Here is a 57,671-nt window from a genome sequence, read left to right as displayed (position 1 = left end):
CATTGTAAATCAAAATTATTTTTACGCTTACAATATGAATATTGTCGATTATTTAGTTGTGAATGAGAATGGCTATGGAGAAGGCTTTTTAGGAGCTGGAGGGGTTATAAAAATTTATACTTCTTTGGATTTTGTCAACAAGAATAAAAGAGGGCCTTTCAGACAATTTGAGTTTCCATTAACTTTTGCTAAGAATAAAAATTTCTACGTTCCAAAATACAACGTGTATAAGGGCGATTTTTTTAAGGACTATGGAGTTATAGACTGGATCCCAAATTGCAAAATAGATGATGATGGGAGTTTGAATTTCACAGTTTATAATCCGGCCAACTCTCCTCTTAAGTTTTTTATTGAGGGAATTACCAACACTGGTGATTTAGTATCTGAAGTTGTAGTTGTAAATAATGATGTCTATAACTAATTATAAAGAGTTTAGATTCTTCTCTATAAAGTCTTCAATAGGTAATGCTAATTTTTTAAATGGATAATTAAAAGAGGGTTTGAGGTAAAATAAACCCTGAGTCAATCTAAGCTTTCTCGAGCACCTTGTTCTTCTTTTCTTTTTTCTTCCGATTGGACACATACACCCCCAATAAAATTACGCCACCAGCGGCGAGTTGATACCAGTTAAACTCTTCTCCATCCATAAAGCCCCAAAACAAAGCCACAATTGGAATTAAATAAGTGACCGAGGTAGAAAAGACTGGATTGGACAATTGGATGAGTCGGTTGAAGATAATCTTGGCAAGAGCCGTACCCATCAGAGCTAAAACGGTAACATAAATCAGAGAGGTTTGGACCGCTTCCTGGGCTAAAAATTCAGTATTAAAAAAACCGGTAAATACTAAAATACCAAATGCAAAAGGAATTAAAATCAAAAACGAACCCGTGGCAATGCCTAAAGCTGAAATCCTTTCCAGATAAGACTTTAAAATATTTGCATTAAAAGCATACATCAGAGAGGCAATGACCGGTAAGACCGCAAACCAGTAATTTTGATTAGGGTTGAGCGAAGCTCCGGCAAGAATTAAAAGCACAGAACCTACCAACCCGATGACGACCCCCATAAATTGCTTTTTAATAAATTGGTTACTAAAGAACAAGACCCCCGTAATTAGAGCCAACAAGGGTACAGTTGAATTCAGGATGGAAGCAATAGCACTATCGATCTCCGTTTCGGCAATAGAAAATAGTAAAGTAGGCAGCATGGTTCCTATAAACCCCGAAATGGCAATCCATTTCCACTGACTTTTTTGAATTTCCTTAATTTTCTTAAAACCTATCAACGTAAGAAAAATACCAGTAATCAATACTCTAAGTGCGGTGAGTTGAAGCGGCGTGAATCCTACCAGCCCTTTTTTAATGAGGATAAACGAACTCCCCCATAAAAAGGCTAGAGCCACAAGAAATACCCACTTTAATTGATTTGGTTTCAAACTCTATTTTTTTTGCAAAAGTGAATTTAATTCTTCGACACGACTGATAAATTCGGGTTAAAACTTTCCAGGCTTTGATGGATATCAAAGCCTGGAAATAAAAGATGTTGATAAAAGGTTTATTTGGTAGAAGGATACCAGTCGAGTAGTTTAACTTGTATCTCCTTATTACCCTGGTTGACCAAAGATTTGAATTTCTCCACGTCGGCTAGTCCGCCCTGGCCCCTGTAATGATAAGGGTAGATTTCCTTTGGCTTAAACGCTAGTACGCCGTCTGCAGCTGCATCTACACTCATGGTATAAGGAAGATTCATACATACAAATGCTTTGTCGATATCGGTTAAGGCTCTCATTTCAGGAACATCTTCAGTGTCTCCAGAGAAGTAGACCCTCAAGTCTCCTTTTTCGATGACATAGCCGTTTCCTCTTCCTTTAACATGTCTTACCTTGTCCTGGTCACCTTGATTATACATGGCTACACCTTCTATGTTGAAGCCGTCAATCGTTTTGATTTCTTCATTTTTTAAGACAACAAGCTGGCTGGTAAGTGCACCTTCTATTTTGTCAGCTACAGCTTGTGGCACAACAATTTTGGTTTCTGGTTTGGAAACCGCTTCCAAAGTTTCCATATTGAAATGATCTCCGTGAATGTCTGTCACCAAAATCATGTCTGGTGAAGGCTGACCTTCAAAAGCTTCTGCTCCTCCTACAGGATCGATATAAAAAACAGTTTCGTCAATTTCAAAAACTGCCGTGGCATGGGAAATAGGGGTAATATTAAATTTGCTACTCACCTTTTCTGAATTTTCTGCGACTTCTTCGCTTTGAGCTTCTTCTTGGCTAGAGTTTGAATTTTTACAGCCTATCAGTGTAATTACACTAATGGCTAAATAAACTAATGGTGTCTTCATGTTATATAAATTTTGAGTAAATCTAAAATAAGCTCACTTATTAAGCACTGGAATTAGATTTATTTTAAGTAAGGTGAGGCTTTACTCCCACTCCAAGGTTTCCATTAAATGTCTCATGTCATTCTTGAGATAATTTGCGGCGGGAAGTATAGAATCGTAATTGGGTTTTACTTCAAAATATAAAGATCCTGTCAAGAAATGAGAAGTACTATCAGTGATATAGAATTGAGCTGGTGAAGCAGCATCGCCTTCCACATTATAAAAATTTCCAAAGGTCTGATTTGCTTTGTTTTCATAAATGCTGGCTTCTATAAGGTCTGCTTTTATGGTGTGCTTTTCGGGAAGTTTTTGAGCATCAATAAGCAACTCCCTTAAATTATTTTCTACAGATGAATAGCTTAGGTATATCTTGGCGTTCATCCCAGAATAGTTTAAGTTGAGCCAACAAGGCTGATTTGGATTATCTTTTTCTAAATCTGAAAAATCATTTTTTTCAAAAGAAAAGGGACAATCCGGATCCACTCTGCTATATTGAGCCAAGTCGTACTCTAAAGCTAAAAAACCAGAGGGTTTGGGTTGTGTAGAGTCGCTGCACGAGCATATAACTAACAATATGAAAGTCAAAAAAATCCTATGCATCATCTAAAGTTTTGTCCTTATTGATCTTCACTTTTAGCTGAACTATTCTTTTACTATCAAGTACTTCTACGGTAAAGTCGAAGTTACTAAAGGCAATAACTTGGCTTTTCTTAGGAAAACCTTTTGAAGACTCCAATACAAAACCTGCAAGAGTTTCTGCTTCTCCTTTATTGGATTCAAATTCTTCAATCTTCGGTTCCTCTAGCTTTAGTATTTTGTAAAAATTCTTCAATGGTGTTTTTCCTTCAAACACATATGTGGATTCATTAATTTTTGAATAGATCACATCCTCATCATCAAACTCATCACTTATATCTCCTACTATTTCTTCAATTATATCTTCCAGGGATATCAAACCGCTGGTTCCTCCATATTCATCTACAACTATGGCTAGGTGGTTTTTTTGTTCCTGGAAATCTGCAAGGAGATCGTCTAGTTTTTTATTCTCTGGCACAAAATAAGGTTCTCTTACCAGAGGTTGCCATTCAAAATTCTCCTTCTGAAGATGTGGTAATAAGTCTTTGATGTATAATATACCTGTGATGTTGTCTACATTGTCTTCATAAACGGGAATTCTGGAATAACCATTTTCCATGATTTCTTCTATAACTTCATGAAAAGGCTGCTCTACATTGAGCGTAAAAATATCGAGTCTAGGTCTCATCACTTGTTTAGTATCTGTATTACCAAAGGAAACAATACCTTGAAGTATTTTCTTTTCATCTTTTGAGGTATCCTCTTCGCTTGTGAGCTCCAGAGCTTGGGATAACTGATCCACACTTAAGTTGGTTTTCTGTTTTCCAAATCGATTTTGTATCAGGTTGGTAACAGATCGCATTGGCAGGCTGAGCGGTGTAAGAAGACGGTCCAAAATACTAAGAGGCACTGCCATAAAATGTGCAAATACAACATTATTTCTATTGGCGTATACTTTTGGTAAAATTTCACCAAACATCAGGATGAGGAAAGTAACCAACCCAACGTCAATCAAAAACTTCAGACTTATGCCAAAAAATAAGGTAGTGCTATCCCCGTAAAAAGTCTCACTTATGGAGGCATACAAAAGAACAATAGCGATGTTTATAAAATTATTGGCTATCAAGATTGTAGCTAATAGTTTCTTTGGCTTATCCAGTAGGTTAATAATGATCTGCTCTTGCTTGGATACATTTCCTTCTTTCACATCAAAATCTGATGGTTTAAGAGAAAACAGAGCTACTTCAGAGCCTGAAATAAGTGCAGAAGATATAAGCAGAATAAAGAAAAGGATAATTTTAAATACATCTGAAAATTCCAATACAGAAAAAAAGATGTAACTCGAGGGACCGGGTTCCAAAATTTAAAGAATTTTTGTTTTAAAAGGGTAAATCATCTTCCTCCTCTTCCTCCATTTTCGGAGCTGGAGAAGGTTTAGAGTTAGGCTTAGATTGAGAGGCTTGGGAGTTTCCCGCACTTTCAGAAGTTGTTCCATCTTTGGGAGTCAAGAAGGTAAATTCCAGGCATTGTATTTCTGTAGAATATCTATCCATGCCTTTATCGTCCTGCCACTTACGAGTTTTGATACGGCCTTCAATATATACTTTATCACCTTTTTTAAGGTATTTTTCGCAAACTTCAGCGGCTTTGTTTCTCACAACAATGTTGTGCCACTCAGTATTGCTTACTTTTTCGTTGGTTGCTTTATTGATGTACTCTTCATTTGTGGCCAAAGGAAAGCGCCCAATGCAATTTCCGCCTTCAAAATAATGCATCTTTACTTCATCGCCTGTGTGACCAATAAGCATGACTTTGTTGAGTGTTCCTGCCATAGTTTTAAATTTATGTAAATGTAAGAAAAAGAATTATGCCATAGAAAATTCAGATTCTATAAAATTTTGAATGAGCACAGGCACTGCAAGTTGACTCAAATCTTTTATTTTATGAATTTCATAGGTTTTTGAAAATTTTATGCCAGACAATGGCCCATTTATCTTCACTTCAATAAACGTTGCCATGATTTTTCTATGGGATAAAAGATGGATGACAGGTTCGTCATTATAAATCTTTACCACTTCTATACTTTTAGCGGGTAATCCAGTCAGTTCGTTTATATCACTGGAAATAGGTTCGTCTTGTTCTTTTTCAGACTCGATAAGAGGAAATTCGTAGAGACCTTGCCAGATTCCTGGACCACTTCTTTTTTGTACGATTGTGTTTTCTTCTGAATCTGTAAGTACCAAATAATTGAAGTATCGTTTTTTGACTTTGGTTTTCTTCAGTTTGACTGGTAGTTCCTCTTGAAGCCCTTGTTGAAAAGCAACACAATCTTGCTGAAAAACACAAAACATGCACTTCGGAGATTTCGGCCTACAATGCAATGCACCAAACTCCATGATCGCCTGATTGTAAACTGAAGGATTTGATATATCGATCAACTTCTGTGCTTTGGTTTTAAATTCTTTTATGCCTTCAGTAGAATTGATGGGCGTATTTATGCCCAAATATCTGGAAAGCACACGTTGTACATTGCCATCAACCACTGCTACAGGTTCATCGAAAGCAAAAGAAGCTATGGCAGCAGCAGTATAATCTCCAACTCCTTTTAAAGTCTTAAGCTCATTGAAATTATTTGGAAATTCTCCATTTAAGGTTTTACTAACAAATCGGGCCGTATGATGAAGATTTCTTGCTCTTGAATAATACCCCAGTCCTTGCCACAATTTCAAAACCTCATCTTCGCTGGCATTTGCAAGATCATGGACGGTTGGAAATTTTGATACAAACTTTTTGAAGTACGGTAAGCCCTGCTTGACCTGAGTTTGCTGTAATATGATTTCACTTAGCCAAATGACATAAGGATCATTGGTATGTCTCCAGGGTAAATCTCTATGTTCTATCTTGTACCAGTCTAGAAGACGTTTAGAGAAATTCATTTCAAGTTTTTTGCAAGTATAATTCATATCCGCCTACTATTTAGAGCATTGTATTTATTTATTGCGGATTAATTACTTATATTTGCAAACTCAAAAAAAATCTAAGATTAATCCTGAACAAATATTTTTGAATTATGACGAAAGCAGATATTGTAGCTAACATTTCAGAGAAACTCGGTTTAGAGAAAAATGAAGTTCAAGCTACTGTAGAAACCTTTATGGATGAGGTAAAGAATTCTTTAGAAGGTGGAGATAATGTATATCTAAGAGGTTTTGGTAGCTTTATCGTAAAAACTAGAGCAGAAAAAACGGGTAGAAATATCTCAAAGAATACTACGATTAAGATTCCTGCTCACAATATTCCAGCATTTAAACCTGCAAAAATATTTGTGGAAGGAGTAAAACACAACGTTGAAGTAAAATAAATTTAATAATCTATAAAAAACAAGCCTATGCCAAGCGGTAAGAAGAGAAAAAGACATAAGGTAGCTACTCACAAAAGAAAAAAGAGAAGTAGAGCTAACCGTCACAAGAAAAAGTAGTTTCATAACTACTTTTTCCTATTCAATACGTTCTTTGACATTGAGGTTCAGAACATTGAATTTCTATATTATTTTTAATTGTAATCCTTTTCTGAAAAGAATTGTAAGGATTACTTATGTATAATTCTAGTTTGTAAATTATTGCAGACTAACTAAATCTAAAAAGCGTGACTAAGGAATTAATAGTACGTTCTAGTTCCGACGCTGTAGATTTTGCCTTATTAAAAGATGGAAGACTCATAGAGCTCCATAAAGAAACAGAAGGATTCGATTTCTCTGTTGGTGATATTTTCTTAGCTAAAATAAGAAAAGCTTTACCAGGTCTCAACGCCGCATTTGTCAATGTAGGCTATGAAAAAGATGGTTTTTTACATTACCATGACCTAGGTCCAAACGTCAAAACAATGTTGAAGTTTGTGAAAAAAGCAACCTCCAATCAATTGAAAAATTTCTCTTTGAGAGATTTTCCTTTTGAAGAAGAAATCGATAAAAATGGATCGATAGCAGATACGCTACACTCCAACCAATCTGTTCTTGTACAAGTAGTAAAAGAACCTATCTCCACAAAAGGCCCTAGATTAAGTAGTGAGCTTTCTCTTGCAGGGCGCTATATTGTTTTGGTTCCTTTTTCGGATAGAGTTTCAGTTTCACAAAAAATTGAAAGCAAAGAAGAAAAAAATCGACTCAAACGATTAGTAAAAAGTATTAAACCCAAAGGTTTTAGTGTCATTATCAGAACTGTTGCAGAAGACAAAAAAGTAGCTGATATAGATAGAGACCTTCAAAATTTGATGAAACGATGGGAGAATATGTGCAAAAAGCTAAGCAAAGCACATCAACCCTCGAAAGTTTTGGGTGAGCTTAATAAAGCTTCATCAATATTAAGAGACATGTTCAACGATTCATTTACATCGATAAGCGTAGATGATGATGTTACATTTACACAAATAAAAGATTATGTCGGGAAAATATCTCCAGACAGTGAATCTATTGTTTCTCACTATAACTCAAAAGTTCCCATATTCGAAAAGTATGGAATTGAAAGACAAATCAAAACGTCTTTTGGTAAAACCGTAACCATGAAAAAAGGAGCTTACCTAGTCATAGAGCATACAGAAGCTATGCACGTGATCGATGTAAATAGTGGAAATAGAAGTAATAAGGCCAAAAATCAAGAAGATACAGCACTCGAAGTCAACATGATAAGTGCAACAGAAATTGCACGTCAGTTGAGATTAAGAGACATGGGAGGAATCATAGTCGTAGATTTTATCGACATGAACAACCCAGACAACCGAAGAAAACTTTATGAACATCTTAAAGATGAGATGAGTGATGATAGAGCAAAACATAAAATTTTACCTCCTAGTAAATTTGGATTAATCCAGATCACAAGACAGCGTGTTCGTCCAGAGATGAACATTAAGACTAGCGAAAAGGATCCAAATTCTGATGGTGAAATAGAAGCTCCAATCGTAATTGTAAACAAAATCAATGCGGATCTGCAAAAGATCTTGAAAAAAGGAAATAAAAAGATAACGTTGACAGCGCATCCTTTTATAGCTGCCTATCTTATGAAAGGCTTTCCTTCCCCAAGAAGCAAATGGTTTTTTGATTTCAAAAAGTGGGTTAAAATCCAACCTAGAGATGCTTACAATTACTTAGAATATCATTTCTACGATCAAGATGGAACAGTCATCAAAGTATAAGTTGTTGAAATAATATTTAAAACCCCATATTCCATTGAGAATATGGGGTTTTTTGTTTTTGTATTTTTGTAACTCTATTTTACTGAAAATGCCGAAAGAAAACTTTAAACCCAAGAAATCATTAACCGTTGACGAAGCTCTACTGAAGGTGATGAACTATTGTGTTTATCAGGATCGGTGCCATCAGGAGGTAGAAAAAAAACTATATGACCTCGAGATGTATGAAGATGCAAAAGCCTACATCATCACTAGGCTTATTGAAGAAGATTTTCTCAATGAAGAACGCTTTGCCAGAAGTTATGCACGTGGCAAATTCAGAATAAAAAAATACGGGCGTTTAAGAATTACACGAGAATTGAAAGCCAAAGACATTTCTGCCTACAACCTCAAAGCTGGTCTATCTGAAATTGATGAAGATGATTATCTCAAGACACTCAGAGACTTATCTGAACAAAAACTCAAGACCATAAAAGAGCCAAACGACTATAAAAAGAGGCAAAAGCTTTATCAGCATCTGGCTTACAAAGGCTACGAAACTGAGTTGATTTATGACGTGATCAATGAATTACTCCCCATGTAATTCTTTCTCTAATCGTTTATTTTGCCGGCGATAGGCCCTCTTGTTTTTGTAGTCAATCCAATCGTCTCCTTTAAATTTCCGCATAACATTTTCAAAACCTCTCATAATGGTTACGTTGTAGAGCGCTTTCCATAAATTTTTGGCACTTTTTGGAAAAGTTCTCAAACTCATGGAAAATCCAGGGGTTAGATAAGTCATGTTATGCCAAAAACCTTCTGGCATATACAGGGCTTCACCATGTTCCAGGTAAGCCTCGTAACCTTCAGCTAGTTTTAAGGCGGGGAACTTTTCTAAATCTGGATTATTGAAATCTATTTCGTTTAAACTAATCAGCGCATTGTGGACTTTATAAAGAAATTTAGTTTCTGAAGGTGGATAAATAATACAACGCTTTTTACCTTCAAAATGGATGTGAAGAATATTAGCAAAATCAATGTCATAATGCATAAACACTGAAGAATTTTCAGCTCCAAAAAACAGAAATGGGAGTTTTTCTAAAAACTTAATTCCAAGGTTAGGCATCTTAAAATGGTCCTGAAGCTCAGGAACTTCCTTCATTAAATTAAAAAGAAAGATTCTATATTGGGTAGGCCCTTTTTTCAAAAGATCTATATAATCCTTGAGTTTCATTTTTGCGTGAGGCTCATTGAATTTGTCTTTTGCAGAAACCGGCCTGTTATCGTACAAAGGCACTTCGACCTCACCAGCAATATCTTTTAAATAGGCAAGAGACCACTTTTTATAAGCTGGCCAGTCATGTGAGAGTTGTTCAATCACTACAGGTTTCTGGGGCTTCACGTAGTTCTCAACAAAATCTTGCGGAGAAATAGTTTTTACCCTTTCCACGGTTTGTAGGTTGAGTTTTTGATTGGAGTCCATAACATACAAAAATAAGCTTCATTTCGGGATCTGCCAAAATGAAGCTTATTGTATCTTTTAAGTAAATTTATATTGGACTAGGCTTTTGTCTTAGCTTTTTGTTTTGCCTCAACATTACGTTCTATGGTATGTCCAGGTCTGGTCCATTTTGGTTTTTCACCTAGAGGCTTGTATTGAGATTCTTCGGCTGAAACCGATTGAGGCTGAGATTTTTTCTCGAAAGGTTTTTGTGGCTCAAGTCCTAAGAGCTTAAACATTTCCATGTCTTCGTTCACATCAGGGTTTGGTGTGGTCAACAATTTATCTCCAGCAAAAATAGAATTCGCACCAGCAAAGAAACACATCGCCTGGCCTTCTCTACTCATATCGGTTCTACCTGCAGAAAGTCTTACCTGAGTTTCTGGCATTACAATTCTAGTGGTGGCTACCATTCGCAGCATTTCCCAGATAGATACTTTTTGCTGCTCTTCCAGCGGTGTTCCTTCTACAGGAACCAAGGCGTTAATCGGTGTAGATTCTGGTTGAGGGTTTAAGGTAGCTAGCGCCACCAACATCCCTGCTCTATCTTCCAAAGATTCGCCCATACCAATAATTCCACCGCTACAAACGGTCACATTACTTTTTCTTACATTTCCAATCGTATCCAATCTATCCTGGTAACCTCTGGTAGAAATGACTTCTTTATAGTATTCTTCTGAAGAATCTAAATTGTGATTATAGGCGTAAAGTCCAGCTTCCGCCAAACGTTGTGCTTGATTTTCTGTTACCATACCCAACGTACAGCAAACTTCCATATCCAATTTGTTGATGGTTCTTACCATTTCCAAAACGTTGTCGAACTCCTCTCCATCTTTTACATTTCTCCAGGCAGCACCCATGCACACTCTGGAACTTCCAGAGGATTTTGCTCTCAAAGCTTGCGCTTTTACCTGCGAAACGCTCATCAGGTCGTTTCCTTCAATATCGGTGTGGTAACGGGCCGCTTGTGGACAATAGCCACAGTCTTCCGGGCAACCTCCTGTTTTTATAGACAACAAAGTAGACACTTGTACTTTGTTGGGATCATGATGTATTCTATGCACAGTAGCTGCTTCGTAAAGCAACTCCATTAAAGGCTTATTGTAAATTTCTAAAATCTCTTCCTTGGTCCAGTCGTTTCTTGTCATGGTATTTTATTTAATGATTCAAAAATAGAAAAAACAAGTTGTATTATCTATTCTGAAAAATATTTGAGTCAAATTAATTTCTATAGTTTAGGTTTTTCCAGCAAAATGCTCACTGCATTTCCTCCAAAACCTACGGCATTCACCAAAACAGATTCAACGGGTTTATTGGATTTTGTTTGCTTGTAAAATGGATTTTCAAAAAACTCCCCAGTTTTCAGCATCAGTAGAGCCATCTCGATATTCAACATTCCTGAAGCTCCAAACGTGTGGCCCAACTTCCATTTATTGGTGGTTAATAAAGGTGAAGTTTCAAATGTTTTTTGAATGGCATTGACTTCAGCTTGATCTCCTTTTTTGGTGCCAGGCGCATGCAGAACTATGGCATCTACTGAACTTCTTCCTGCTTCTTCCAAAGCCATTTTCATGGATTTTTGAAAGCATTTGGCATCCGGAGAAATGGAAATGTTGTGGGTGATTTGTTCCGTAGCATAACCAAAACCTATGATTTTCGCTAACGCATTTTCTGGTGATTTTGACATCACTGCTGTTGCAGAGCCCTCTCCAAGAATCAAAGAGTTTTGGAGTTTGTCGAGTTTTAAACTTTCACAAGGAAATTCAGTGTCTAGTTTTGAATAAAGCTTCAAAGCTTGCATTTGAGCAATGGTAAATTCTGTTAATGGGGCTTCTGAGCCTCCAACCAAAAACAGATCACACATATCGGCCTGAAGCCAGGCTTTAGCATTCAGCATCGCATGCAAAGCTGTAGAACAGGTGATGGAATGACTTATGTTGGGACCATCAACTCCTAGGTCTTGAGCCACCCAGGACGAAATATTTCCCAAAGTGGTGGTAGGAGAAGTTAAGGGTGATAATTTTCTGCCTTCCAAAAAATCTTTATGGTAGTGTTCAAACAAAGCTGTCGCTCCTCGAGAAGAACCGATATTAACCCCGGTGGATTCTGGCTTAAAGTTCAATTTTGAAATTGCTTTTCTGGCCGTTAAAATAGCCATAAGTACAGACTTGTCCAGATCTTTATATCTGGTATTTTCTTTAGAAAGATTTTCAATTTCTTCTAAAGAGGGTATTGGAAGACTAGCGCCGAGAACGGAAGTGTTTTCCAATTCCAACTTTGAGAAATGAGCGAAGTCATTTTGATAATTATTCAAGATGGTTTCCTGGTCATGACCTAAAGCAGAAATGGATCCGAAACCATTGATGTAGATGGGGTGTTTCAAGCGAACTTAATTTTTAAAGCAAAGATCGAAAAAACTTAATCTACACGCTATCAAATTCAGAATAAGTCCAAAAAAGCAGTATAAGGTCTCTAGTAATTATTTGGTATCTTTGAAATTCAAAATAAGAATAATTAATCTTCAGCGTTTTAAAGTAAGAAACGCTTCAATATATAATTTATGGGATGTAGCACTTGCTCGACCGGAAAGGATGGTCAACCTAAAGGCTGTAAAAATAACGGGACATGCGGAACAGATGGATGTAATAAGCTAACGGTTTTTGACTGGTTGTCTGATGTTGAACTACCAGGAAATCAAAAGGCTTTTGACTGTGTCGAGGTTAGATTTAAAAATAGTAGAAAGGAATTTTTTAGAAATACGGAAGACTTAACGCTTTCTATTGGTGACATTGTAGCCACTGAAGCTTCTCCAGGTCATGATATTGGCATAGTTACGCTTACCGGGGAATTGGTAAGGGTGCAGATGAAAAAGAAAAATACAGACCCAACTTCAAAGGAAGTGGGCAAAGTTTATAGAAAAGCCTCTCAAAAGGATATTGACGTATGGCAGGCTGCCAGAGAACGCGAGGATAAGATGAAGGTCAAAGCAAGGCAAATTGCTATACGCCTGGACTTGAGGATGAAAATAAGTGATATCGAATTTCAAGGGGATGGTTCCAAAGCTATCTTTTATTATACCGCAGAAGAGCGCGTTGACTTTAGACAATTGATCAAAGAATTTGCATACGAGTTTAAGACCCGGATTGAAATGCGTCAAATAGGCTTTAGACAAGAAGCAGCTAGGCTTGGCGGGATTGGTTCCTGTGGTCGTGAGTTGTGTTGTTCTACGTGGTTAACCGATTTTAGAACGGTAAAAACTTCGGCTGCGAGGTATCAACAATTATCATTGAACCCACTCAAACTTGCTGGGCAATGTGGAAAATTGAAATGTTGTCTCAATTACGAATTGGACACTTATCTTGAAGCTTTAAAGGATTTTCCAAGACAAGATCAAAAACTAACGACTCAAAAGGGTGATGCTGTTTGTCAAAAGATCGACATTTTCAAAGGAAAGCTATGGTATGCTTATGAAAAGGAGTACAACAACTGGATTGAGCTGGATACCGACGCTGTAAAAGTGATCTTGAAAGCTCAACGGGAGAAAAAACCTGTAGCCAGTCTTGAAGAATTTACTACTGAAGTTGCTATTGAAAAGACAGAATTTTCCAACTCATTTGGTCAAGATAGTCTAACTCGCTTTGACAAACCAAAACGAAATAAGCCTAAAAATAAAAGAAAGTCAAATAAAAATAAGAAGTCGAAAAGAAACAATGCAAACTCTTAAACTCTGCGTTCTGGTTGGCTTTTGTGTGTTTTTAGTCAGCTGTAATGATAATGTCATGTATTCTGATTATAAAAATTTTGATGATGGCTGGTTCAAAAATGATACTCTGATGTTTGATATTCAAGCACCAGACACCATCAAACCATACGATTTATTTTTTGTTACAAGAGTGAACCAGGATTATGAATTCAACAATCTATACCTCATCGCCAATATCTCATTTCCCAATGGGAAACAAATTGGAGATACTCTAGAATATGAAATGGCTCAATCTGATGGAAAGTTGATGGGCAAGGGTTTTGGAAGTGTAAAAGAGAGTAAATTGTGGTATAAATCAAATGTAGTTTTTACTGAAAAAGGAAACTACACTATAGAAGTGAAGCACGCCATGCGTAAGTTTGGAAAAGTGGAAGCGCTGGATACGTTGCAGGGAATAATGGACTTTGGTATACATTTGGAAACCATCGAACCGACTGAAAATTAATGTTTTTTTAAATTATTATGAGTAAAACATCAACACCAAAAAAGGGATTCAAAAAATATATACTTGGCTTTTGGATAGTATTCTTTGTAGGAATCCTTAGTGTTATCTTTATATTCCTTCTGGCTAGTTGGGGAGCTTTGGGACCTATGCCTACTTTTGAAGAACTTGAGAATCCAGAAACAAATCTTGCTACAGAAGTGATTTCTGCCGACGGGCAAACTCTCGGTAAATACTTTAAAGAGAACAGAACTCCCATCAATTACGAAGACCTTCCAGATCATCTCATCAGCGCTCTTGTTGCAACCGAAGACGAAAGGTTTTACAGCCATTCCGGTATAGACGCCAGAGGCACCTTGAGAGCTGCTATTTATCTTGGTAAAAGAGGTGGTGCAAGTACAATTACACAACAACTTTCTAAACTTTTATTTACAGACCCTAACAAAAGTGGAACTTTCAATCGTATCATACAGAAAGTAAAAGAATGGGTCATCGCCGTGAGGTTGGAAGAACAGTACGCCAAAAATGAAATCATTACGATGTATCTCAACAAGTTTGATTTTTTATATCAGGCTGTTGGAATACGTTCTGCTTCAAGAATTTATTTTTCAAAAGAACCTAAAGATCTTACTTTGGAAGAGTCTGCTACATTGGTAGCTATGTTGAAAAATCCAATTCTTTACAATCCTGTTAAAGACCAGTTTAAAGATAATTCTGAACAAAGAAGAAATCAGGTTTTAAAACAAATGGAGAAAAATGGATTTATCACTCAGAAAGTAAAAGATTCTGTTCAGAGTTTACCGCTTACAACATTCTTCTCTCCAGAAGAACATGACGATGGTATTGCTACCTACTTCAGAGCTTATGTCCAGGAATTTATGAAAGACTGGATTGAGGATAACCCTAAACCAGATGGGAGTTCTTATAGCATGTACAGGGATGGATTAAAAATCTACACCTCTGTAGATTATAAAATGCAAACCTATGCTGAAACAGCGGTTGAGAAACATCTTAAGAATCTTCAAAAGGAATTTGATCGTCAAAATCAAAATAACAAAACAGCACCCTTCAGAAGTATTGATGCTTCAGAAATAGAAAGCATTCTTAAAAAAGGAATGAGAAATTCTGACCGCTACAAAAGAATGAAGCGAAGAGGAATTGATGAAGATTCTATCATGGCAACCTTTAACAGAAAACGCGAAATGCGCTTGTTTTCATGGGATGGCCCAATTGATACCTTAATGACTCCTAAAGATTCTATCAGGTATTACAAATCATTTCTAAATACTGGAATGATGTCCATGACCCCACAAACAGGAGAGATAAAAGCCTGGGTAGGTGGTGTAAATTATAAGTTTTTTAAATACGAGCATGTTAAACAAGCAAAACGTCAAGTAGGGTCTACCTTCAAACCATTTGTATATGCTACTGCTATAGATCAATTGCATTATTCGCCATGTAAAGAATTTCCTAATACACCTTATACCATACCTAAAGGAAAACACGGGGTGACCGAAGACTGGACACCCTCCAACGCTGGCGGCGATGATGATTACGGAGGTAATAAAACCTTGAAGAAAGCTTTAGCTGAATCTATCAACACTATAACAGCTAGAGTAATTGATAGGACTGGTCCTGAAAGTGTCATCAGTTTGATTGACAAATTAGGAATTGATACCTCACGTATTCAACCTGTGGCTGCTATAGCTTTGGGTACTGCAGATATCAGCGTTTACGAAATGGTTTCGGCTTACAGTGCGTTTGCAAACAAAGGCGTCTACGTAAAGCCATATGCAATACAACGTATAGAGGATAAAAATGGAACTATTCTTTACCAGCATCAACCACAAAGTCGTGATGTACTAAGTGAAGAAGCTGCTTATGTTACCATTCAATTATTAGAAGGGGTTACTCAATCTGGTTCTGGTAGACGACTAAAATCAAATTCTGATTATGCTAAAAACAGCGAACCTTATAAGAGAGCTGTGACTGGATATCCTTATGTCTTTGAAAATGACATCGCAGGTAAAACAGGAACCACACAAAATCAAAGTGATGGATGGTTTATAGGAATGGTACCCAATCTTGCTACAGGCGTTTGGGTAGGCGGCGAAGACAGAAGTGTAAGATTTGAAACGATCGCTTACGGTCAGGGAGCAACCTTAGCCTTACCAATCTGGGGGATGTATATGAAGGATGTTTATGCAGATGAAAGCTTGGATATTTCAAAAGAAAAGTTTGAAAGACCCGATAACTTAAGCATTCAAATCGATTGTGACGTAGCTTCTGAAGATGAAACTAGTGAAGAAAAAGAAGAGGCTACAGAATTTGAAATAGATTTTTAGCTATTATCACTGGCATACCATTCTGCAAAAGCAGTTCCGGTTTCTCTAAGTTTTAGGGAATGTAGCGTAATGTCTTTAGCCAACTTTTTTGAAATTTTTTCAGCAAAATCAGCTATCATATTTTCACTTGTGGGTTGGTAATCTACAAGAACAACATTATGTCCGGAAGATTTTAAATACTCTGCGAGTTCAATATGCGGCGTATTTCTATTGAGTAGAATAGCGTGATCCATAACATCTACAACCTCGTTCTTCACAATTCGTTTGAGATCGCCAAAGTCAATCACCATCCCACACTTGACGTTGCTCATGTCAGTTATAGGATTCCCTATAACGGTGACGTCCAGACTGTAACTATGCCCGTGGACATTTTTGCATTTCCCGTCGTAACCGTAGAGAGCGTGAGCGGTTTCGAACGTAAATTGCTTGGTAATTCTAATTTTTGCCATAATCTCAAATATTACTGCAAAGATACTGGAATTATAAAATTATAAGGTTGAGAGGTTACATTCATTTTTGATACTAAAACTTCAAATATGTTTGACTCAATGATTCTGTCAAAATGATCCAACACACCCTCTAACCATTTTGTCTTAACTAAAAGGTGAACAAAAACAAAAGATTGATGACCAAGAGTTATAAAAGATATTTTTACGAGTGAAGTGAACTCCCTCGAAACGAGCTTAATTGATTTCCCTTGGAAACAGATTTTGAATTTTAACCACGAAAATTTAGTAATAGAATCCTCAGTGAAGAATTAAAAAATTAAAACAGCTTATAGTATTAAAAGCTAAATTTGAAAAATTATATTTTGATGATTTTAGATGACTAAAACACTTTTGACAGAGGCCATTTCTTCAGAAGAAAATCCTTTTTATGAACTCATTATTTCTGATATTTTAGAGCAAGGGTTTTCTATTTGTGACACTTTTTTTGAAGAGTCTCTAGTAGATCTTTTAAGAATTGACCTTAAAGCTTTATACAATCAAAGCGATCTTAAAAAGGCTGCTATTGGTAATAAGTTGAATGAATCGATTGAAAAAAATATCCGAGGAGATTATATCCAATGGATAGATGAACTCAAGGCAAATTCAGTAGAAAAGTGTTTTTTCAAACAGATACATCATTTTAAAGACTATTTGAACAGAACTTGTTTTATGGGTCTTCTTCACCAAGAGTTTCATTATGCGATGTATCCCAAGGGCACCTTTTATCAAAAGCATATAGATACTTTTCAAAATGATGATAGACGCAAACTTTCTATGGTTTGCTATCTCAACGATAATTCCTGGAAAACGACAAATGGAGGAGAATTAGTCTTATATCCAAAAGGAAAAGAAAGAATCACAATATATCCTCTACCAGGAAGAGTTGTCATTTTTGAAAGTCAAGTTCTTGAACATGAAGTAAAAGAAGTCCTTAAGGAGGAACGACTAAGTATTACAGGCTGGTTAAAAACCAGATGAGTATTCAGTAAAACATTTTTACTAATAGAGTATCCTTACTTTTATGGTATTTTCTATTTGCTTAAGTTCCTTTGAGGTGTCCAGAGAGTCGTTTTTAGCAATATCCAACACTACATAACCTACATCCATATTGGTGCTCAGATACTGTCCCAGGATGTTTACATCTAGCTTTGAAATCTTGGAGTTAATTTCAGAAAGAACCCCAGAAACATTTTTATGAATGTGAAGAATTCTATGTGTGTCTTCCATTTTTGGTAAGGACAGTTCCGGAATGGAATGGCTACCAATGCTTGAACCACTTTCTATGTATTTAATGAGCTTACCAGATACATCAATGCCAATATTCCATTGAGCTTCTTCTGTAGAGCCACCAATATGTGGAGTCAGAATGACATTAGAAATATTCTGAAGTGGTGAAGTGAACTTTTCGGCTTTGTTCTTTGGTTCTTCGGGAAAAACATCTAATGCTGCTCCGCCAATTCGTCCATCTTCCAAAGCTGTTTTCAAAGCTTCAATATCCACAACATCTCCCCGGCTCATATTGATCAACATCTGTCCCTTGGTAAACCAACTCAGCACTTGTTTATCAAAAAGGTTTTTGGTTCCGTTTGTTCCCGGGACATGAAGTGTAATCAAATCACAATCTTCGATTAGATTTTTGAGATCATCAACTTCTTCTGCATTGCCCAGTGGCAATTTATTTTCAACATCATAATAAAACACCTTCAATCCCATAGCTTCGGCCAATATAGAAACCTGAGAACCAATATGGCCATAGCCCACAACGCCAAGTTTCTTACCCCGAATTTCGTGGGCATTGGTAGAATCTTTGTCCCATTCTCCAGCGTGAGCCGCTTTGTCTTTGTCTGGAATACGTCTTATTAACATGATAGCTGAAGCAATGACAAGTTCTGCCACAGAACGCGTGTTGCTAAACGGCGCATTGAAGACACAAACGCCAGCTTTATTAGCCGCGTCCAGATCTACTTGATTGGTTCCAATACAAAAACAACCAATAGCGACTAACTTTTTAGCTTTTTGAATAACCTCTTCCGTCAATTGAGTTTTAGATCTCACACAAACCACTTTTGCGTCCTTCAAAACTTCGTCCAATTCTTCACCAGATAAAGCACCAGGATACTGTTCGATTTGGGTATAACCAGCTTTTTTGAAAGATTCTACAGCCGATTGACTTATACTTTCCAAAAGAACAATTTTCATTTTACCTTTCGGAAAAGACGTTTTAAGTGGTGACATAGTGATTGTGTATTGATAATTAAAAGATTCTAAATTATTAAATTACATTAAGGCAATACTTTGTTGCAGTGATTTTTTTCTGAATTTAATCCAGTTAGAATTTTGATTTGAATTCCTATTAATGACTGAGTACATTTAAAATTAGTTGAGCTCCATTTGCAACTGAATCAATTTATGGTACAATCCATTTTCTTTTTCTAAAAGATCAGCGTGAGTTCCTTTTTCAATAATCTCTCCGTCTTCTAAAACTAAAATCTGCTCTGCATTTTTAATGGTGGATAAACGATGAGCAATTACAAAAGAAGTTCTGCCTTTCATCAACTTATCTAAAGCCTCCTGGACTAATTTTTCAGATTCTGAATCCAGTGAGCTCGTCGCTTCGTCGAGAATCAAAATCACAGGGTTTTTCAACACTGCCCTGGCAATCGCCACACGCTGACGCTGTCCTCCAGAAAGTTGAACGCCACGTTCACCAACAATGGTTTCGTACTGCTCTGGAAAAGACATGATAAAGTCGTGAGCATTGGCTTTTTTGGCTGCTTCCAATATTTCTTCATGAGTTGCTTCAGGTTTTCCATAAGCAATATTTTCTTTTATCGTGCCGCCAAAGAGTAAAATATCTTGAGGAACAATCGCCATCTGGCTTCTTAAATCGTGCAATGTAAATTCTGAAGCTGGTACATCATCAAGTAACATCTGTCCATCCTGAGGCTCGTAAAATCTTAAAATCAATGACGCAATAGTAGATTTTCCCGCACCACTAGGGCCAACTATAGCAACAGTTTCGCCTTCTTTGGCCTCAAAGCTTATGTTTTTTAATACCGTGAGTTCTGGTCGGGTAGGATAGGCAAATTTTAAATTCTTGAAACTCAGTTTACCGTGAATAGGTTGAGGTGTTGAGTTTTCTATAATCACTTCAGGCTCTTCGTCTATCAAATCAAAAACACGTTCTGTAGCGCCTATCGCTTTTTGAATTTGCGCGTATTGGATTGGTAATCCCCCAATAGATGCACCAACGAATATCGTATAAAGAATAAAAGTGATCAATTCAGACTGGGTCAATTCACCAATATTCTGAAGTTTGACAGCATACCACACTAAAAGTACGATAGCCCCGAAAATACAGAAAATGATAAATGATGAAAAAGCGCCACGCGCTAATCCTCCTTTGATGGCAATTTTCTTGATATCGTTGACAGCAAATTTGTACCTCAGCATTTCAAAAGCTTCGTTGGTAAAGGCTTTTACATTGGCAATGCCTTGTAAACTTTCCCCTACGATGGTATTGGAATCGGCTACTTTATCCTGAGCTTCCTTAGATAATTTTTTGATGAATTTCCCAAAAAACACAGCGACTATAGCGAAGATGGGAATGGTAGCCAACATCAAGAGAGACAATTTTACTGACGTAAAAAACAAAGCCGTGATTCCACCAATGACAATAATCATTTGCCTTAAAAATTCAGCAATGCCTGTGGTAAACGTATCTTGAATTTGGGAGATATCGGCGGCCACGCGACTATTCAATTCGCTGACTCTTCTAGAAGAAAAGAATTGCATTGGCATTTTTACCAAGGTGTTGTAAGTATCTTGTCTGATGGCAGAAAGCATATTCTCCGTCACATTCACAAATAGAACTACTCGGAAGAAGGAAAACACAGCTTGAGCTGTAAAGAGTCCTAGCAAAATAAGTCCCATTCTATTGATCTCATCGGCATTGAAATCTGCAGTCTCGATGAGATCGCCCATCAGTTTTGGGAAGAGCAAAGCTGTAAGACCTGTGAATCCCAGGAAAATCATACCGATGATTAACTTCCATTTGTGGGGTCCGATGTAGGAAAAAAGGCGTAAAGATTTTTTAAGGTTTTCTTTATTCAACTTTACTTTGGGAAGGTCAGATTCCTTTTTTCTCTTAGCCATTCTAAAAATTTTCTTCTTTTATAAAGCTGCAAAGTTAACTTCAAGCTCATTACTAATCTATTAACTTAACTTAAATGTCTTAAAAATTATCGCAAAACCTTTAAGTCAGCAGTATTAAGTTCAAAAGAAATAGGACGAATAGTTAGTTCAATTTGTGATTTAATAAGGATTCAACATCAAAGATGATCACTAAGTGAGAAGACAGTAATCGTGCTCGTAAACTTTCTTACCTTTATTTTTTTAAAAAAATGAATTATGAAGAAGCTATTATTATCTCTGTGTGTGTTGTTAATTCAAGTTACGGCTTGGTCACAAATCGAAAGTGCTCCAGAAAGAACTGAAGGAGAAGGCCCATGGTCACAACTGATTATACGCGGAGTTACGCTAATCAATGGAAATGGTGCACCACCCACGGGACCAGTAGATATTGTGGTGGAGCAAAATAAAATTACTGAAATTAAAACCGTGGGATATCCTGGGGTAGAGATAAAAGAAAGCAATAGACCTCAGCTCAAATCTGGCGGCAAAGAACTCGATGCTTCCGGGATGTATCTGATGCCAGGTTTTGTAGATATGCACGGTCATATTGGTGGAGAAGCTCAGGGGACTCCAGCCGAGTATGTTTTCAAGCTTTGGATGGGACACGGAATTACCACTATACGAGATCCATCGGCTGGTAATGGACTGGACTGGGTGCTGGAACACAAAAATAAATCTGCTAAAAACGAAATCACGGCTCCCAGAATTTTGGCTTACACGGCTTTTGGACAAGGAAGTAAAACTGAAATTAGTTCTCCAGAAATGGCAAAAAAATGGGTGAAAGCAAATGCTGAAAAAGGAGCGGATGGCATCAAATTTTTTGGCGCAAGACCAGAAATTATGCAGACTGCACTTGAGGAAAATAAAAGGTTGGGATTGCGTTCGGCCATGCACCATGCTCAAATGAACGTTGCACGATGGAATGTACTAAATTCTGCGAGAGCTGGACTTACTAGCATGGAACATTGGTATGGCTTACCAGAGGCTTTGTTTACAGACAGAACTGTTCAGCATTATAAATTGGATTACAATTATAACAATGAGCAAGACCGATTTGCAGGTGCGGGTAAATTGTGGGAGCAAGCGGCTCCACCATATTCCGACAAATGGAACGAGGTCATGAATGAGTTGCTGGAACTTGATTTTACCATAGATCCTACATTTAATATTTATGAAGCTAACCGGGATTTGATGAGAACCAGCCGAGCAGAATGGCATGAGGAATACACTTTGCCTTCGCTTTGGGAATTCTACCAGCCAAGTAAAATTTCGCACGGCTCGCATTGGCATTATTGGGGAACTGAAGAAGAAACGACTTGGAGAAAAAACTACGATCTATGGATGACCTTTGTCAACGAATACAAAAACAGAGGTGGCCGAGTCACTACAGGATCTGATTCTGGATTTATATTTCAACTTTACGGTTTTGCTTATGTCCGCGAACTGGAATTGTTGAGAGAAGCTGGATTTCATCCTTTAGAAATTATGATGTCTGCGACGCTCAACGGTGCAGAAGCACTTGGTATGGAAGATAAAATCGGGACGGTTGAAGTGGGAAAACTAGCCGATTTTGTGATCGTTGAAGAAAATCCTTTGGAAAACCTGAAAGTCCTTTACGGAACGGGCGCCATCAAATTGACTGAAGAAAATGAAGTCACCCGAGTGGGCGGTGTGAAGTACACCATCAAAGATGGAATTATCTACGATGCTCAACAATTATTGGAAGATGTAAAGCAAATGGTAAAAGAAGACAAGGCAAAGTCTGGTTATGAAATCAAGCAACCGGGGAGAAAATAGAGTGTTTTTGACATCTATGTACTAAGATTTCTGTTAAATCTATCAAGATTAAAATCAGCATTTATCTATAATACTTATCACAAAATCATTTTTTAACCTTCAAAATTAAAATATCATTATTTTAATGCTTAATTTGATGTCAAATTAAAAGTCATGGGCATTAAAAGTTTTCAAGGTAAGCAAGTGGGTGAAGCCAATGTGCAAGCAGAAAAAATTACCGTTAGGGATTGTATGTCTCAAAGCATGATTCTTTTCAAAAAGAATCAAAGTATCATTGAAGTTGTGGATATGCTAATCAAATTCAGAATATCTGGCGGCCCAGTGGTCGATGACCAAAAACGAGTCATTGGGATTATTTCTGAAGGCGATTGCGTTAAGCAAATTTCTGAAAGCCGGTATTACAATATGCCCATGGAAGACACGAGTGTGGAAAAGTACATGTCCAAAGAAGTCGATGTGATGTCACCTGATATAAATCTTTTTGACGCTGCGCAATTGTTTTTAAAATCTAAAAGGCGACGTTTTCCTGTCGTAGAAGATGGAAAAATTATAGGCATTGTGAGTCAGAAAGATATTTTGAGAACGGCACTTATGCTGAAAGGATTCAGCTGGAAGCATAAATAGATGATCTTTAATTTTGAATTAAAAATTATTAATTGGTAATTGTTTACTTGCCTTCCGACTCTTGTCTACAAACTAAAAGTACATCAGTTGAGCCGTCCTGTAGGTATTGGCATGAGCATCGATGATTGTTTTGATGTCTTTGGAATAACCGCCTCCCATACTTACTTCAACAGGAATCTCATAGTTGAGGCATTGTTCAAACACAAATTCATCTCTTTTTTTGCAGCCTTCCACAGTACAACCTAATTTTCCCAATTTATCGGTACTCAAAATGTCAACACCAGAAAGAAAGAATATAAAATCTGGTTTTACTCGATCGATCAGATTTGGCAAAGTATTTTTTAAAGTTTTGAGATAAACCTCATCACCACAGTCATTTTCCAAAGGGATATCCAAATCGGACACTTCTTTTTTGAACGGGTAATTGCTTTTGCCGTGCATGGAGAAGGTAAATACCCGATCGTCATTTTGAAAAATCTCTGCCGTCCCGTTGCCCTGGTGTACATCGAGGTCGACTACAAGGATCTGTTTCGCTAATTTATTCTGAAGTAAATACTGCGCGCCAATCGCCTGATCGTTCAGCATACAAAAGGCTTCACCGTGATCGGAATAGGCGTGATGCGTACCGCCAGCAATATTCATTGCCACACCATGTTCTAATGCAAAATTGCAGGCTTTGATGGTGCCATCGGTAATGATGCGTTCGCGTTCCACCAAGACTTCCGAAAGTGGAAATCCTATTTTTCTAGCTTTTCTAGGCTCAATGGTAATGCTGTACAATTCTTTGAGGTATTCAGATGTATGTACCGACCGTATGTATTTCTCATTGTCTTCCTTAACCTCGGGCTGAAAAAAATTTTCTTGCTCACAGGTTCCTTCGTGAAGCAATTGCTTAGGTAACAAATCGTATTTCTCCATCGGAAAGCGATGACCCTCGGGCAAGGGATGTTTGTAAATAGGATGAAACGCAATTTTAAGCATAGCCAGTTTTAAGGTATTTCAAAATAAATGCTTTTGAGTTTCTTCTTAGCTCTAATGGCTTTTAAATCTTTGGTAAAATTCTGCTGGAATGAATAACTTTTCAATAGTTTCTAGAGTTTAAAAACCTATAATTTGAAGTAATATACTATCGAAATCCTATAATTCTTTATCATAAGATTTCCTGATCAATTCGGCTTTAGAATTTATTTCTAAGGTGTTATAAATATTCTTAATGTGACTCCTTACAGTATCCAGGGAAATAAACAAATCTGAAGCAATCATTTTATAACTTCTACCGTTGACAATGCCGTTCACAATATCCAATTGTCTTTTAGTAAGCTGATGAAGTTTTTTGGGAGCATAAAAATCAGCAATTTTTCTGGCGATGGCTGGTGACATATACGAGCCACCATCAGCAACTACCTCAACCGCCTCTATTATTTTATCTAGTGAACTGCGTTTGGAAACATAAGAGCAAGCGCCGGCACTTAGAGCTTTAAAAATCATGTCGGTTTCTTCAAAAGTGGTAAGGATGATCACGTCTAGATCGGGCTTCAGTATTTTAATTTCTGGCAATGCTTCCACACCGCTTTTACCAGGAAGTTGAATGTCAAGAAGTAAAATAAATTCGGTTTTAATTTCATCTTTAAGCCAGCCTGAAAAATCTTCAGTGCTTCCAAATGTTTTCAAAACCTGAACAGATTGATGTAACCCAAAAAAAGTCACTAAACTATCTAAAACCGCAGGATCATCTTCAACAATGATTATGTTAATTTCGTTTTGCAACTTTTCCTTTTTTATAGGGATTAAGTTATAGATTTAAAGTAAATCTGCCACCACATGAACATGTTATTTTGTTTATGTCACATTAGGTATTAAAATGCGAATTCCAAAACCATTTTCTAAATCAAACTTCAAATTGGCATTGATGTTTTCTGCTCTCATTTTCATATTGGCTAAACCTAATCCTGAAACGTGATGTAATGGTTTTGTACTGCCATTATCTTTGATGCTGAATTCACAAACCCCTTTATTGTTGATAAGCCTTACATTAACAAAATTAGCGTCAGAATGTTTAATAAGATTGTTGATGGCTTCTTTATAGATAAGATATAAATTCCTACGGCAGTTAAAATTTATCTTTTTTTGCAGATTAAGATCATCCACATCTATTTGATAAGAAATCTCTGCTGGTAGCAGAAGCTCTTCTGCCAACTCGTGCATGCGCTCAACCAAATTGCCAATAGTGTCTCTTCGACTATCAATACTCCATACCAAATCCCTCATGTGGGAAATGGTACTTCTGCTCAGGTTGGTAATTTTATGAAGTTTGCTTTTTTCATTAGGATTGGTGGCTTGCATTTCCAGCATTTCAGTTTGCATGGCCAAACCGGTCAACATCGAGCCAACGTCATCGTGTAAGTCACTTGATATTCTGGTGCGCAAGCGCTCCATTGCCAAAGCCTGGTTGAGTCGATATTTAAAAATGGAATAAATAATTCCGCTTATAAAAAGGCCCATTAATAGTATGAACCACCAGGTTTTGTAAAAAATAGGATTAACGATGATGGGAATGCTCAGCCCCGCTTTGCTTTCATTACCATTTATATCTACCCCTTTAACTTTTAGGTTGTATTCGCCGGCCGGTAATTGGTTATAACGGATGCTGTTCGCTTTGCCTTGAAAAAACCATTTATTTTCAAAACCTTCCATCATAGTATAATAAGTGTAATTATCATTATTGAAATAATCGGGAACCGACCAATCTATTTTGAGGTTGATATCATAGGGTGACAACTCAACAGGCGTTTCACTTAATCTTGTTATTTGCAAAAGCGTATCTTTACGTTGATTAAAAATTTCAAATTGAGTGAAATTTAAAGCTGGTAAAACTCTTTTTTTAGTCAAATTTTCAATGGAGAATTTGGTAATACCATTCATGCCTCCAAAATAAAATACTCCATTTGTTGACTTGTAAGCCGAAGGGTAATTGAATTCATTATGTGAAATACCATCTTTATCAAAGTAATTTTGAATATCGTTGGTTGCCATATTGATTCGGCTTAAGCCGTTGTAGGTGGCTGCTATAATTTCTTTATCATTTGCTGACAATATGGAAACCACATTGTTGTCACAGAGCCCATTTTGAGTATTTATAGTGCGAATGCTGTTTCGATTTAAATCCAATACATCAAGGCCGCCGCCAAAAGTTCCTACCAATAAAAATTCCTTGAATTCTAAAAGCGATAACACCGAGTTTTTACTGATGGAAGGAGTGGATTGAATATCATATCTCTCTACCACTTTGCCTTTAAGATTGAGCTTTAATACGCCAAGGCTTTTAGTGCCAACCCAGATGATGTTGGGGTCAGCTTTACTCTGAAAAAGCGTTTTGATGATATCATCAACTTCAGGTTTAGTCTTAAAAACAGGAGCAAAAAGTTTGGTTTCAGAATCAACACGAATTAATTTTGACAACATATACCCCATCAATAATGTACCATCATTTAATTGAATAATTGGATTCGGTTTCGTCTCATTTATAAATGGACTAAATTCGTCGTGAAGAATTAATCTATTGGTATTAAAATCGATTTCAATTAGGTAATTAGTAACTGTATACGCTTTATTAGATATCGTATCTGAAACAAAAAAACGTGCATCTTTTAATCTTTCGTAAGCATTTGGTATTGGCAATATAGTTGCACTGCCTGAAGGATTAATTCTGTATAATTGATTTTCAGTTTCGCACATAGCAGCTACATCTCCACTCCTTAGAGGGAAAATACTTCTAAAACTTAGCCCCCAATCCTCTGCGTTATTGTGGGCTAGCTTTTCGAAATTTTGAGGTTCCAACATTACCTTTACAAGTCCATTATTGGTGCCCAACCATAAAAGATTAGATAGGTCTACATAAATATGATTAATGTGAGAAAAGTCTATAATTTTTGCAATTTCAGAAGTGTAATCAAAGATATTTCCTGAAGTATTCAAATAAAATAATTCTTTTTCTCCTGTGAACCAGATGCCACCATCTTTATCTTCAACTGCGTTATAGAAAACGCCTTCGTGTGTTATGAGTTGGTGACTAAATTCTAAATTTTGATAAACCCCAACACCTTTCTGGCTTTCTGAAAAGTAATAATGTTGATTTTTAGCATTAAAGAAAGATTTCCCATAATGAATTGTATATCCATACCAGTTGTAAGTATCTAAAATTTTGCTTTTTACAACATGGCCTTCCTGATTGATGACTGTCAACCCATGATTGATGGTTGTCCAACAAATAATATTGGTTCCTGAAACCGTAACAGAAGTAAATCCGGTGCTTTCCCGCTCTAATGATTTAATTAAGCGAAAAGTCTTTCCATCATATTTGATGAGGTGCTGTGCTTTTTTATTTTTGGGATTAGGATCGTCTGTAACAATCCACAAATTGTTTTTTTTATCAAAGACCATATCCAATACTTCACCCTTCATTGCTTTTTCAAGACCTTCAATGGATTTCAATTTTTCGGTCTCTAGATTTAAAGCAAACAATTTATGATTAGCAATAAACCAAAGTGTATGACCTGAACTTTGATATTCTAATTTCAGTATCTCTTCAAAGGGAATAAAGTAGGGATTATTTTTACCGCTATTAAAAAGCTTGAATGTATTCCCATCATATTTTGCAAGGCCCTGACTCGTGCCAAACCACATAAATCCTTTTGCATCTTGAGCAATGCTATTGACATGTCTGAAATTTAATCCGGAATCTGTCGTAAGCTTTTCTATTTGGATGGAGTTTTGAGCTGAAATTGGGATGGCAAGACAAAACAGGCAAGAAACTAAAACCCTAAATAAAGCCCTGACTATCAAAGTAGTAAGATTTATATTATCAAATGTATAACATTTCTATAACACCACATCAATATGTGGTTGACAGCTGCTAGAATCTTACTTTAATTGCTTTAATTCTATTGTTCTGAATTACAATCGATTAAAACTCAATTTTATGAAAGCATTTACAAATTATGTGTTTTGCATTCTATGGTGATCTACTTTGTTTGGTCTAATCCTGTATTTCATCTTTTTGGTTTTTAATGTTCCAATTTGGATGTATGTGTACAATGATTTTGTACTTATCCACCAAGTGCCAACTGATGGTTCGTATGCAGGTTGGTAAACATTTAATGGTATTCTAAACCTAGATTTCGAGTTTTATAAAATTACACATTCACCTTTACTAGTTTATTTGCCTGAGCTAATAATTTCTGAATCTAAGGAATTATCAGCTGAGAGTTTTTTTAATTATAAATCATCTAATTTTTTTGTGAATAACATAAGTCGATCAAGCTTAATCATCTTTTTATAAAAAATTACTTTAATAATAACATTTTATTAACAACCACATCAATATGTGATTGACAGCTCTTCAAATCTTATCTACTTTGCTTTAAACTTTTAAAACAACAAACGATGAAAAAATTACTGATTATTTTATTGGTCTTACCACTTATGGCTTTTGCGCAAGAGGTAGAAGAACGTATTATGACCATGACGCAATTCAAAATTAAGCAAGGTCATACTTCCCAGTTTAAAGACGGGGTTAAGAAATATAAAGAATGTTACACAGCGGACCAGGGAGAAAATGAATGGAATTTCTGGTCTAGAATGCAGGGCGAAGGGACTGTATATGGAGTTACAGGATTTATGGACAAATGGGCAGAAATGGATGAAACCGATGAAGCCGGAAAAGATTGTTATTCTATTGTCATGAATTTCATAATGCCCCATGTAGAAACAATAACTAATGACATGGCCAAGACATTACCAGATTGGAGCAGAAAAAATGCCCCCACAGCACAGGCTAAACTGGCTTGGGTTACTTATTATAAAGTAGATAACGGAGGTAATTTTTCTGATGTCATAAAAGAAGTTACCTCTACAATGAAAGAGGTTGAGGGAGATTCTAGAGCATACTGGTATAGTGTTATTGGTGGGGATATAGATAATGCAGATTATATGGTGTCTTCTACTTATAATAGCTATGCAGAATTGGATGTTAAAAGGGATACTCCTTACGAAATGTACGTTAAAGCAAGAGGCGAAGACAAGGCCAAAGAAATATCTGATATATGGGAGTCTGCTGGGGTTAAGTCATGGTCTTACATATGGGAACACCAACCGGAACTATCTAACTAATCTTTATGAATGTTTTGATTAGCCAAAAGCCAGATAAGTCTTAAAAGAACTTATCTGACCTTTTTGATTTTAATCATAGGAATATTTGATAATAAATTAAAATAAACACCGAATTAAGTAACCTTTAAAACACTTTATATCATGAAAACAATTGACAAAATTTTTAAAACACTACTTATACTACTAGTCAGCACGGCATTTTTGAGTGCGCAAAACGTCCAACACTACAGAGTTCATGTAGATCACGTATACCCCTCAAATTCAGAAGCCTACGAAAAAATTTCCGAAAGACTGGCAAACCTGGCCGAAGAAAATCAGGAAGAAGACAGTTGGAATGTTTTATGGACCAACGACAACAAGGTGTTCAGCATCACTCCTGTAAGCGGCTGGGAAGATTTAGGCAAAGAATTTCTGCCTAAAACAAGGGCAAAAATAGGTGATGAAAAATTTGGTGAAATCTTTCAGGAATTTGATAAGCACTATGACGACCACCAAGATTACATCATTACGCTTAGCAACAATCATTCCTATATGCCTGACGGAATGACCACCACACCGGCAGGGAAAAACTACAGAAAAAATATGGTGATGTTTCACAAGGCAAGAGACCAAGAAAAAGTAGCTGAAATTGCAGAAAAATTCAAGAACCTTTATACTGAAAAAGGATCAAAGTCCCACTACCGCGTTTATTTCAGCGGTTTTGGAAATGAAGAATCTTACATAATGGTTGCAAGTGCTGCTTCAAGTGCTATGGAATTTGAAAAACAAGCCGAAGAGAACAGAAAACTCTTGGGTAAGGATTCAAAAAAATTATGGGATGAATTAATGCAATATGTTACCAAAATCGAATACACCGAAGGAAATATGATGCCAGCCCTTTCCTATGTTCCGACTAAATAAAGAGAGATGATTCCTTTAAAAATATATGTATTAATGTTTGCTGCTGCACTCCTTTTACCCAAGGGAGTGCAGGCGCAACTAACAAAAAATGAAAGGACCATGAAACACATATATGAAATGGTTCAAAAAAACAGCACCACTTCTGGAGAGATAAAAGCTCTCACACCCAAGGTAAAGTGGGACAAATTCAAAAACGATCAAGAGATCGATGAAAGATACACCATTACTTTCATAGCAATTATGAAGAACAAATGGCATAGCCTCGAATTTAATGATCTCGCCTTCCTGAGTGAAAGAAACAACACGGTTATAGTTAGCGGTAAGGTCTCAGGGAAAGAGCCCGCAGAATGTGAATATATAAGCAACACCTTTAAACATTCCTGGACTTTACAGGATGAGAAAATTATTGGTTTTTCAGAACACTAGTTTTAAAATAAAAAGGCTAATAATAATAAGACTTGGAATGGTCCAACTGGCATTATGTAATCATCAAGAACAATGCTATATCCGGTAATCATAGTAAGTCAAGGCCTGTGAAAACGAAAAGATGAAGCCATAGCATCACATCATTAAGACACGGAAAAATTACCAATAATGTAGTCAAAAAAAAGTATCCATTGCTCAGGTTATATAAACAAAGAAGATGCAGCAATGTTCTCCTGGGTTGTAGAAGATGAAGAGTAAGAAATGGTAGTGAATATGTCATTCCTTTTCTCCGCAATGCACAATTTGTTGACAGAATAATGCTGAAATAGATACGAATTCACTCAAAGTTGAACGAGAAGATTAAGATACTGAAAGTGAAATTACTGCTAAATATGAAGACTCTTAAAAGAAGACTTTCATGAGCACTAGGCTAAATTCAAAATGAGATCAAATGGAAACATCACAATCAAAACCCGAATATTTTTTACTCCGTCCAGAAATTGAAAAAGCTTATGGGTATTCACATGCGGTTAAAATTGGGAACCATATTAAAATTTCTGGGGCTGTGAGCATGGATGATGAGGGTAATCCAACTGCGGTTGGAGACTTCCTACAGCAGATGAAAAACTGTTACACTGATTTAGACAACATTCTGAAACATTTCAATTGCACGTTTGATGATGTGGTGAAAGAAGATGTATTCACCACCAATATGCCTTTGTTTTTAGAACACGCGGGCTATCGAACTGAAATTTATAAAACTCATTTCCCTACGGGTTCCTGGCTGGGTGTAAAAGAACTGGCCCTGCCTGAATTACTGATTGAAATTGAGTTGGACGTGTATAAAGTATAAAAATCAATTAAAAAAATAATTATGGAATTGAAAGTTATTGGCTTTGGTCTAGGCAGAACAGGAACCTATTCACTAAAAACAGCCTTGGGACAACTACAACTCGGTCCTTGTCACCACATGGAGCTCGTGGCTCAAAACATGCCTGTTCACGTGCCATTATGGAATGAGGTGTTGAAGAATCCTACCAACTTTAAAGCAGTCTATAAAGATATGCAGAGCGCAGTTGATTGGCCCACCGCAGCCTTTTACAAAGAACTGTACAAGCATTATCGAAATGCTAAGTTTATTTTAACTCACCGCAGCAAAGAGTCATGGGCAGAAAGCTTTGGATCCACGATCTACAAGTTGCTTAGCGACCGTAAAAATGCACCTGCACCTATGCAGGAATGGCTCAATATGGCGGTGAAGGTGATTGAAAAATCGGGTTTTTCAATGGGCCTTGATTACGACGAACTAGCTGAAAGATATGAAGCACATAATAAAGCGGTTCGGCAGTTAATTCCAGCAGAGCAACTATTGGTATATCAGGTAAAGGAAGGATGGGAACCTTTGTGCAAGTTTCTAAATGTAGAAACACCCTCAACGGAATTTCCCCACACCAATAACAGGGAGGAATTCTGGGATATAGTGAAAGGCGCCACCGAACCAAATGCTTGATACTGCGAAATAATAGAAAGTTATAAAAATCTTTACCACCATCACCTAAAAATTGACATTACCTGAGTTACAAATTGAAATTGAACTTTATAAAAAAAATAAACATATGAAAGTATCAGCATTTGCAGCCAAAGGACCACACGAAAAATTAGAAGCCTTCTCTTACGAAATGGGAGCGCTCGGCGCAGAACAAGTCGATGTGAAAGTCCTCAATTGTGGCATTTGCCATTCAGACCTCAGCATGATGAACAACGACTGGGGAATGACCACCTACCCTATCGTTCCCGGGCATGAAGTGGTCGGTGAAGTAATAGCTGCTGGTAATGCAGTTAAAAACATAAAAGTTGGAGACAAAGTAGGAGTTGGCTGGTATTCTGCTTCCTGTATGTCATGTCACGAGTGTATGGATGGGTCCCACCACCTCTGCTCCAGTGTAGAGTTCACCATCGGGGGTCGACATGGTGGTTTTGCAGATTATGTGCGCAGTCACTGGTCGTGGACCATCCCCTTACCCGAAGGAATCAATCTGGCAAAAGCAGGACCTCTGCTTTGCGGAGGCATCACAGTCTTTAATCCTATTATGATTGCAGGGGTAAAAGCCACCGATAAGGTAGGGGTTATAGGAATTGGAGGTTTAGGTCATATGGCGCTCAAGTTTCTCAATAAATGGGGATGTGAAATCGTCGCTTTTAGCTCTAGTCCAAGTAAAAAAGAATCTATTTTGGCCATGGGAGCAACCCAGGTGATAGATTCAACTAAACCAGAAGAATTGGAGAAAATCGCTGGCACTTTAAATTTTATTCTAAATACGACCAACGTCACCTTGGATTGGAATGCCTATTTAGTGGCGCTGGCTCCAAAAGGCAAATTTCACAATGTTGGAGCAGTCTTGGAGCCTATGGCTATTCCGGCTTTTACTTTAATTATGGGAGATAAATCAGTTACTGGTAGTCCACTCGGTAGTCCTGCATTGACCAAAACCATGCTAGAATTTTGTGTACGCCATGATATCTACCCCATTACAGAAGAGTTCCCCATGGCAAAAGTGAATGAAGCTTTAGAACATTTAAAGTCAGGGAAAGCCCGTTACAGGATTGTATTGAAAAACTAATAACCTGGTTAGTATAATGAATCAAAAAGACATTGGAAATATGGATTTACAAATCAAAGGAAAAAATGCCGTCATTACAGGAGGTAGCAAGGGCATCGGCAGAAGTATTGCTTTGCATCTTGCCGAAGAAGGAGTTAATGTCGCTATTTGTGCCCGTGGTAAAGACGCCTTAAAAAAGACTGAAAAAGAATTGCTTAAAAAAGGCGTAAAAGTGATTGCACTCAAATGCGATATTGGAAACACCAAGCAATTAGACACCTTCCTTGATAAAGTAAAAGACCAATTCGGAAACATCGATATTTTGGTGAATAATGTTTCAGCCTTGAGTTTAGGAGATGACTATAGAGACTGGGAAACTTCCATCAATGTAGATCTTTTAGGTAGCGTTAAAGCAACCAGAAAAGTCATTCCCTGGATGCTTGATGCCGGCCAAGGTAGCATTCTGTTTATTTCATCAGGTTCCGGTCTGGAGGCAGGCTCGCCGCCAGCTTATGCTGCCGTAAAAGCAGCGCTTATCAGTTATTCTAAAACCATGGCTATTCAATTGGCGCCAAAGAACATAAGGGTAAATACTCTCGCTCCGGGATCAGTAGAGTTTCCAGATGGATTGTGGGAATTAACTAAAACCCAAAACCCACCTTTTTATAACAAGATACTTAACACAATTCCGTCAGGAAGATTAGGCAAACCAGATGAAGTAGGCAAAGTTGCCACATTCATAGTGTCGCCTTGTGCCAGTTGGGTGACAGGCACTTGTCTTGCTGTAGATGGTGGTCAACACAAAGCGAATTTATAAAATATTCTAACCTCAAAAACCAGTAAAAATGAAAACAATGAAAAAACAATTACCTGTATTATTAATGCTTTTGGTCTTCATTACTTCCTGCAACCAAGACAAAAGATATACTCAACAATCCGCGGAAATAGCCACTTATAAGAAAGTGATCAGTGCCTATGAAAATCAAGATTGGAAAGAATTTGCCACGCATTACGCCGATACGGCAATGATTTATAACAATAAAACAAAAGATAAAGGTCAAAGCGTAATACAATTCATCGAAACCAATAAACAAGATGCTACACTATTTTCATCATGGAAGTACGTAGATGAAGATTCAGAGTATGAAATGGTAGTGACCGACAAAGGTGAAACTTGGGTGAATTTCTGGGGTTTATGGCAAGGCGAGCTGAAAGCTAATGGACAAACTTATGATATCCCGTCTCACATGACGGTTCAATTTGTTGATGGTAAAATTGTAAAAGAACATGGCTACTGGGACATTTCAGAACTGATGACCAGTCCACACAATGTTGCCGTGATCGACAGTCTCTACAAAGCCTTTGCTGCTGGTGATGTTCCCGCCGTAATTGGAGCTATGGATGCCAACATCGTTTGGAACGAGGCCGAAGGCAATCCCTACGCAGATAACAACCCATACATTGGCCCGGATGCGGTTTTAAATGGAGTTTTTGGCAGAGTGCTAGCCGATCACGCCTACTTCACTTTAGAAGATATCGAGTTGCACAATATGAACAATAACAAAGTGCTGGCAACCCTACGTTACGATGCCAAACACAAGACAATTGGCAGAGCTTATAACGCTCAGGTCGCTCATTTATGGACCTTAGAAAATGGGAAAATTACTGCTTTTCAGCAGTTTGTTGATACGAAGAAGCTCAATGATGCCATGACTAAGTAGTAATATTAAACAACTTAGAATTCATGATTCAAAATGAAACCGAATTAAAATTCTTGATGTGAAATGCCTGAAAAACAGTCTAAAAATGCAGGTCTTATAATTACACTATGGTCCAAAAGTGACCATTAATGGTCTGGATAATTTGAAAGGTGTCTTCCAAATGAAGAGATACAGTATATCAATTAAGATCAATTCAATTCTTGTTATAGCTCTAAACCAAATACTCGGACAACCAAAGGTCGAGAGCGTACCAGAATACATCAGATGTGTCTGGGAAGTTTAAATGCCAAAGTCACCTAGGATGTCGTAAAAGAAATCTTAGCTATCAAAGTCAGAAAAAAAGTATTTAAATCCACGTTGAGATATCATGTGAAACCTGAAGATTTTTCCAACAGAAATCTTTCACTTTCAATTACCGGTGACTATGCAAGCTTTAGAAAAAGTATTAAACAAATGCCCGCTTTTCAAATGTCTTCAAGAGGAAGACAGCGGGGAACTTCTGTCGCTGTTTCATGAAAAGAAATGGACAAAAAACACTTGTATTCTGAATTCTGAAAATCTTTCTCTCCAGGCTTACATCATACTTAAAGGAAGAGTAAAAATGTATCAGGTAGCAGCTGAGAACGGAAAAGAGATTACATTATTATTACTTCAACAAGGGGATATTTTTGATCTTTTATGTTTGTTTGACAACCAAGAACATGAAATTTTTTATGAGTGCCTGGATGAAGTAAAGGTTCTTACTATCCCCATGGAGCGTCTAAGGCAATGGCTGAAAGATCATCCTGCACAATATGCGCAGCTACTACCCTATGCAGGAAGACAAATGCGGTTGCTGGAGTCATACGTTTCTGATATTAGTTTTACAGATGTTTCAACCCGATTGTTAAAACTCCTAGTACGCAATCTTGATGACTCTTCTAATCTTAAACTTATTAATGATCTTCCGGATAAAGAAATAGCCAAGCTGATAGGCTCAACAGGAGCTGTAGTAAACCGGCATCTCCAAACACTAAAAAGGGGAGGTTGCCTTAAAACTTCACGTAACAGTCTTGAAATAAGCGATATAAAATTATTACTTAGGTTGCTAGAAATGGCGAAGAAAAACAGCCACTCTTAATTTAAATAGAACAATATCCGAAGACTTTAACATATTAATTAAGTCTTGTTCTACCCCGGTAGAATTCATCGCAGATTGCTCATATTATCTTTAAGTATTATTAATCTTAATACTTGTTAATCATGAAAAATGTAATGTTTTATTTATTTATGGTGAGCTTCCTGTTTATAGGACAAGCTCAGGAACTCAAACAGCTGGAAAAAAATTCTTTATTGCTGAAATCACTTAGACAGGGTTACTCTGCCTATTTACAAGAAACATATCCTGACGAGTTCCGGAAGGATCCAATTAAATTTTTAACATCACATGTAGACATACCAGAATTTATAGACGAATTAAAAGAACAGGGCGATGGTATTTATACAATATCCTGTAAAAGCAAAAAAGGTAGTTTGATTGTCAGGTTTAATGAAAACGGCGAAATTATCAAAGCTGTTCAAAGATTTAAAGATATTCCTATACCTCACTCTATTATTGCTGATATATACAGAGATCACAAGGGCTGGGAAGTCACCAATGTCGTCTATAGATGCATCAGTAAAAAAGACAAGCCAAACAAGCAGAGCTTTGTGGTCAAATTAAAAAAAAATAACAAGAAGAAAAAACTAAGAATCAGTCCCTCATTAGATACAAGACTTAGCAAAGTCTAAATCCAAAGATCATGAAGTCTAAAACGATAAAAGATTAAGCCGCTTTACTATATGTAAGCGGCTTAATTATTTGAAACACTTTACACCAATAAGCGAAAAATTTACTATTGAAGACAAGAACTTTTGATGGAACATATTTACACCAAACACTTTTTGCGAAAACCTCTTGAAAATGGCCTCATTTTATGCCGAAGATAGATCGCTAAATGTGAGTAATGGCAAACAGCAAAATTGCTTGAGTAGTTATAACTAGTAGAATAATCAATTGCTTTCATATTCAAATATTAAAACTTTTTTACTTCATTACTTAGCTTTCTTATCATGCTGTCAGGAAGAGGATAGAAACAAAAATCCAGGGAATCTAAACTATATTGACAAAACCAATAAAGATCCAACGACTTATATATCAATTATTTATAAACTATATTTATCAGAGTCATTAGGTATGTAATTAACAAATAACTCTACAAAGTCTCGTTTAAGTTAAATAGATGAAAGCAACCACCCAAAGAATACAGTCTTTAGACTTTCTAAAAGGTTTTGTCATTATTCTTATGGCTTTAGACCATGTGAGGGATTTTGTTCATAAAGACACCTTCTTTTTTGATCCTACGGATATCGACCAAACTAATTTTGGCTTATTTTTTACTCGTTTTATTACGCACTTTTGCGCTCCTGTTTTTGTCTTACTGGCAGGAACCTCAGCTTTTTTTGTTCAGCAAAGAATAACCAAAAATGAGTTGAGTCAGTGGCTGGTTAAACGTGGCTTATGGTTGATCGTGGTAGAAATTATCATTGTGACGTTTGGTTGGCGATTTCAGTTCAATTTTGATAGCATCCTTTTCCAGGTTATCTGGTTATTAGGCATCTCTATGGTGTTTTTGGCCTTGTTTATTCATGTTCAAAAAAAGTTAATGATTGTTCTCTGTCTGATTGTGATTTTTGGTCACAATGCTTTGGATAGTTTTACGGCGGATTCGTTTACGGGTCTTTGGACACTTTTGCATGTGCAGGGTCCAATTCAAATATCAGAGAGCATTACCGTTCTAAACGCTTACCCCCTTATCCCATGGATTTTTGTAATGCCACTAGGTTATCATCTTGGAAGGTTATATTCAAAACAATATGATGACTTAGTTAGGCGACAGTTATTAATCACCATAGGCTTAACCTCCATTGTCATCTTTTTTGTCATAAGAGGGAGCAATGTCTACGGTAATTTAACGCCCTGGATCTATTATGATGAATTCAACAAAACGTTAATGTCATTCTTTAACGTCACCAAATACCCGCCTTCATTGCTCTATTTACTCATCACCCTTGGGCCATCGTTAATTCTACTGGCATGGGCAGAACATTTTAAAGGGAAGCTTTATAATCTAATTGTGTTATTTGGTAAAGTACCTTTGTTCTTCTACATCGTACACATTTATTACATCCATGCATTGGCAATGCTAGTCGCTTATGTTACAGGCTACGATCCATCGCTTCTGATTTCTGAAATTTTTATCATTTTCGAAACAGACCTTCAGGGCTATGGCCTTTCTTTGGTTGGGGTGTATCTGATGTGGGTTTTTGTAGTAGCTACCCTGTACCCGGTATGCGTCTGGTACTGGAATTATAAGAGAACCCACCGGCATTACTGGTGGTTGAGTTATTTATAAATAAAATTAATATTTAAAATCGAATTCAATATGAAAACAAACATCATCTACCCCGTCATTATTTCACTCTTACTGATGAGTTGCGTTGATAAAGCAGAAAAATCAATTGAAGCTGAAAATCTTGAAAAATCTAGTTATTTGGATTATTCGAACAAAGCTGACCAAGCAACCGGTGGCATCAATATGATTCCTATTGAAACTGAAATAGGCACTTTTAACGTCTATACCAAACGCATGGGCAACAGTCCAACAATGCGAGTCCTTTTGCTTCACGGTGGACCAGGTGGAACCCATGAAGAATTTGGAAATTTTGAAGGTTATCTGCCAAATGAAGAGATAGAATATATTTACTATGATCAGCTTGATTCCTACTATAGCGACAAGCCTAATGATCCTTTACTCTGGACTACAGAGCATTTTGTGGAAGAAGTAGAGCAAGTGCGTAAAGCTTTAAACCTCAACAAAGACAATTTCTACTTATTAGGTCAATCTTGGGGTGGTATTTTGGCTATGGAATACGCCCTGAAATATCAGGAAAATTTAAAAGGACTCATCGTTTCTAATATGGTGGCAAGTGTTCCAGAATACAACAAATATGCTCAAGAGATTTTAGCTCCACAATTACCTGACGATGTTTTAAAGGAAATCCAAGCCATAGAAGCTAATAAAGATTACGCCAATCCGAGGTATGAAGAACTCTTGATGGAACATTTTTATACCGAACATATTTTGCGTAAACCTTTGGAGGAATGGCCGAAATCTATCCTACTTATGTTTGAACATCTAAACCCTGAAATTTACATCTATATGCAAGGGCCTAGTGAATTTGGCATTACAGATGATGCAACATTAAGTGATTGGGATGTTTCTGACAGACTAAAAGAAATTGAAATTCCAACCTTAATGTTAGGAGCAAAACACGACACTATGGATCCTGAATATATGAAATGGATGGCCACCGAAGTACAAAATGGTCGCAGTGTGATAACCAATGGAAGCCATGTGTCTCAATTTGATGACCCTGAAAACTATTTCTCAGGATTGATCACTTTTATAAGAGATGTAGACTCGGGGAAAATCAATTAAAGGAACACCAATAATGTATAAGAACAATAGCGGTTGGTGCCAAAATTTAAATTCCGCATTTATTGCTTTTATGCTCTAATGGCTTTTAAATGTCTGGTAAAATTTTCGAAATAAACTGATCCGGTTTTACCCTTTGGTCAGTTGCTTAAGCATTTTCTTTACGGTCTTGCTTAACAATTTTGGGGTTTTAGGTCCGCTTTGGTTGGTAATAATAGATATTCCAAGGTCATATTTTGGAAAAATGAAGAGCCAGTTTTGAGTTCCGCTGGTTCCTCCATGATGGTTATAGGACGTGCCATATTTATCGTTCCACACTCGCCAGAAGTAAGAAAGTTTAAAGGTGTTTCCCTCTTCATATAGCAACCGGTGAGATTCTGAGACTACAGGATTATTTTTATCCAGTTGTAATTTGGCGTAGAGCATCATATCTACAATTGTCATCTTAATTCCGCCTGCTGTTCCCCAAAGTGAATTGAACTGGCTTGGAGATTGAGAATCACTGTCCATCCAATAGCCAAGAGCTATTTTTTGCTTTTGAACTGAATCCAGCTTAATGCCGGTATTATTCAGGTCATACTTAGCAGATAGTCTTTCTTTTAATAACGCATCTATGGATTGCTGGTAGAGGGTTTCCAGGATGTGTCCTATCAATTCTCCTCCTGCATTGGAATAAGCATAATCTGTCCCTGGGTTTGTACTTATCGAAACCTCCTTTAACTCCTCCAGAAATTTTTTCTTATCGTAAGCCTTTTCCATTTCCAGGTATAAACCTGGTACACTTTCGTCTAATTTTTCGAAAACACCGTTCATTTCCAGTGGCAGGAACATGGGCATTCCGCTAGTGTGGGTGAGTAAATGTTTTATGGTAATGGGTTTCCCTTTATATTCCAGGTTTGGATACTGGCCTTGCAGATGTAACCTGATGTCGTCTTCCAATTTGAGTTTTCCATCGAGTACAGCTTCCGCCATCAGATAACCGACTATGGTTTTAGAAACAGACCCGATCTCGTAGATGGTCTCGTCATCTGGCAGAATGGTTTTCCTTTTTTCTACACTACCAAAGTGCTGGGTATAAGTATTTCCATCTTTATACACCCCTATGGATACAGAAGCAATGTTTCTATTGTTGATAAAAGAGCGGCCGCTTTTCTGGATCGTTTTTGAAATATTATCATTCCTGAAAGTGCCCTGAGAAAATGCTAGTTCACAACAACACATGGAAAAAAGAAAAGCGATGCCAAAAGAGTATTTCATGTTTTGATGATCAGCAAAATCAAATATTGATTGATTAATTTCTTAATTTAAAAATACACTTTAAACTAAGACGAAGTACAATCTCATTTTTAAGCATTACTTACCCAATTCTAAACTCACTTTCTGCTGAAACTCCTATTGCTTTGGATCTTAAAAGTCATTACAAAGCCTTAAGAAATGTATCTTAACTCATTATGCTAACGGAAACAAATTCAGAAGAAAAAAGGAGTAACAACTGACCAAAATGAATTTTTTACCTTTTTTTCCTCAAAGCAATCAATCCCAAAACAGGTCCTATGACCAGGACGGTATAAATAAAATTACTACTTGTCCAAACGCTCAACGTATTGAGAAGTTGAATGCTCACAATGGTTATGGCAAAACCGATACTGTTGACAATCGTGAGTGCAGTGCCTTTGATTTCGGCTGGTGCACTTTGAGCAACCAGTGTGGATAAGAGCGGCGAATCTGCTATAACAACCATCCCCCACAGCAGTAGAAACCCTATAAATAGAATTTCACTTTCGGTGCCCAACATCCATGGAGAAACCAAACAGCAAATACAGGATAGAAGCAAGGCTAAAAATGCTATCCGTTTTGTGCCGAGACCTTGCGACAAATAACCGCCCAAGACGCAGGATAATCCTCCGATAGCTATAACCAGAAATGATAATAATGAGACATTGAAGGTAATCTCCGGATGCGACGACTTGTAGGTTTGTAGTAAAATAGGCACAAAAGCCCAAAAGGCATATAACTCCCACATGTGGCCAAAATAGCCAAAAGCTGCAGCCCGAAAATTGCGATTGTGGAAGACTCTAAAAAAGGCTGAAAATTTTAAGTTACGACCTGCTTGCCGGTAGGGACCGTCTGGTACAAAAAGCAAAATCAACACGCCTCCCAAAACGGCTAATAGAGAAGTCACGATCATAACTGATTTCCAAAGAAATCATTCTGTCATGTCTTTTAAAAGGTGAGGGAAAGCTGTCCCAAGTACTAAAGCGCCTACCAAAAAGCTAAGGGATTTACCCAAGCCTTTTTCGTAATAATCGGCTGCTATTTTCATACCTACCGGATAAATTCCCGCGAGAAAGAAACCTGTCAGAAACCTAAAGACTAATAGGCTTGACATGGTATTGTCTTCCCAAACAATAGCCAAATTGAATCCTGCGCCAAGGATTGCAGAAAAAAAGAAGACACGAGATGGTGAAAACCGGTCTGCGATACTCAATACTGCAAAAATTAAAGTCCCAACAATAAATCCTAGCTGAACGGCGGAGGTTAAATGCCCCAAAGCGCTGGACGGTAAATTGAAGTTAACAACCAGCTCGTTCATCACAGCATTACCAGCAAACCAGAGCGATGTGCAACAAAACTGAGCAAAAACTATAACGGGGAGAATGCGTTTGGAAACTTTCACGAAGTGAAGATATCAAATGAAATAGAAGGCTTACTGCTTCTTAGGTCCAATTTTAATAAAGAATATTAGACCCAGACCTACACCCATAAAAGCTCCTGCAATAAAACCTGATCCTGTAAACTCTACATCGGTTAAAGTCATGATTAATCCAATTATGAAAAGAGCTATACCTAGAATTCTATTTTGTGTAGTGGTCATCGGAAAGGTTTTATGGATTTATAAAATCCAAATTCATTAAAACTTTGATATTTATAAAATTTGAGGCTTACCGCACTTTGGTGCGGTTGGGCTTTTGTTACAATGCTTCAGTCAAAACTAGCCTAAAACATGTTGAGCCAATACTTTTTGTACATCGTAAACATTAACGCTTTTATTGAATTTTTTAGAAATACTTGGATGTTGCTCACTGGAGATCCAAATCTTCAATTCTGCTTCCAAATCAAAAGATCCGGCAGTTTCTACACTGAATCTACTTACGCTTTTGTAACCCACCGACAGGTACTCTACCTTGCGTCCTGTAAGGCCTTGCTTGTCAACCAAAATCAAGCGTTTGCTGGTAAAAATAAAAGTATCCCTTACCAGCTTAAAACCGATTTCAATGGTCTCGTTTTCGGTCAATAACTGACCGTAGTCTTTTTCTAAATCTTGTTTGCTTACCGCTCCCGCATTACCAAGCAATGATGAAAATAATCCCATATCATCGTTTTTAAAGTTAGTTATTCAATTTACTGTTTTAAATTTTCATTTGGTACAAATCAAAATCTTTTGCCCAATAGTCTTTTTCAATATGATCTATTTTAAAACCCATTTTCTCATAAAATTTAAAAACATGCTGAGAGGTTCTTACCACAATTTCCTCAATGTGAGGAATCCTGCGTAAATGATTTATTCTAAAATGCGTCAATTCTCTGCCAATGCCCTGGCCTTGAAAGTCCGGATGAATCATTCCATAGGATAAGCAAGCTGATTTTTCTTTAGATGAGAGGTTAACCCCTCCTGAACCTATGATTTGCCTGTTGCTTTCGAAAACAAAATAATCTTCTATGTCGTGATCCAGATAGTGCACAAAGCCTTTTTCTTCAGAAGCATCAAAATATTGAGGTGTATTCAATTTGAACAGTTGAATCACTTCGATTTTATCACTCCTGTTATAAGCTCTGATCACCGTTAATCTTTAGATATTACTTTTTCTTTTGTCCTCTTGTATCTTAAAGAGACTGAGATTATAAAAGCTGGCGTAATGAAAACCCCGACCAAGGTTTTGATGTCTATAAACTCATAAAATCCTAGGATAATGGATATAAATAAAAGAGCGTTTAAAATATAGAATCCTGTTTTGTTGATTTTCATTTTAGGATGTTTTTAAAAGATTTAATTAATTTTATTTCTATTAATCATGTTCTCGACTCCGCTCGAACTTGAAACATGGCTTATCTTGTTCAACGTCAAATCCTATTGCAAATGCTCAGAATAAATTGAGGTCGAGAAGCAACTTACTTTCAAAAATTAAAGAACCTTTTATCGTTAATATTCACTTTAAGGCCTTTTGAAGAGGTTCAAATTTATACTTCACCTTTTTCAAGTCTTCATCTTTTAGAGAGTTAAGATCAAGTGTTCGTTTTTCATCCTTAAAATAAAGTTCAATTTCAAAAAGCCTGATGTTGATAGAGTCAATGTCAGCAAAATCAATTGTTTCAAGTTGTTTGGTGTCTGGCAGAAAAAACCTCAACTGATGCTCATCCCATTCGATGTAGTATTTTTCATTCCTGAGGTTATAAGCGCCTAAACCTATAAAAAATAAGCCTTGAAATCCCTGCAAAAATCCGGTCCAATCCACTGAAGAGGATTCACTACCGGAATCACCTATAAATAGTTTTACTATGGCAAAAATTCCAACCAATAGGAACAAAATTCCGAAGCCTATCATCAATTTAGAAAGTATCGTTTGGGATTTAAAAGCTTTTACTCGCGTCATAATTTGGATAAAGTTTTAATTCTTTTTAAAAATAGTAAAAAGACGCATTTAAGAAATCCATCATTTTTTCTTTTTAAAGATAATTCTGGCACAAACGATCATGCTAAAACCAATTCCTATAAGTGCTCCTGAAATAAATTCAGATTTAAAGAAATCAAAAGAATTAATGATAATGCCAGTGACTAAAAGCAGGGTTCCTAAAATTCTGTTATGTGTTGGGTTCAAAGATTTATTGACTTTTTATTTCAGAGTCTAATTATTAAATGCTTTATATCTCAATTCTCCCTGATCAGTTCCAAAGTAAATCTCATCTGCGTGTCTTCATTATTGATAAAATCTTCGAAAGATTGAGATACCTTATAATCGGGGATAATCCCTCTACCGTGGATCTGATTCGACTTCACGGGGACGTCCTGTTTTAAATTCACTATTGAAAAAGAAGTGGTGAGTTTAGACTTAGGTAAGGCATAAGTTAAGGTTGTATGACCGTTGTGACCATAATAGCCGCCTGAAGTTTCTTCTCCAATTGTTATGGTGTTTTCATTACCTGCCAGCATAGCCGCAAACAAACTACCCGCTGAAGCAACTACAGGACTAATCAATAAATAGGTGTTTCCTGTAAAAGCATTTTCCTGAGGCTGCCACACATGGTGATCTTCACTGGTGTCATCTTGATAGTAAGCGCCATCTTTTTCTAAGGGGAAAATCTCCTGAAATTGTTTGTTATATCCACCTACAACAAAGGGTCTGATGAATCTCGGAATCCAAATGTCATAGTATCTAATGAGCGGTATTTTTCTAAAGCGAATCCAGGCTTCTGTGTTTTCCTGAAAATTCCGCTGAGTCAAATATGAATAGGCTAGAAGGTCATTGGGGTCATCGCCACCATTATTTAAGCGCACGTCCACAATCAAATTTTGAAGCTTATCATTTTTGATTTTACTGAAAATACTATCCAGAAAAGCGGCATACCTTTTATGCTTATCGGTAGTTTCATTTCCTATTGAAAATGAACGTAGCGTTAAAACTCCTGTTGAATCATTTACTTGTTTAAATCCGTATTTCTGATCTTCTTTTAAGTCCATATAATCAACTTGGTCATAAGGAAAAGAATGTCTTGCTCTAAATTTATTGTAATAGTCTGAATAGCTAATACTTTCAAGCATTTTGTTTTCCAGAGTGTTTGAACCGATTGCTTTGAAGGTTACGTCAAACTCTTCCTTTTGACCGTAATGCCATCTGTAATATCTTGAAAAATGAGTTCGTAATCCAATTCTTTTAGCAGTTAAATTAAAGCCATCTGTGGTGTAGTATTTATGAAGGTTCTTGACGATTTCTGCCATAGGCTCACCGTTGATTTCGATGACTTCTGCGCCCAAAGGAAGTTCGCCACCTTCAAAATTAATTCGCCAATGGCCCTCAATCCATTTGATAGGATAGGGAAAATAACCAAAGTTTTCTGCTCTTAAACTTTCCCAATACTTATCTGGCAAGCCCGTATCATTGTGCAGACTGCCTTCAAAGTCTGTGAGTTGGGAAATGATGTTGTAGAAATCCAGATAAGTAGAGGAATTTTCAATTTCGTCTTCTGCCCATTGGTAAATGCTGTCGATTTGGGCTTCCGTGCGGTATTTATAAAGTCCGGAATTGGCCTGTAACCGAATCTCCTTAAATACCTCCAGGTCCTTTTTCATCTTTTCGGGTGAGAAGGGATCATCGACATGTTGTGCAAAACTTAATGAACTTGTAAGTAGGAGAAGCGGGAGGATAAGGGTTTTCAAAAAAATTGATTTCATGTGTTTGCTTTTCAAGATAAAGTTATTTAAAACCGGATACTTCCATTAGCCTTTTTTACATATTCATCATAGGTTATTATTTCTTTATCATCTATATCAACTTCATCAAGCTTTACCTCTTTAAGATTGATTTCTCTTACATAATACACACTGCCCAATTCGTGTAATTCTATAATTAAACCCGGTAGACCAAAGTAATTTTTTGGACCAAAATTCAAGTTTATATCTGTTGAAAACCAAGCTGTAACTTTTGTTTTCACACCTATTTCATTTTGTCTTATCGTTTCTGCTTTTATACAATTATACCCGCGAATCATCTTTTGTTCATTTATAATTTCCCATTCGTCATAGGATGGTTTTTCGTGGTATATAATTAGATTTTCACCCATGAAATCACCTTTATGATAAATGGACTTGTCAACTATATTAACAAAATAGATTCCTTTTGCTAATTCCTTAGTTACTTTATTACTACCATCATTATTCATCATAGTAAGCCTTTCAAAAACAGATTTACTGCCTTGAAACTTTAGACTGTAGAAATTTTTGTCTGGTGATAAAGCGTTTTGTTTTTCTTTGAATTGAGTAATAATTATACTTTTAAGGTCCGAATTATCAATTGAAGTAGTATCTATATAAAATTTTTCTACACTTTGACCATACAAAATTTCTCCACTATTGTTTTGTGAAAGAACAACAGAGTTAATAAATAAAAGAATAAAGAGAAGGGTTGAGGTTTTTTTGGACATATATAAACTTACAATAATTATAGTTTATAAGAAACTCATGAACATTTATTTGAATTAGTAATAGAAAACATCAAAGCAAAGCATGTAAATAATTGGCTGAATCTTTAAGTCCATTTTTACGAAAGCGATCCAGGATTTCAAATTCATCAAGGTCTGGATTTGTTCTGTTGACGACAAGATCTCTAAAAGCCTTTACAGCAATGTCATTGTTTAAATCAATCGTATCAGTAATAAAATCATCTGCTGTTTTTGCTATCAACCCAAAGGTGGATAAGTAATCTCTGGGAAAATCCTTAATATTATTTGTAACAATAATGTTTGCATTGGTTTTGATGGCAGCTGCTAATACATGCCTGTCTTTTTCATCTGGAAGTTGAAGAGATTCTACTAGGGGTTCATAATTTTCTACCAAAGCATCTGGAAAAGCAAGATATGCTTTAGAGGTTCTTTTTTGAATTTCACTTTCAGGAATATTTTTCCTTCTCATAACATTTTCCCATTCTTCAAAAATATGTTGACTCCATTTTGGTGTGAAAAGATCATAAAATGCAAACCAAAAAAGCAAGTCTCTTACGTCAATGGGATAAATGACGTTGGTATCTAGAACACAGGTAAAACGTAGGCTATGAATCATATAAACCAGATTCTTCATCAGCTTTCATCATTTCTATCAATAGTCTTTTTTGCTCTATTTTCATTTTCTTTTTGTAATCGAGCACATTTTGATATTTGATTCTTCGATGTTTGCCAATTTTGGTAAACTTTATTTCTCCTTTTTCAAGTAATTTTACCAGATGTGGCCTAGAACACCCTAAAACTTCTGCAGCTGCTTGGGTTGTAATTTCTGTGGCAACTGGTACAATAGAAATTGGTTGTCCTTTACTTGTTTCTTTCAAAATTTCAAGAAGTAATTTAAGTGCGCTTACAGGAATTTTAATTTTGTCTTTAGTCTCCTCAATTTCAATTTCTGCATAATCAGAATGGATTTCTTTCAATGTGGAAGCTAAAGCGTCGTAAGATTCCATTGCTGCTTTCTGCTCTTCTTTTGAAGGTTTCTTTAATTCGTCAATACTTTTCATAATCACTTATTTATTACAAATAAACGAAATATTCGAAAACTTAATTCGTTTATTACGGATATTTTATAAGTTTTAATTAGATATCATGAAGTCATGCGCTTGAAAGAGTTTATTTTTGAAAGATAATTAGAATTTAAATCGTCTCAAATCTTAATCCCACCCATGACCCTCAAACACAACCTATATCAGCAATGCCTTCAACTGGTGGATACGCGTTACCAAAGCATTCAGCGGCAGATTGAAGATCTTCAACACAGCTTGCTTTCGGAAACCAAAAGCAGCGCTGGCGATAAGCATGAAACGGGGAGGGCGATGGTGCAGCTGGAGCGTGAAAAAGCGGGCCGACAATTGGCTGAAATCAATAAGTTAAGAACAACTCTGTCTCAAGTGAATATCGATAACACGCCTTCGCATGTGAGTTTAGGAAGTATAGTCTTTACCTCTAAAGCCAATTATTTTATAGCGGTAAGTTTGGGCGCGATAGAAGTGGATAATCAAACCTTTTACGCTATTTCACCCGGCACACCTATTGGACAATTGCTGATGGGAAAAATTATAAAAGATGAGGTCACGTTTAATGGAAATTCTTTTGTGATTGAGGAAATTGTTTAGGTAGCGCTTCGCTTGTTGAAAAAAGAGCGCTTCGCTTTTAGATCAAAGACACTTCCTCAAAAAGAAAAAACTTAATTAATAATAAAATGAATCATTCTTCCTCATGATGCGTGATTTGCTGTTTGATCAATAGCTTGACATAATGGCGGTTGCGGCGTTCTTTCTTTTCTCCAGCGCGTTTGTGCTTGCGCTTGTCTTTAACGATTTTGTCCAAATTGTCTAAATCTTCGATTTCCTTAACATCGTTGACTGAAGTTCGCTTGGCCATAATAATTTTTTATCTTCTATCGAAAATAGGAGATTACTGGATTACCAATTAAAAACTGATCGTTTATTAAGTAAAAATTAAAACCTATATAAGTTTAAGCTGCTCATCTCAACTTCAATTTCCCTCTACATAACCATCTCTATCGCTTTGGAGGTTTAGACCAGTACAAAGCCTTAAGAAATGTATCGCGAAGCTTTTAAATTAACTAGAGCAAACTCAAAATAAACCATTTTATAAAATGTGATTCTCTCTATTGATTTACAATAAGTTCAATGGGGCTAATACACCTATTCTTACTTCGTTACGGTTATAACTTCCAACATCATAATTTTGTGTAGCGTAGGCAGTAAAGTCGTAATACCGACCAATATAGGCCGCAAACAAGCGCAGGTCCATCTTTTTGAAGGGTTTGTAGTACAGGGTGGGTATAGCTCCATAACTGGTCCTGATGTGATCTCGCGTGGTATTAAAATTGTCGTAGGCCGTACTGGTCATAAGCGTTAACAAACCTTGGAATTTGTCGCTAAATTGATATTCTGCTCTCATCCAGTTTTCTACATACAGAACGTTTTCTGCAATTTCATTTTCGGCAAGTAGGCTATTGACAATGCCTTTGGTATCAATTTCTTCAAAACTGTACTGGAAATCGTACATCAGCTTGAAGTTATTATTCTGGTATTTATGACCTAGAGTAAAAAAATAGGTTCCTTGATTTTTGACTTCATTGCTGCGACTTGCGCTGTAGTGTGTTTCAAATTTTCCATCAAAAAAGCTCCCACGCCAATTGACAACTAAATTGACTGGCCAAATGGGTTCTTCAATGTCTTCTGCAACTACATCTCCATACAAGTCTTCGTAAAGCAAAGTCCGTGAGTTTAATACCTGAAACCGAAATTGATGATTGTCAAAAGCTTGATATGATAATCCAGCTCCCGTTACAAATGCCAGGGCATTGCTATAGATATCATTATATTCTAAAATATATAATGGGCTAAATTCATACTCGTAGCCTCCGTAAAATCCAAACATTTTACCAATATAAAAATCCAGCTTTTCGTTGGCATTCAATTTTACGTAAGCCAGCTGAATATCGTTACTGAGACGATCTAAAGATTGAACTTCTGAACCGCTGTTGAATCGATTTCTGAAGTTGAAATCTACTTTTTCATGCAATTTACCTGAAATCCTTAGGGCTGTAAATCCGTTTTCGAACTGGACTCCATCATAATCCTGGCCGCCACCCCGGAAGGTATAGCCCTGAAATTCGGTTCTCAGATCGAAACCAATGTTGATGCTTTCGAAAATCTTGGAATCATTTACTGAAATAAGAGGGGAGTTGAGGCTATCCTTTTCTTGTGATAGACCAAATAAAGGAACTAACAAAAGGACTATTTTTAGATATATTGTTTTCAAATAAATTTCTGATTTAAATTTAAAATTTCAATGTACTAAAAAAATCAGCAATTCCCTGTTAGTGCTAATATTATCGTTTTTTACAGATTGTGATTGGTAAAGTATGATCAGATCAATTCCTTCTGGTAAAGGTTATACACTGAAATAGGTAATTCCTTAGTTCCTACTTTTTGAAAGCCTTGCTTTTCATAGTAGGAGCAAAGCTTGGGATTTTTGGAATCCGCGTCCAGACGCAGGTATTTACAGTCTTCTGTTTGGACGTGTTGGGCGATCTGCTGAAGGATTTTTTTTCCAAGATCCTGACCGTTGAATTCTTCTTTAACAACCAACGAATGCACATATTTTGCCTTTTCATCTTGTTCACCCCAATACATTAGGTCTTCCATTAAAATCCTCACCATGCCTATCACTTGCTGGTCGGCATTTTCTATAAAAAAATATTCCTGATTGGCCATACCGTCTTTTACCCAGTTAAGTTTTTCTAAGGGAGGATTTTTCCAATATTGCCAGTGGTCGATATTCATTTTATGGATTTTCCTTGCTGCCGCTTGAAACATGGAAATGACGTCTTCAAAATCTTTGGACTGAATGGGCTGGAAAATCAATTTCATAAGAACTTAGATTTAATTACAATTCATCGTATGGAAATTAACCTCTAGTTGAGTAGTTCCTTTTTTATCAACACGCACCCATTTATAACTGGTTAATACATAAGCGTTCCCTCCGTCAATTTGTACCCATTCGTCAATGCCTTTAGCGGCTCTTTTTAGTTCGTTTCTAGGCGTCGTGCCTACTGGCGCCTCATAGCTTCTTTCTTTCACCAAATAGGTACACTCATTCGTTTGTATCTTTTCATCAGCTTGAATTTGAGTCATGAATTGAGACTCCGTGAAGCCAGGAAGTGATTTATTAACCTTCATTGGTGACATTGAACTTTGACAAGACATTACTGTCAAAATCAAGCCTTGCATTAGACTAAAATTAAATAGGTATTTAATAACGTGGATTTAAAAGATTAAAAATAAGAATTATTTTCAAAACCAAGAGTTGAGCATATAGACCTCACAGGTTTCGAAAACCTGTGAGGTCTTGAAAATATTATTTATAGCCCACGGTTTAAACCTTGGGCTATAATGTGATTCTCGAGTTCAAAATGGTTTTAACCATTTCATTAATACTTTAAATCTATAAATTTGAAAATTGAACTTTTAATTAGACGATAAACTTTCATGAGTATCAAGGAAAAAAAGCCCTGGCCAACCCAAGCGGCTATGGAGCAGATTTACAAAAGGAAATTATGGGGTGGTTTGTCTTCAGAATTTTATTCGGGTGACGGCTCTCACCATCCTGAAATCCTCAATCCTTACATCGAGGTGGTCACTTCCTTTTTAAGCTCTTTTGAAGCTGCGCTCATCGTTTGTGATTTAGGCTGTGGGGATTTTAATGTTGGGAAACACTTAGTAAAGCATACCCAGAAATACATCGCTGTGGATATTGTAGAAGATTTAATTGATCGGAATAAAAAGCTATTTAAAGTAGACCCTCTGGAATTTCTTCATCTGGATATCGCCAAAGAGAGATTACCAAAAGCCGATTGTGCTGTAGTTCGTCAGGTCCTTCAACACCTTTCCAATGCTGAAGTACAATGCGTAACTCAAAAACTATCTAACTTCAAATACGTCATCCTCACCGAACATATTCCTGAAGGCGACTTCGTGCCCAATGAAGATATCATTTCAGGACAAGGCACCCGACTCAAAAAACAAAGCGGACTGGATCTTTTGGCTTCCCCGTTTCATCTTCAGGTAAAAGACTCTAAAACCTTATTATCCTTAACTGACAAAGAAAACAAAGGACTTATTGTGACCAAGCTTTATCGGATGTTTTAGAAAAAATTTCAAACTAAAATTATGGTTTCTATCAAGGTTTGGTTTTCCAAATCTTATCAGAATAGGATAAGTATTCAGGAAGTGCTGCCGAACCGTACCAAGGGAATATTTCGTAATCCAAAAGATCATTCCTAATGGCGAGATCTGTTTGCAATACTTCCTTTGCCTCTTCTAAGGATTCCATGCCATCTAAGATAAAAATACCTCTGTAATTTTGTTCGTTTTTTCCAAGAGGTCCCACTAATATTAACTTTTTTTCGTCAACCAATCGATTGATATTATCCAAATGTCTTCTATAGCTTTTGCTGATGAGGTCTTGGTCTTTGGTCGTATTGGTTCCTGTTTTTAAAATAACCAAAAAGTAACTTTTCATCCCATATTCATCTCCACCCAATTCTTCAGCAAGTGCTTTGTCATAGTTAGGATTCTCATTTATGCTGTCTTTTTCAGCAATTGATTGCCCGTAGGTCAAACTGAACATGATTAAAAACGCAAAAGTCAAATTGTATTTCATGGTGGTATTGGAATTTTTAAATACTTGCTGTTTATTTAAACTAGTATTGGCCGTATAGGATTTAAATGTAGAGTTTTAAAAATTAAGCCTTTTGATTTTCAACATCCCTGAATCTTATAGTAGCTATTATCAGTTTATAAAATTTTACTGGCTTTAAAACTAAAAAGATGAGTTTTAATTAGTACTCAATTGCAGTCCATGCAGCATCAGGATATCCTGGAAATAAAAAAGTGCCAATCATTGTGTTGCCATTTAAAGTACCTGTGAATTCATAGACACCATTTGTTGTTGAAGAATCAAGATTGTAGTCTAATGTATTACCATTTAGAGACCAAACACCGTAGGATGTGTAAGTTCCTGGAGAACTTGGCTCGTCATAAACAGTAGTGCCGTCAGGATTGAAAATTACATCAGCGTGCCATGTGTTATTAGGGTTGTTGTTATCAAGTGAAATGGTAAAATCCCAAGTTGTTCCATCTAATGAGGAAGTACTCAAACTTATTGGGTTACCATAGCTAGTACCTGAACTATTTGTTGCATAAACGCTAAAAAAGTAAGTGGTATTTGCTGTTAAATTCTCTATTAAACTTGTAAATGTATTTGATGTTTCTGTTGTGATGTTATCTGAAATTGTTGGATTCTGATTTGTACTCCAACAAACTCCTCTAGAGGTAACTTCACTTCCTCCATCTGAAGTGATATCGCCATTTATTTCAATAGAAGTATAAGTAATTTCGGCATTTTGTTCTGTAGTTGTACTAGAAATATCAGGAGCAGTTATTTCAGGTCCATCATCAGTATCACAACTAGTAAAAACGAAAACAGTAAATATTAGGAGTGAGTTCCAGAAATAATTTTTCATAAAATTAAGTTTTAAGGATTTATTTTAAAATAAAACATCCAAATTTTTACTTAAATTTAATAAATTATGTTGATATAGTACGAGATAAATTAATATTTTGTTAAGTATTGTTTCTCTCAGATAGTTTTTTAATTGCTGTCGAGTGACAAAAGGATTATTACCAAAGGAATTTGGTTTTCACACCTGGTTTAGTTAAACCTATAACCTAAAAGCAGAAAATAGCGTCTGGTACCAGAACCTAAATTTCTATTTAAATCAATTCCAGTTCCAGACTCTGTTCTGAATTCTAAAGAATACCTATTGTATTTAACACCTAGGCCGAACAATAAGCCTTGTTCGTACTTCCTTACATCTTCTAGTGCTCGTTCTTCAGTTATGACTCGTCTCTCATTAAATTGGAATACTTCTGTCAATTTATTAGTTTCATTAATTGCAAAGCCATTTGAAACGCCTGCGTTCAAGTACAAAAATGTATTTCCAATAGGGTAAGTGTATCGTACTAAATTATTTAATTTGATGTATGAGTAGCCCAATTCTGTATCGGTAATTGTGAAATTATTCTCACCTCTTACTTCTGTAAAGGTGTCTTTAAAATTATAACTTGAATAAAACAACTCATTGTTAATAGACCATTTGCTCAAGTTCTTAGGGAGACCGATATTTAAAAAAAGTCCTCCAGCAAAATTAACAGAACTATCATAGTTTTTTCTGGCTAGTAGCGCCTCAAATCCTCCATATGATGTGAAATTGAGGGAGCTTATAGAAATACCTGTTATAGCTCCTAGCTCAAATGACAATTTGTTCTTTGTCTTTGTAAATGATGATTCAGTTGAAGTGCACTCATAGTAATAATTGAAAAGTCGTCTTAAATCGCCCTCGTTGTAGGAGGTGTTTTTCAACTTTGAATTAATATCAGGACACTCTTTCAAATATAGTGTTAGCTGGCCTAGATATTTTTTGTTCTCAATAACAACGGCTTTTCCTGTATTTTTTTGTTCATCTATATATTTTTTGTAGACAAGTAAATCCAGTTGTCCCTCTCTTTTTATGTAGAAATTTTCCCTATCCGTTTTGTTTTTATAATAATATAACTCCTTAGCCCCTCCAACAACCACTTGTAAAAATGTGGTATCAATTTCAATATTTATTTTAGGATTTTCTTCTAAGTCATTTGTATTCAATTCGGTCACTTCAGCTTCTACAACACCACCTACATAAATTATATTGTCAACACTAAAGCCATGGATATCTAAAGGTAGAAAGGTTGATGGAGAACTATCCAGTCTAGTTTTAAACCTAATTTGATCTGGATTTTTATCCCAATCTCTGTCATCAACAAACCCTCTAAGAGTATCCTTATTTTTTTTAATAATTAAGCCTTTCACATAATTCTGCTGGGCATGCGAAGATTCAGAAAGAAAAAAAGTGAAAAGGAGTAAGGTGAGGAGTATAAGATTTTTTTATTTTAAATTTTAAAAACAGCGAAAATATAAAAATTTGTTAATTTGTAATCCAATTTTGTGATTGTTTTTTGTCAAAAAAATCATATTTAAAAGCGTGATTGATTTATTGACTGAAAATCAACATAGAGTTGAACTTTCTTGGGCATCCTTTTAGAAATAGAAAACCATTAACTATCTTTTATGCTTGCCGTTTTAATAGCCTTAAAAACTATCGGCTTTGATTTTTTCAAAAAAACCATGCCTATCTAGGTCTGGTTTCCTGTTTTAAGAATTAACTACAGGATCCTCTAAGCGAAGACACACGAGGTTATAGCTAATATATTGTGTTATTTATAGTATTTATTCAGCTAGTCATTTTTCCTCACTTCTTTCTTGTTCGCTCAAAGATTAATAATGAGCAAATAAAAAAAGTTGAATATTTGGGTCACTTAAATCAAAATATTTTTCTTATTCAGAATGTTTCACTATTGAATTTCGGTTACCTTTAAAATTCCCGAACTCAGAATGTGTGATGTAAATCCTGCTATTGCAGGTTTAGTCTTTTCTATTTCCGTTAAATATTTTTGATATTTTCAATTTTTAACAGGTCTAATATTTCCGTTTCCAATCCAGTTTTATGTTTGGTTATTTTAAAGAGCATCTTGATTTAAGCAAAGTTGATTTTTTAAAAATGCAGATATTTTATTTTAATCAGCCATTTATTCAATCTAAAAGTTGTCTTTTAATGCCGTCGCAGAATACTGAGATTGACAAAATAAATGTGTTTGCAAAACCATAATTCCAAACACAACATTTTTGGATATGATTATTTACGTGGGTTAGCACTAAATTTTGAAAGAATACACCAAACTGAAAATCCGCAGGATATTCCGAATGGTCATAAAACAAGTAAGTAAACATACACTTTGTGCCTGTTGCACAACTTGTTTTCTCTTTTAAATAGATGCATTTCATAAACATTGAAAAGATGAAAATTCTTATCTTTAGTAATGCAAGGAAAAAAGGAATATCAAGAGAAGTTGTTCACTCAGTTCTTGCTGAGTGAGCGAGTCCCGGAACACAATTTTTATCGCAGGTTAAAGTCAGTGTTGGATTTAGACTATCTGTATGCATTGACAAAACCTTACTATGGCGCCAGTGGTCAAAAAAGCATAGATCCTGTTGTGTTTTTCAAATTGTGTTTGGTGGGATATTTAGAGAACCTTATCAGTGATCGAAAACTGATTGAGCATTGTAGCATGCGCTTGGACATTTTGTTTTTCATCGGTTACGATGTAGATGATCAATTGCCCTGGCATTCTACTATCAGCAGAACTCGCCAGCTTTTCCCAGAAGAGATATTTGAAGAAGTCTTCACCAAAGTCTTACAGATGTGTATTGATAAAGGTATGGTCAGTGGTCATACCCAAGCTATAGACTCCGCTCCAATCAAAGCAAATGCTTCTATGGATAGTCTGGAGCTCAAAGTCCCTGAGCAGGATCTGCAGGGGCATCTTGCAGAAGTTCGCCACATCAGCCACCGAGATAAGGAAGTCTATAGAAAGGCTAAAGAAAACAAAGCTAGCAAAGAGCAACAAAGCATTAGTGCTAATAAGCAAGAGCTGGCAGCGCTAAAGTCCAGAAATAAAAAGTGGTCTAAGGATCAAGACTATCGCCCGGGAGCTAAGAATAAAGGAGCTCGCTATACCAGTAATAAGACCCATTATAGCCCTACTGATCCAGATGCTCGCATTAGTGTCAAACCAGGAAAAGCCAGAAAGCTGAATTACTTAAGTCAGCTCAGTGTTGATACTGGTCATCATGTCATTACCGATATAAGAGCCTATCATGCCGATAAAAAAGACAACCAACACCTTCAGGATATCGTGAGCCGATTACAACCTCGGTTGCATAAAACAGGTCTGCTTTGGAGAAACTGCATAGCAGATGCAGGCTACAGTAGCGGAGAAAACTATGCTTACCTAGAGCAGCTAGGTTTACAAAGTTTTATTCCACCTCACGGAACTTATAGAGGCGGGCCAAAAGGCTTTAAATATAATCAGGAGCAAGATCATTACATCTGTCCTCAAGCAGAAGTGATCCCCTTCAAAAAGGTGTTTAAGGATTACAGAACAGCTACTTTAAAGAAAGAATACCGAAGCTCAAGTAAGCAGTGTAAAGGATGTCCGTTACAATCTGAATGTTTAGGCAGGACAGCCAAAGAGAAGAAGTTCTCGGTGACCTACTACAAAGAAGAGTATGATAGAAACATAGAGCGGGTAGAAAGCAAACAAGGCAGGTACATGAAAGCCAAACGGCAAAGTACAGTGGAACCTGTCTTTGGGACATTAACCCAATTCATGGGCTTGAGAAAAATCAATACCATCGGACTTAAACAAGCCAATAAATGCATGCATCTCTCAGCCATGGCATATAACCTGAAAAAGTACTTGAAATTTACTCAGAAAAGAGCCAAAAGTGGAGCAAAAGCTCTACGGTCTTTGCTTTTGGAAATAAAAGCCCTGCAATACTTAATCAACTTTGATTTAAGCCCACTTAATTTAGCGTAAATCCAACTCTGATAAAAAGATAAAAGCCCTTAAAAGGGCTTAAAATGATCGATTATTCTTATTTTTAAAGGCTTGTGCAACGGTTACCATTGTTAGGCACAGTTATTGCTCACTTTCTTCTACATTTGATTCGTAAAGTGCAACAAAATCAGATTCTTTTAAGATTCTCAACTTTTGTCCATTCACTTTCAATTCTTCTGCTTTTCTATGTTTT

Annotated in this window: 57 protein-coding genes and 1 pseudogene (1 of these 58 running past the window's edge); 25 read left to right on the top strand and 33 right to left on the bottom strand. The window is 36.5% G+C overall.

The genetic code is table 11. The features are described 5' to 3' along the window. Positions 1 to 421 carry the 3' portion of a hypothetical protein gene (locus tag LB449_RS00290; protein WP_224453079.1) on the top strand. The gene continues 1,952 nt to the left of window position 1, outside the view, so only the last 421 of its 2,373 coding nucleotides appear in the window; the start codon falls outside the window, past its left edge; it ends in the stop codon at positions 419 to 421. Between the two features lie 106 nt (positions 422 to 527). On the opposite strand, the gene LB449_RS00285 is transcribed toward LB449_RS00290, so the two are convergent. The 6 genes from LB449_RS00285 to mutY all read right to left on the bottom strand — a co-directional run bounded on the left by LB449_RS00285 (position 528) and on the right by mutY (position 5,898). Further along, a complete protein-coding gene (locus tag LB449_RS00285; RefSeq protein ID WP_224453078.1) occupies positions 528 to 1,436 on the bottom strand; it encodes a DMT family transporter in 909 nt (302 codons plus the stop codon). Positions 1,437 to 1,555: 119 nt separating this feature from the next. Next, a complete protein-coding gene (locus LB449_RS00280; protein WP_224453077.1) occupies positions 1,556 to 2,347 on the bottom strand; it encodes an MBL fold metallo-hydrolase in 792 nt (263 codons plus the stop codon). A gap of 81 nt (positions 2,348 to 2,428) precedes the next feature. Beyond that, positions 2,429 to 2,986 (bottom strand): gliding motility lipoprotein GldD, encoded by a 558-nt coding sequence (gene gldD, locus LB449_RS00275; protein ID WP_224453076.1) that lies wholly within the window; start codon positions 2,984 to 2,986, stop codon positions 2,429 to 2,431. Beyond that, the gene (locus tag LB449_RS00270) at positions 2,979 to 4,322 is read right to left on the bottom strand and encodes a gliding motility-associated protein GldE (protein ID WP_224453075.1); all 1,344 of its coding nucleotides are present in this window, start codon (positions 4,320 to 4,322) and stop codon (positions 2,979 to 2,981) included. Before LB449_RS00270 ends, gldD begins: the two co-directional genes overlap by 8 nt. A 19-nt stretch (positions 4,323 to 4,341) precedes the next feature. Further along, positions 4,342 to 4,794 (bottom strand): single-stranded DNA-binding protein, encoded by a 453-nt coding sequence (locus LB449_RS00265; protein ID WP_224453074.1) that lies wholly within the window; start codon positions 4,792 to 4,794, stop codon positions 4,342 to 4,344. Positions 4,795 to 4,827: 33 nt separating this feature from the next. Beyond that, the gene (mutY, locus tag LB449_RS00260) at positions 4,828 to 5,898 is read right to left on the bottom strand and encodes an A/G-specific adenine glycosylase (protein ID WP_224454411.1); all 1,071 of its coding nucleotides are present in this window, start codon (positions 5,896 to 5,898) and stop codon (positions 4,828 to 4,830) included. 134 nt (positions 5,899 to 6,032) lie between these two features. On the opposite strand from mutY, the gene LB449_RS00255 reads away from it, so the two are divergent. The 3 genes from LB449_RS00255 (at position 6,033) to LB449_RS00245 (ending at position 8,729) form a co-directional block, all read left to right on the top strand. Then, positions 6,033 to 6,323: an HU family DNA-binding protein gene (locus tag LB449_RS00255; RefSeq protein ID WP_224453073.1), complete on the top strand. Its 291-nt coding sequence runs from the start codon at positions 6,033 to 6,035 to the stop codon at positions 6,321 to 6,323. A 284-nt stretch (positions 6,324 to 6,607) separates the two neighbouring features. Beyond that, a complete protein-coding gene (locus LB449_RS00250; protein ID WP_224453072.1) occupies positions 6,608 to 8,149 on the top strand; it encodes an Rne/Rng family ribonuclease in 1,542 nt (513 codons plus the stop codon). A gap of 88 nt (positions 8,150 to 8,237) precedes the next feature. Continuing rightward, a complete protein-coding gene (locus LB449_RS00245) occupies positions 8,238 to 8,729 on the top strand; it encodes a regulatory protein RecX (RefSeq protein ID WP_224453071.1) in 492 nt (163 codons plus the stop codon). Here LB449_RS00245 and LB449_RS00240 read toward each other — a convergent pair. From LB449_RS00240 to LB449_RS00230, 3 genes are all read right to left on the bottom strand, one after another. Then, positions 8,715 to 9,608: a cupin-like domain-containing protein gene (locus LB449_RS00240; RefSeq protein WP_224453070.1), complete on the bottom strand. Its 894-nt coding sequence runs from the start codon at positions 9,606 to 9,608 to the stop codon at positions 8,715 to 8,717. The genes LB449_RS00245 and LB449_RS00240 overlap by 15 nt on opposite strands. 77 nt (positions 9,609 to 9,685) lie before the next feature. Beyond that, complete coding sequence (gene bioB, locus LB449_RS00235; RefSeq protein WP_224453069.1) at positions 9,686 to 10,774, bottom strand: biotin synthase BioB; 1,089 nt, start codon at positions 10,772 to 10,774, stop codon at positions 9,686 to 9,688. Between the two features lie 80 nt (positions 10,775 to 10,854). Further along, positions 10,855 to 12,009, bottom strand: coding sequence for a beta-ketoacyl synthase N-terminal-like domain-containing protein (locus tag LB449_RS00230; RefSeq protein ID WP_224453068.1), 1,155 nt, complete (start codon positions 12,007 to 12,009; stop codon positions 10,855 to 10,857). 177 nt (positions 12,010 to 12,186) lie between these two features. Between LB449_RS00230 and LB449_RS00225 the strand changes: the two genes are divergently transcribed. The 3 genes from LB449_RS00225 to LB449_RS00215 are packed head-to-tail and all read left to right on the top strand — an operon-like array spanning position 12,187 to position 16,176. Further along, on the top strand, positions 12,187 to 13,350 hold the full coding sequence (locus LB449_RS00225; RefSeq protein WP_224453067.1) for a PSP1 domain-containing protein: 1,164 nt from the start codon (positions 12,187 to 12,189) through the stop codon (positions 13,348 to 13,350). After that, positions 13,337 to 13,834 carry a gliding motility lipoprotein GldH gene (locus LB449_RS00220; protein ID WP_224453066.1) on the top strand — a complete coding sequence of 166 codons (498 nt, stop codon included), beginning with the start codon at positions 13,337 to 13,339 and terminating at the stop codon, positions 13,832 to 13,834. The genes LB449_RS00225 and LB449_RS00220 overlap by 14 nt, the downstream gene beginning before the upstream one ends. Before the next feature lie 17 nt (positions 13,835 to 13,851). Continuing rightward, a complete protein-coding gene (locus tag LB449_RS00215) occupies positions 13,852 to 16,176 on the top strand; it encodes a penicillin-binding protein 1A (RefSeq protein WP_224453065.1) in 2,325 nt (774 codons plus the stop codon). Here the strand turns inward: LB449_RS00215 and LB449_RS00210 are convergent. Continuing rightward, positions 16,173 to 16,625 (bottom strand): 6-pyruvoyl trahydropterin synthase family protein, encoded by a 453-nt coding sequence (locus LB449_RS00210; RefSeq protein ID WP_224453064.1) that lies wholly within the window; start codon positions 16,623 to 16,625, stop codon positions 16,173 to 16,175. The two genes, LB449_RS00215 and LB449_RS00210, sit on opposite strands and share 4 nt — an antisense overlap. A 375-nt stretch (positions 16,626 to 17,000) precedes the next feature. Between LB449_RS00210 and LB449_RS00205 the strand changes: the two genes are divergently transcribed. Continuing rightward, positions 17,001 to 17,642, top strand: a complete 642-nt coding sequence (locus LB449_RS00205) for a 2OG-Fe(II) oxygenase (protein WP_224453063.1) — start codon at positions 17,001 to 17,003, stop codon at positions 17,640 to 17,642. Between the two features lie 21 nt (positions 17,643 to 17,663). Here LB449_RS00205 and serA read toward each other — a convergent pair whose 3' ends face one another. Together serA and LB449_RS00195 are read right to left on the bottom strand one after the other, a co-directional pair. Beyond that, complete coding sequence (gene serA, locus LB449_RS00200) at positions 17,664 to 18,899, bottom strand: phosphoglycerate dehydrogenase (protein ID WP_224453062.1); 1,236 nt, start codon at positions 18,897 to 18,899, stop codon at positions 17,664 to 17,666. Positions 18,900 to 19,040: 141 nt separating this feature from the next. After that, positions 19,041 to 20,819 carry an ABC transporter ATP-binding protein gene (locus tag LB449_RS00195; protein WP_224453061.1) on the bottom strand — a complete coding sequence of 593 codons (1,779 nt, stop codon included), beginning with the start codon at positions 20,817 to 20,819 and terminating at the stop codon, positions 19,041 to 19,043. A gap of 255 nt (positions 20,820 to 21,074) precedes the next feature. On the opposite strand from LB449_RS00195, the gene LB449_RS00190 reads away from it, so the two are divergent. Further along, positions 21,075 to 22,655 carry an amidohydrolase family protein gene (locus tag LB449_RS00190; RefSeq protein WP_224453060.1) on the top strand — a complete coding sequence of 527 codons (1,581 nt, stop codon included), beginning with the start codon at positions 21,075 to 21,077 and terminating at the stop codon, positions 22,653 to 22,655. 153 nt (positions 22,656 to 22,808) lie between these two features. Beyond that, a complete protein-coding gene (locus LB449_RS00185; RefSeq protein WP_224453059.1) occupies positions 22,809 to 23,279 on the top strand; it encodes a CBS domain-containing protein in 471 nt (156 codons plus the stop codon). Between the two features lie 72 nt (positions 23,280 to 23,351). Here LB449_RS00185 and LB449_RS00180 read toward each other — a convergent pair whose 3' ends face one another. From LB449_RS00180 to LB449_RS00170, 3 genes are all read right to left on the bottom strand, one after another. Further along, positions 23,352 to 24,260 carry a histone deacetylase family protein gene (locus tag LB449_RS00180; RefSeq protein WP_224453058.1) on the bottom strand — a complete coding sequence of 303 codons (909 nt, stop codon included), beginning with the start codon at positions 24,258 to 24,260 and terminating at the stop codon, positions 23,352 to 23,354. Between the two features lie 156 nt (positions 24,261 to 24,416). Next, entirely contained in the window at positions 24,417 to 25,046 is a 630-nt protein-coding gene (locus tag LB449_RS00175; protein WP_224453057.1) for a response regulator transcription factor, read from the bottom strand. A 72-nt stretch (positions 25,047 to 25,118) separates the two neighbouring features. Beyond that, positions 25,119 to 28,121: a ligand-binding sensor domain-containing protein gene (locus tag LB449_RS00170; RefSeq protein ID WP_224453056.1), complete on the bottom strand. Its 3,003-nt coding sequence runs from the start codon at positions 28,119 to 28,121 to the stop codon at positions 25,119 to 25,121. A 600-nt stretch (positions 28,122 to 28,721) separates the two neighbouring features. Here LB449_RS00170 and LB449_RS00165 point away from each other — a divergent pair. The 12 genes from LB449_RS00165 (at position 28,722) to LB449_RS00110 (ending at position 39,614) form a co-directional block, all read left to right on the top strand. Next, complete coding sequence (locus LB449_RS00165; RefSeq protein ID WP_224453055.1) at positions 28,722 to 29,447, top strand: hypothetical protein; 726 nt, start codon at positions 28,722 to 28,724, stop codon at positions 29,445 to 29,447. A 141-nt stretch (positions 29,448 to 29,588) separates the two neighbouring features. Next, a complete protein-coding gene (locus LB449_RS00160; RefSeq protein WP_224453054.1) occupies positions 29,589 to 30,347 on the top strand; it encodes a hypothetical protein in 759 nt (252 codons plus the stop codon). Positions 30,348 to 30,446: 99 nt separating this feature from the next. Continuing rightward, positions 30,447 to 30,773 carry a hypothetical protein gene (locus LB449_RS00155; RefSeq protein ID WP_224453053.1) on the top strand — a complete coding sequence of 109 codons (327 nt, stop codon included), beginning with the start codon at positions 30,447 to 30,449 and terminating at the stop codon, positions 30,771 to 30,773. A 451-nt stretch (positions 30,774 to 31,224) separates the two neighbouring features. Further along, positions 31,225 to 31,626 carry a RidA family protein gene (locus LB449_RS00150; protein ID WP_224453052.1) on the top strand — a complete coding sequence of 134 codons (402 nt, stop codon included), beginning with the start codon at positions 31,225 to 31,227 and terminating at the stop codon, positions 31,624 to 31,626. A gap of 21 nt (positions 31,627 to 31,647) precedes the next feature. Then, positions 31,648 to 32,283: a sulfotransferase family protein gene (locus LB449_RS00145; protein WP_224453051.1), complete on the top strand. Its 636-nt coding sequence runs from the start codon at positions 31,648 to 31,650 to the stop codon at positions 32,281 to 32,283. Between the two features lie 106 nt (positions 32,284 to 32,389). Further along, entirely contained in the window at positions 32,390 to 33,394 is a 1,005-nt protein-coding gene (ahr, locus tag LB449_RS00140; protein ID WP_224453050.1) for an NADPH-dependent aldehyde reductase Ahr, read from the top strand. Positions 33,395 to 33,410: 16 nt separating this feature from the next. Beyond that, positions 33,411 to 34,190, top strand: coding sequence for an SDR family NAD(P)-dependent oxidoreductase (locus tag LB449_RS00135; protein ID WP_224453049.1), 780 nt, complete (start codon positions 33,411 to 33,413; stop codon positions 34,188 to 34,190). Positions 34,191 to 34,335: 145 nt separating this feature from the next. Continuing rightward, positions 34,336 to 35,094 (top strand): nuclear transport factor 2 family protein, encoded by a 759-nt coding sequence (locus LB449_RS00130; RefSeq protein WP_317196192.1) that lies wholly within the window; start codon positions 34,336 to 34,338, stop codon positions 35,092 to 35,094. A gap of 424 nt (positions 35,095 to 35,518) precedes the next feature. Further along, positions 35,519 to 36,214, top strand: coding sequence for a Crp/Fnr family transcriptional regulator (locus tag LB449_RS00125; protein ID WP_224453048.1), 696 nt, complete (start codon positions 35,519 to 35,521; stop codon positions 36,212 to 36,214). A gap of 134 nt (positions 36,215 to 36,348) precedes the next feature. Next, on the top strand, positions 36,349 to 36,864 hold the full coding sequence (locus tag LB449_RS00120) for a hypothetical protein (protein ID WP_224453047.1): 516 nt from the start codon (positions 36,349 to 36,351) through the stop codon (positions 36,862 to 36,864). A gap of 491 nt (positions 36,865 to 37,355) precedes the next feature. Next, positions 37,356 to 38,528: a DUF1624 domain-containing protein gene (locus LB449_RS00115; protein ID WP_224453046.1), complete on the top strand. Its 1,173-nt coding sequence runs from the start codon at positions 37,356 to 37,358 to the stop codon at positions 38,526 to 38,528. A gap of 30 nt (positions 38,529 to 38,558) precedes the next feature. Beyond that, a complete protein-coding gene (locus LB449_RS00110; RefSeq protein ID WP_224453045.1) occupies positions 38,559 to 39,614 on the top strand; it encodes a proline iminopeptidase-family hydrolase in 1,056 nt (351 codons plus the stop codon). Between the two features lie 126 nt (positions 39,615 to 39,740). On the opposite strand, the gene LB449_RS00105 is transcribed toward LB449_RS00110, so the two are convergent. From LB449_RS00105 to LB449_RS00055, 11 genes and pseudogenes are all read right to left on the bottom strand, one after another. Further along, positions 39,741 to 40,868, bottom strand: a complete 1,128-nt coding sequence (locus LB449_RS00105) for a serine hydrolase domain-containing protein (RefSeq protein ID WP_224453044.1) — start codon at positions 40,866 to 40,868, stop codon at positions 39,741 to 39,743. Between the two features lie 253 nt (positions 40,869 to 41,121). Further along, positions 41,122 to 42,288, bottom strand: a pseudogene (locus tag LB449_RS00100) (MFS transporter). A 30-nt stretch (positions 42,289 to 42,318) separates the two neighbouring features. Continuing rightward, positions 42,319 to 42,486, bottom strand: a complete 168-nt coding sequence (locus LB449_RS00095; RefSeq protein ID WP_224453043.1) for a hypothetical protein — start codon at positions 42,484 to 42,486, stop codon at positions 42,319 to 42,321. A 117-nt stretch (positions 42,487 to 42,603) separates the two neighbouring features. Further along, complete coding sequence (locus LB449_RS00090; protein ID WP_224453042.1) at positions 42,604 to 42,984, bottom strand: PH domain-containing protein; 381 nt, start codon at positions 42,982 to 42,984, stop codon at positions 42,604 to 42,606. 37 nt (positions 42,985 to 43,021) lie between these two features. After that, entirely contained in the window at positions 43,022 to 43,453 is a 432-nt protein-coding gene (locus LB449_RS00085; protein WP_224453041.1) for a GNAT family N-acetyltransferase, read from the bottom strand. A gap of 366 nt (positions 43,454 to 43,819) precedes the next feature. Next, positions 43,820 to 44,263, bottom strand: a complete 444-nt coding sequence (locus LB449_RS00080; RefSeq protein ID WP_224453040.1) for a DUF1206 domain-containing protein — start codon at positions 44,261 to 44,263, stop codon at positions 43,820 to 43,822. A 60-nt stretch (positions 44,264 to 44,323) separates the two neighbouring features. Then, the gene (locus tag LB449_RS00075; protein ID WP_224453039.1) at positions 44,324 to 44,488 is read right to left on the bottom strand and encodes a hypothetical protein; all 165 of its coding nucleotides are present in this window, start codon (positions 44,486 to 44,488) and stop codon (positions 44,324 to 44,326) included. A 50-nt stretch (positions 44,489 to 44,538) separates the two neighbouring features. Further along, entirely contained in the window at positions 44,539 to 46,059 is a 1,521-nt protein-coding gene (locus LB449_RS00070; RefSeq protein WP_224453038.1) for a S41 family peptidase, read from the bottom strand. Between the two features lie 26 nt (positions 46,060 to 46,085). Beyond that, entirely contained in the window at positions 46,086 to 46,808 is a 723-nt protein-coding gene (locus LB449_RS00065; RefSeq protein WP_224453037.1) for a GLPGLI family protein, read from the bottom strand. A gap of 70 nt (positions 46,809 to 46,878) precedes the next feature. Further along, on the bottom strand, positions 46,879 to 47,442 hold the full coding sequence (locus tag LB449_RS00060; protein ID WP_224453036.1) for a PIN domain-containing protein: 564 nt from the start codon (positions 47,440 to 47,442) through the stop codon (positions 46,879 to 46,881). Further along, a complete protein-coding gene (locus LB449_RS00055) occupies positions 47,432 to 47,887 on the bottom strand; it encodes a helix-turn-helix domain-containing protein (RefSeq protein WP_224453035.1) in 456 nt (151 codons plus the stop codon). The genes LB449_RS00060 and LB449_RS00055 overlap by 11 nt, the downstream gene beginning before the upstream one ends. 162 nt (positions 47,888 to 48,049) lie before the next feature. Between LB449_RS00055 and LB449_RS00050 the strand changes: the two genes are divergently transcribed. After that, positions 48,050 to 48,499 carry a hypothetical protein gene (locus tag LB449_RS00050; protein WP_224453034.1) on the top strand — a complete coding sequence of 150 codons (450 nt, stop codon included), beginning with the start codon at positions 48,050 to 48,052 and terminating at the stop codon, positions 48,497 to 48,499. Between the two features lie 91 nt (positions 48,500 to 48,590). Here the strand turns inward: LB449_RS00050 and LB449_RS00045 are convergent, their stop codons facing one another. From LB449_RS00045 to LB449_RS00030, 4 genes are all read right to left on the bottom strand, one after another. Beyond that, a complete protein-coding gene (locus tag LB449_RS00045; RefSeq protein WP_224453033.1) occupies positions 48,591 to 48,767 on the bottom strand; it encodes a hypothetical protein in 177 nt (58 codons plus the stop codon). Between the two features lie 258 nt (positions 48,768 to 49,025). Beyond that, positions 49,026 to 50,180 carry a porin gene (locus LB449_RS00040; protein ID WP_224453032.1) on the bottom strand — a complete coding sequence of 385 codons (1,155 nt, stop codon included), beginning with the start codon at positions 50,178 to 50,180 and terminating at the stop codon, positions 49,026 to 49,028. Between the two features lie 107 nt (positions 50,181 to 50,287). Beyond that, positions 50,288 to 50,791, bottom strand: coding sequence for a GNAT family N-acetyltransferase (locus LB449_RS00035; protein ID WP_224453031.1), 504 nt, complete (start codon positions 50,789 to 50,791; stop codon positions 50,288 to 50,290). Positions 50,792 to 50,803: 12 nt separating this feature from the next. Then, on the bottom strand, positions 50,804 to 51,109 hold the full coding sequence (locus LB449_RS00030; RefSeq protein WP_224453030.1) for a hypothetical protein: 306 nt from the start codon (positions 51,107 to 51,109) through the stop codon (positions 50,804 to 50,806). 300 nt (positions 51,110 to 51,409) lie between these two features. Between LB449_RS00030 and LB449_RS00025 the strand changes: the two genes are divergently transcribed. Continuing rightward, positions 51,410 to 52,069: a class I SAM-dependent methyltransferase gene (locus LB449_RS00025; RefSeq protein WP_224453029.1), complete on the top strand. Its 660-nt coding sequence runs from the start codon at positions 51,410 to 51,412 to the stop codon at positions 52,067 to 52,069. A gap of 31 nt (positions 52,070 to 52,100) precedes the next feature. On the opposite strand, the gene LB449_RS00020 is transcribed toward LB449_RS00025, so the two are convergent. From LB449_RS00020 to LB449_RS00010, 3 genes are all read right to left on the bottom strand, one after another. Continuing rightward, complete coding sequence (locus LB449_RS00020; protein ID WP_224453028.1) at positions 52,101 to 52,583, bottom strand: YciI family protein; 483 nt, start codon at positions 52,581 to 52,583, stop codon at positions 52,101 to 52,103. Positions 52,584 to 52,761: 178 nt separating this feature from the next. Next, positions 52,762 to 53,445 carry a hypothetical protein gene (locus LB449_RS00015; RefSeq protein WP_224453027.1) on the bottom strand — a complete coding sequence of 228 codons (684 nt, stop codon included), beginning with the start codon at positions 53,443 to 53,445 and terminating at the stop codon, positions 52,762 to 52,764. A gap of 188 nt (positions 53,446 to 53,633) precedes the next feature. Beyond that, positions 53,634 to 54,830 (bottom strand): hypothetical protein, encoded by a 1,197-nt coding sequence (locus LB449_RS00010; protein WP_224453026.1) that lies wholly within the window; start codon positions 54,828 to 54,830, stop codon positions 53,634 to 53,636. A 1,067-nt stretch (positions 54,831 to 55,897) separates the two neighbouring features. Here LB449_RS00010 and LB449_RS00005 point away from each other — a divergent pair. Continuing rightward, the gene (locus LB449_RS00005) at positions 55,898 to 57,457 is read left to right on the top strand and encodes an IS1182 family transposase (protein ID WP_224453025.1); all 1,560 of its coding nucleotides are present in this window, start codon (positions 55,898 to 55,900) and stop codon (positions 57,455 to 57,457) included. Positions 57,458 to 57,671 lie beyond the last annotated feature (214 nt).

The sequence above is a fragment of the Psychroflexus lacisalsi genome, from assembly GCF_020164495.1.
Taxonomy (GTDB): Bacteria; Bacteroidota; Bacteroidia; order Flavobacteriales; family Flavobacteriaceae; genus Psychroflexus; species Psychroflexus lacisalsi.
Note: the sequence above shows the minus strand (reverse complement) of the source record. Positions and strands in the feature narration are given on the sequence as shown.

Bases quoted from the DNA above. Each gene is read 5' to 3' on its own strand.
- LB449_RS00280 (WP_224453077.1), bottom strand. From the start codon at position 2,347: ATGAAGACACCATTAGTTTATTTAGCCATTAGTGTAATTACACTGATA.
- gldD (WP_224453076.1), bottom strand. From the start codon at position 2,986: ATGCATAGGATTTTTTTGACTTTCATATTGTTAGTTATATGCTCGTGC.
- LB449_RS00265 (WP_224453074.1), bottom strand. From the start codon at position 4,794: ATGGCAGGAACACTCAACAAAGTCATGCTTATTGGTCACACAGGCGAT.
- mutY (WP_224454411.1), bottom strand. From the start codon at position 5,898: ATGAATTTCTCTAAACGTCTTCTAGACTGGTACAAGATAGAACATAGA.
- LB449_RS00255 (WP_224453073.1), top strand. From the start codon at position 6,033: ATGACGAAAGCAGATATTGTAGCTAACATTTCAGAGAAACTCGGTTTA.
- LB449_RS00245 (WP_224453071.1), top strand. From the start codon at position 8,238: ATGCCGAAAGAAAACTTTAAACCCAAGAAATCATTAACCGTTGACGAA.
- LB449_RS00240 (WP_224453070.1), bottom strand. From the start codon at position 9,608: ATGGACTCCAATCAAAAACTCAACCTACAAACCGTGGAAAGGGTAAAA.
- bioB (WP_224453069.1), bottom strand. From the start codon at position 10,774: ATGACAAGAAACGACTGGACCAAGGAAGAGATTTTAGAAATTTACAAT.
- LB449_RS00225 (WP_224453067.1), top strand. From the start codon at position 12,187: ATGGGATGTAGCACTTGCTCGACCGGAAAGGATGGTCAACCTAAAGGC.
- LB449_RS00220 (WP_224453066.1), top strand. From the start codon at position 13,337: ATGCAAACTCTTAAACTCTGCGTTCTGGTTGGCTTTTGTGTGTTTTTA.
- LB449_RS00215 (WP_224453065.1), top strand. From the start codon at position 13,852: ATGAGTAAAACATCAACACCAAAAAAGGGATTCAAAAAATATATACTT.
- LB449_RS00210 (WP_224453064.1), bottom strand. From the start codon at position 16,625: ATGGCAAAAATTAGAATTACCAAGCAATTTACGTTCGAAACCGCTCAC.
- LB449_RS00205 (WP_224453063.1), top strand. From the start codon at position 17,001: ATGACTAAAACACTTTTGACAGAGGCCATTTCTTCAGAAGAAAATCCT.
- serA (WP_224453062.1), bottom strand. From the start codon at position 18,899: ATGTCACCACTTAAAACGTCTTTTCCGAAAGGTAAAATGAAAATTGTT.
- LB449_RS00195 (WP_224453061.1), bottom strand. From the start codon at position 20,819: ATGGCTAAGAGAAAAAAGGAATCTGACCTTCCCAAAGTAAAGTTGAAT.
- LB449_RS00190 (WP_224453060.1), top strand. From the start codon at position 21,075: ATGAAGAAGCTATTATTATCTCTGTGTGTGTTGTTAATTCAAGTTACG.
- LB449_RS00185 (WP_224453059.1), top strand. From the start codon at position 22,809: ATGGGCATTAAAAGTTTTCAAGGTAAGCAAGTGGGTGAAGCCAATGTG.
- LB449_RS00180 (WP_224453058.1), bottom strand. From the start codon at position 24,260: ATGCTTAAAATTGCGTTTCATCCTATTTACAAACATCCCTTGCCCGAG.
- LB449_RS00165 (WP_224453055.1), top strand. From the start codon at position 28,722: ATGAAAAAATTACTGATTATTTTATTGGTCTTACCACTTATGGCTTTT.
- LB449_RS00160 (WP_224453054.1), top strand. From the start codon at position 29,589: ATGAAAACAATTGACAAAATTTTTAAAACACTACTTATACTACTAGTC.
- LB449_RS00155 (WP_224453053.1), top strand. From the start codon at position 30,447: ATGAAACACATATATGAAATGGTTCAAAAAAACAGCACCACTTCTGGA.
- LB449_RS00150 (WP_224453052.1), top strand. From the start codon at position 31,225: ATGGAAACATCACAATCAAAACCCGAATATTTTTTACTCCGTCCAGAA.
- LB449_RS00145 (WP_224453051.1), top strand. From the start codon at position 31,648: ATGGAATTGAAAGTTATTGGCTTTGGTCTAGGCAGAACAGGAACCTAT.
- ahr (WP_224453050.1), top strand. From the start codon at position 32,390: ATGAAAGTATCAGCATTTGCAGCCAAAGGACCACACGAAAAATTAGAA.
- LB449_RS00135 (WP_224453049.1), top strand. From the start codon at position 33,411: ATGAATCAAAAAGACATTGGAAATATGGATTTACAAATCAAAGGAAAA.
- LB449_RS00125 (WP_224453048.1), top strand. From the start codon at position 35,519: ATGCAAGCTTTAGAAAAAGTATTAAACAAATGCCCGCTTTTCAAATGT.
- LB449_RS00120 (WP_224453047.1), top strand. From the start codon at position 36,349: ATGTTTTATTTATTTATGGTGAGCTTCCTGTTTATAGGACAAGCTCAG.
- LB449_RS00115 (WP_224453046.1), top strand. From the start codon at position 37,356: ATGAAAGCAACCACCCAAAGAATACAGTCTTTAGACTTTCTAAAAGGT.
- LB449_RS00110 (WP_224453045.1), top strand. From the start codon at position 38,559: ATGAAAACAAACATCATCTACCCCGTCATTATTTCACTCTTACTGATG.
- LB449_RS00105 (WP_224453044.1), bottom strand. From the start codon at position 40,868: ATGAAATACTCTTTTGGCATCGCTTTTCTTTTTTCCATGTGTTGTTGT.
- LB449_RS00095 (WP_224453043.1), bottom strand. From the start codon at position 42,486: ATGACCACTACACAAAATAGAATTCTAGGTATAGCTCTTTTCATAATT.
- LB449_RS00090 (WP_224453042.1), bottom strand. From the start codon at position 42,984: ATGGGATTATTTTCATCATTGCTTGGTAATGCGGGAGCGGTAAGCAAA.
- LB449_RS00080 (WP_224453040.1), bottom strand. From the start codon at position 44,263: ATGACGCGAGTAAAAGCTTTTAAATCCCAAACGATACTTTCTAAATTG.
- LB449_RS00070 (WP_224453038.1), bottom strand. From the start codon at position 46,059: ATGAAATCAATTTTTTTGAAAACCCTTATCCTCCCGCTTCTCCTACTT.
- LB449_RS00065 (WP_224453037.1), bottom strand. From the start codon at position 46,808: ATGTCCAAAAAAACCTCAACCCTTCTCTTTATTCTTTTATTTATTAAC.
- LB449_RS00060 (WP_224453036.1), bottom strand. From the start codon at position 47,442: ATGATTCATAGCCTACGTTTTACCTGTGTTCTAGATACCAACGTCATT.
- LB449_RS00055 (WP_224453035.1), bottom strand. From the start codon at position 47,887: ATGAAAAGTATTGACGAATTAAAGAAACCTTCAAAAGAAGAGCAGAAA.
- LB449_RS00050 (WP_224453034.1), top strand. From the start codon at position 48,050: ATGACCCTCAAACACAACCTATATCAGCAATGCCTTCAACTGGTGGAT.
- LB449_RS00045 (WP_224453033.1), bottom strand. From the start codon at position 48,767: ATGGCCAAGCGAACTTCAGTCAACGATGTTAAGGAAATCGAAGATTTA.
- LB449_RS00035 (WP_224453031.1), bottom strand. From the start codon at position 50,791: ATGAAATTGATTTTCCAGCCCATTCAGTCCAAAGATTTTGAAGACGTC.
- LB449_RS00030 (WP_224453030.1), bottom strand. From the start codon at position 51,109: ATGTCACCAATGAAGGTTAATAAATCACTTCCTGGCTTCACGGAGTCT.
- LB449_RS00025 (WP_224453029.1), top strand. From the start codon at position 51,410: ATGAGTATCAAGGAAAAAAAGCCCTGGCCAACCCAAGCGGCTATGGAG.
- LB449_RS00020 (WP_224453028.1), bottom strand. From the start codon at position 52,583: ATGAAATACAATTTGACTTTTGCGTTTTTAATCATGTTCAGTTTGACC.
- LB449_RS00015 (WP_224453027.1), bottom strand. From the start codon at position 53,445: ATGAAAAATTATTTCTGGAACTCACTCCTAATATTTACTGTTTTCGTT.
- LB449_RS00005 (WP_224453025.1), top strand. From the start codon at position 55,898: ATGCAAGGAAAAAAGGAATATCAAGAGAAGTTGTTCACTCAGTTCTTG.